This window comes from Arthrobacter sp. NicSoilB11, from assembly GCF_019977375.1.
Lineage (GTDB): Bacteria > Actinomycetota > Actinomycetes > Actinomycetales > Micrococcaceae > Arthrobacter.
Map to the genome: position 1 here is coordinate 569,431 of NZ_AP024657.1, position 54,716 is coordinate 624,146.

Here is a 54,716-nt window from a genome sequence, read left to right on the forward strand (position 1 = left end):
CGACGGGAGCCCCGAATGACGGAGTACGCCAACATCCTGGTGGAGCAGCAGGGCAGGGTAGGGCTGGTAACCCTCAACAGGCCGTCGGCGTTGAACGCGCTGAACAAGGCCACCATGGAGGAGTTGGTGGCCGCCGTTACCGCCATGGATTCCGATCCCGGTTTGGGTGCCGTGGTGATCACCGGCTCGGGCAAAGCGTTCGCGGCCGGAGCCGACATCAAGGAAATGGCGGACCAGGGCTACATGGACATGTATGCCGCCGACTGGTTCCGGGGCTGGGAGGACTTTGCCCGGCTGCGGATTCCCACCATCGCTGCGGTGTCCGGGTTTGCCCTGGGCGGCGGCTGCGAACTGGCCATGATGTGCGACCTCATCATCGCCGGGGACAACGCCAGATTCGGCCAACCGGAAATCAACCTCGCCGTACTCCCCGGCATGGGCGGCTCGCAGCGGCTCACCCGGGCCGTGGGCAAGGCGAAGGCCATGGACATGATCCTCACCGGCAGGTTCATCGAGGCGGAGGAAGCCGACCGGTGCGGGCTGGTGTCCCGTGTGGTTCCGGCGGCGGACGTCGTGTCCGAGGCACTCAAGGTGGCAGGGGTGATTGCCGCCAAGTCCAAGCCCGCGGCGATGGCTGCCAAGGAAGCTGTCAATGCCGCCTTTGAAACCGGGCTGGCCCAGGGGGTGTTGTTCGAACGGCGGCTCTTCCACTCCCTGTTCGCCACGGAGGACCAAAAGGAAGGCATGGCGGCGTTCGCCGAGAAGCGCCAGCCGGAATTCAAGCACCGGTAACCCGGGCGCAGGGGACGGGACGGGCGTATGTGGACAATCTTGACCGGTGCAGCCAGCCCCACTGAGGGACTCACCGGAATCGTCGGGTCTGCGGCGAGGGCCATCGACACTTTGGGGGAGTGGGGCGTGGGGGGCTTCACGCTCGCCGAAACCGTGGTGCCTCCCATCCCCAGCGAGGTGATCCTCCCCCTGGCGGGATATCTGGCCAAGCAGGGCTCCCTGAACCTTTTCCTCGTTTTTGCCACCAGCACCCTTGGCGCTTATCTGGGGGCGCTGTTCCTTTACTGGCTCGGCGCCAAGCTGGGGCTGGAGCGGTCCATCCGGTGGTTGTCCAAACTGCCCTTGGTGGACCGCGAAGACTTCGAACACGCGGCAGGATGGTTCCGCCGCCACGGCAGGTCATCCATCTTCTTCGGCCGCCTGTTGCCCGGCGTCCGCAGCCTCATCTCCCTTCCGGCGGGGGCGGCGGCCATGCCCTTTGCCACCTTCACCCTGTTCACCCTGGCCGGCAGCGGGCTGTGGAACGGCGCCCTCATCGGCCTGGGCTACCTGCTGGGCACCCAATACAGGCTGATCGAGGAGTACTCACGCTTCCTGAACTATGCCGTCTACGCCGGATTGGCCATTGCCGTGGTGCTGCTGGTGGTCCGGCGGACCCGGCGCGCCAAGACTGATCGGGCGGGCGCCGGCAGCTCCAAGACCAGCCGCTAGGCTGCCTTCCGCCTCTGCCCTACAGATACTTCTCCGCAAAACTGCGAAGGGCCGCCCGAACGAAGCCCGCCCCCTCCACTCCGCCGTAATTGGCGGCGAAGCGCAGGTCTTCCACGTACATGTCCGCCAGCCCCAGGACGTATCCCTTGACATTCCCGCTGTTTCCGGCGGCCGGAGTCCCGGGGATGGACCTCAGCCAGTCGACGTGCCGCGTTGCCAGTTCCCGGGCCTCGGGACCGTCCGCAGCAACGCCGGAGCGGGCGGCAGCCTTCCAGTCGTTGCCAAGGGTTTCCACCTTGGACATCCACTCCTGCTTTTCGTCCGACGCCATGCCGCGCCACCACGCGTCGGATTTTGCGTAGGCCTCCTTGCCCCACCGTTCCTCCACCTCATCCTTGTACTGGGTGTGGTCGAAGCCGTCGAACATGTCCTCTGCCATCAGTTGGCCTCCTGCCCTTACTGTTTCAATGGTTCGCCGCACGGATTGCATTTGCCGTGCCAGCCGCTGCTGCTCCTGTCCGAGCCACTCAAGATGACGGGTGAGCGCGGTGACCGGGTCAGCCTGCTGGTGGAAGACCTCCGCGATGGCCGGCAGGCCCAGGCCCAGCTCCCGCAGCAGGAGAATGCGCTGCAGTTGGAGGAGGGCGGCGCCGTCGTAATAGCGGTAACCGTTGCTGCCCACCCTGCTGGGCTTCAGCAGGCCGATGTCATCGTAGTGGCGCAGCGTGCGGCTGGTGGTGCCGGCCATCCTGGCTACGTCCTGGATGGACCAGTCCGTGCCGGTGTCGGGGATGTCTTCCATGCTCCGAGCCTAGGGTTTGACGCTGCGTCAAGGTCAAGGTCAAGGTCAAGGTTTGAAATTGTCACCGCGCCTGCCGGCGGCGCCTGGCCTGGGCCACCAGCCGCGTGAAAGCGAAAACAAACACTGCCTCGATCACCAGCATGAGGCCCGCCAGCAGCCACTGCTGCCGGCTGATGAACACAATGCACCCGGTCAGGGCCAGGATGGTTCCCAGCGCCAGGGCGTAAACGGCAAAGCCGACCGCCACCCGGGCGCTGCGTACCCCGGTGCGGAAGCCGAAACCGTAGGGCTCCCCGCCGGGCTGGCCCGGCACGCGGTCCGGTGCAGCGGGCCCCAGAGCGTCAAACTCCTCCCACGGATCCTTGTCCCTGTCCTGGTCCTGTCCGGTCATGGATCAATTATCCCAAAAGGGAAACCGGAGGACTGGCCCCGGGAACACGTGCCCCACAAAACCCCCACATAAAAGCAGCGGCCCCTCCAACCTGAGCTGGAGGGGCCGCTGGATGGGGTCCCGGCAGGTGCCGGAGGCCGCCGAAGACTTAGAGCGGGCGGATGTTCTCTGCCTGCGGGCCCTTGGGGCCCTGGGTCACATCGAATTCGACCTTCTGGTTCTCGTCCAGTGAGCGGTAGCCGCTGGTGGCGATTGCCGAGTAGTGGGCGAAAACGTCAGCGGACCCGTCATCGGGGGCAATGAAGCCAAAACCCTTTTCGGCGTTGAACCATTTAACTGTGCCTGTTGCCATGGCTGCATTCCTTCATGTGACTCTGATTCTCTCCCCGGGGAATCATCCCGGAGTGCGCGGGAGTTAGTCCCCGCAGTCCCAAACGTACGGGGCACAGGGCCCGGGTGCAAGGGTAAGGGCCATAAACCGCGGTTACCGCATGCCCTCACGGCGTATCGCGGTGGCAATAGCGGCCGCCCGCGTATCCACTCCGAGCTTTGCGTAGATGTGCGCCAGGTGGGTTTTGACGGTGGCCTCGGAGATGAAAAGCCGCCGCCCGAGCTCCCTGTTACTGAGGCCTTCAGTGAGCAAACTGAGCAATTCTGCCTCCCGGGGGGTGAGGACTTCTTCGGGGTTGCGCAGCTGCTGGAACAACCGCGAGGCCACCGGCGGGCTCATCACGCTCCTGCCCTGAACCGCGCCGCGTATGGCGGCAAAGATTTCCTCCGGTGCGGCGTCCTTCAACAGGTAGCCCATGGCACCGGAATCGACTGCGCGGACAATATCGGCATCCGAGTCGTAGGTGGTGAAAACCAGGACTGCCTGCCCGCTGTTGAGATCCCGGATCCGCCTGATGGCCTCGATTCCATCCATGCCAGGGCCCATGGCAAGGTCCATCACCACCACAGCCGGGAGGTGCGCATGCACCAGCTGCAACGCTTCCTCTCCCGAGGATGCCTCCGCCACAACCGCCAGGTCAGGCTGGGTTCCCAGCAACGCGCGCAGCCCGCTCCTGACCACAAGGTGGTCGTCCACCAGCAGGACCGTGATGCTGCTCATGCGCCCTCCAACGGCAATTGCGCCGCCACGATGGTCCCCTCGCCGGGGGCACTTTGGATCGAGAATATGCCACCCAGCTGCTCCACCCGCTGCCGCATGGCCCGCAGGCCGTAACCTCCGGCCGTCGACGGCGGAGCTGCCGCCGCCGGATCAAAACCGGCGCCGTCGTCGTAGATGTCCAGGGTGACGGCGTCCGGCAGGAAGCCCACCGTCAGGGCAGCGACTGAAGCCGCAGCGTGCAGCGCGGTGTTGGAGGCCGCACTCTGCACCACCCGCAGCAGTGCGTGCCGGATGTCCGGTGAGACTTGCCTGGGGGCTCCTGTCACCACAAGGGTGGCTTCCGGCAGGTATTGCCGGGCGGCCAGCAGCAGCGCTTCCGGCAGCGGCGTTGATTCCAGCCCGGGGGAAGCAAGCTCGTGGACCAGGCTCCGGGTTTCCGCCAGGTTGGTGCGGAGCAGGCTGGTGGCCTGGTGGAGATCCTGCTGCGCGGCGCCACTTGGCCAACCACGCCCCGCGGCTTCGAGCAGGAGCAGGCTGCTGGCGAGCCCCTGGGTGACGGTGTCGTGGATTTCCCGGGACACCCGCTCCCGTTCGGCGATGGTGCCGGCCCGGCGTTCACTGGCCGCCAGCTGGCCTTGGGCCTCGGTAACCTCCGCATGCAGGCGGCGCTGCTCCTCGGCGTCGTGCTGTATCCGGTCATAGATGAGCGTCAGCATGACGCCTACGGCCACAGGCCCCAACAGCATGGCAAGGTCCGTACCGTTGCCCAGCCGGAACAGGCCGGCCGCGGTTGCCAGGGTGATGCCGCCCGCCAGGACGTAGGACGCAGCACCGCGCAGGGCACTCCTGCACAGGAAGAAGAGGGCGAAGGAACACCAGGCGAAGCTCGGTGCTGCCACCACCAGGACCGCCCAGACAGCCACCAACGCGACCATCCACGGCGCGCTGTGCCGGTCCCGCAGCGAGAGCAGGGCCACGACGGCGTACAGCAGGCAGGCGGCGGCGGCGAGTCCCAGGACCAGGACGTTGTCGGAAGGGGAATGCCGCATGACATAGCGCACCACCGATGCCACCAGGAGCACCGCGAAGCCCAGATGGACGGCGGCCTCAATGCTGCCCAGGCGGCCCTTGGGGGTGGGCGGCACCGGACGGGACGCGCCCCCGGCGCCCCCGGCGGCAACGGCGGCCGCCAGGCCGGTGGCCGGGGTGGAATCTTTGGCAGGCATGCGGGATCCGGATCTCGTGGTGGGAAGCACTGCCTTCCATGCTAGGGCTCCACGCCTGCAGGGTTCCTCAGCCTTTTGGCTGATACGGCTGGCCTTTCGGGCCAGCAAGGGGCAGCCGAAGGCCCGATGCCACGCCAACCGCTGCCGAGAAGGATGGAAACCGGCAACAGCACACCTACCAACCCAAGGAACGCACCATGAAGAAATCCCACAAGGCACTCACAGCCGCCGCAGCCGCAGCAATCCTGGTCACGGCCGGAGCCACCGCAGCCGCCAACGCCGGCACCGGCCGCGTCAGCGGCACTGAAGCGCCCGCCGTCGTGCCCGCCGTTGACGTGCAGCCGGCGCCGGAGACTGTGGTGCAGCAGAACCGCATCTCCGCCACAGCCTCCGCCCAGGCAGTCGCCGCGGCACTCGCCAAGTGCCAGGCGGACAAACTGCCGTTCGTCACGGTGGCGCTCGTTGACCGCTTCGGCACCGTCCAGGCACTGCTGCGGGGAGACAATGCCGCGGCGCACACCATTGAGGCCGCCAAGGAAAAGGCCTACACCGCAGCAGCTTTCGGTACCCCCACCAGCGAGCTGGCCAAGCGCATCAATGGCAATGGCCCCTCGATCGCAGACTTGCCGGGCACCCTGTTCCTGGCAGGCGGAGTCCCGCTGAAGGTCAACGGCGTTTCCGTGGCCGGCATCGGTGTGGGCGGGGCGCCCGATGGCGCCCTTGACGAAGCGTGCGCCACTGCCGGCGCCGAGTCCATCGCAGGCACTGCGAAATAGGCTGCGGTCCGCCGTCGTGAAAGCAGCCCACGACGGCGGACCGGCCCCGGACAGCTACACGGCCTCCAGGATGCTGACGTAATTGGCGATGCCCACGCCGCCCATGTTCTGCACGGCTGCCCGGCGCGGAGCCGGGAGCTGCATGTCGCCCGCGGTGCCCGTGAGCTGCATGGCCGCCAGGACGTGCTGGGACACGCCGGTGGCACCCACGGGGTGGCCTTTGGACTTGAGGCCTCCTGAGAGGTTGATGGGAAGTTTCCCGTCCTTGTAGACCCAGCCTTCCTGGAGCGCCAGGGCGCCCTGGCCGGGTTCGGTCAGGCCCATGGCCTCGTACATGAGCAGCTCAGCGATGGTGAAGCAGTCATGGACTTCGGCCAGGTCCAGGTCCTCAATCCCGACGCCGGCCATCGCCAGGGCACGCTGCCAGGACACCCGCGTGGCTTCGAACGCCGTCGGGTCCCTGCGCGCCGCGGGGAAGAAGTCGTTGGCCTGGCCAAAGCCGGCGAGCCGTACCGGTGCCGTGAGGCCTCCGGTTGGCGAAGTGGACAGCACGACGGCGGCGGCACCGTCGGACACGGGGGAACAGTCGGTCCGGCGCAGGGGATCGGCCACCATGGGGTTCTTGTCCGAGACGGTTTGGCAGAACTCCTCGCCGAGGTCCTTGCGGAGCTGGGCGTACGGGTTGTCCACGCCGTTGCGGTGGTTCTTGGCCGCGATGGTACCCAGGACGTCGCCCAGCTTCCCGTCAGCGTCGTAGCGTTTGGCGTAGTGCCTGGCCACTTCCGCGAAGAGTCCGGTGAACCCGGTGGTGGAGGGCCTGCCGGCCATGTCGTAGTCGGCGCCCAGCAGCCCGGCGCCCACCACATCAGCTCCCGCGTGGGTCATCTTTTCGGCGCCGATCACCAGGACCGTTTTGGCGGTTCCGGCGAGCAGTGCCTTGGTGCCCTGCTGGAAGGCCGCCGAGCCCGAGGCGCACGCGTTCTCCACGCGGGTGGACGGGACGTTGGCCAGGTCCGATGACACCTGCAGCGCCAGGGAGGATGGAAACGCCAGCGGCATCATGCCGGAGTTGAACTGTCCCACGTAGATTTCATCGATCCGGGCCGGCTCAATCCCTGCGCTGCTGATGGCGTCCGTGGCCACCTGGACGATGAGGGATTCCAGGGTGTCGTCGGTGAGCTTCCCGAACATGCTGTGACCCCAGCCGGTGATCAGGACATCCTTGCCGAACTGCTTTTTGAGGCTCATGCCGAGGCTCCTTCCAAGGTGGTGGCTGGATCGAGGGAGGGGGCGACCTCAAAGCCGGCTTCGGTCTTCTCCCGGATGTCCTCCACGGTGACCCCCGGTGCCAGCCTGGTCAGCGTGAGCTGCCGCCCGCCGTCGTCCTTTTTGTGAAGGTCGAAGACGGCGAGGTCGCTGATGATCCGGTCCACGCAGCTAAGCCCGGTCAGCGGCAGCGTGCATTCGCGGACGATTTTGGCGGTGCCGTCCTTGGCGTTGTGTTCGGTGAGGACCACCACGCGCGGTGTTCCTGCCACCAGATCCATGGCACCGCCCATGCCTTTGACCATCTTCCCGGGGATGGTCCAGTTGGCCAGGTCGCCGTTGCCGGAGACCTGCATGGCGCCCAGGATGGCCACCTTGACGTGCCCGCCCCGGATCATGCCGAACGAGGTGGCGGAGTCGAAGATGCTGCCGCCCGGCAGGACCGTGACGGTCTGCTTGCCGGCGTTGATGAGGTCGGCGTCCTCCTCGCCCTCGTACGGGAACGGGCCCATGCCCAGCAGCCCGTTCTCGCTCTGCAGCACCACCCGCACGCCCTCGGGCAGGTTGTTCGCCACCAGCGTGGGGATGCCGATCCCCAGGTTTACGTAGTCGCCGTCGTTCAGTTCTTCGGCCGCAATCGCAGCCATTTCATCCCTGGTCCATCCCATGGGTTTTCTCCTTTGGTCGTCTTGGCTGTAATTCAGTTGGGTATTACCGGCGGCACGAACTCGAACGTCATTCCCAGCAGCCAGGCGAGCAGCAGGACCACCGGCAGGTGGAACAGGAACTGCTGGAACGTGAAGCCCACCAGGTCCCGGGCGCGCAGGCCCAAGACGGCCAGCAGCGGCAGCATGAAGAACGGGTTGATGAGGTTGGGCAGGGCCTCGGCCATGTTGTAGATCTGCACGGTCCAGCCGAGGTTCATGTTCACGTCGGTGGCGGACTGCATGACGTACGGTGCCTCCACCAGCCACTTTCCGCCGCCGGACGGAACGAACATGCCAAGGAGTGCCGTGTAGATGGCGATGATGACCGCGAACGCCCCGTTGCCGCCGATGCTGGTGAAGAAATGGGCCAGATGCTCCGACACCGAGAGGCCGCCCGCGCCGGTGGCCTTGGTCAGGATGGCCGCCATCGCGGCATAGAGCGGGAACTGGACCAAAATGCCTGCGGTTGCGGGCACGGCCTTGGTCACGGACTGGAGGAATTTGCGCGGGGTTCCGTGCAGCACAAGCCCCAGCATCAGGAAGACCAGCTGGTAGCCGTTCAGTGAACTGACCACGCTGAGGATGGGCAGGGTCAGGAGTTGGGACACCAGCCACCCCAGCGTCAGAACCCCGGCCAGGACGGGGAGGACCCTGCTGTATTCGAGCCACTCGCCGGGGCGCGACTTTTCGGCCGGCGGTTCGGGCTGGTCATCAAGGTCGACGCCGAGGTCGGCCGCGGTTTTGACGGCGCCGCCCGTGGGGGCGGAGAAGTGGGCAATGACGGTGGTCAGCAGCATCAGGATGACCAGGGTCAGCAGGGACTGCCAGGTGAAGATGGTGGTGCCGAAGTCCAGGACGCCGGTGATCTTCAGCAGCGCCGGGGGAATGGAGGCCTTTGTGGCCTGGAGCTGGGCCGCGGAGGAAGACATGCCCAACGCCCAGACGGCGCCCAGCCCCATGAAGGCCGCTGCCCCGAGCGCCCGGTAGTCGACGTGCAGATCCGCCCGGCGGGCCACGGCACGCGCCAGGAGGCCGCCGAAGATCAGGCTCAAACCCCAGTTCACGAACGACACCGACATGGACATCACGGCAACGAAGCTGACGGCGGCGCGCGCGGAGTTTGGCACCTGCGCCAGCCGGTCAATCAACCGGGCCACGGGCGGCGAGGTGGCCACCACGTAGCCGGTCAGCACCACCATGGCCATCTGCAAAGTGAAGGCGGTGAGGTCCCAGAAGCCGTTTCCGAAGGAGTCCACCACTGCCTTGGGAGAGGCGCCGATGGCGAGTGCCGCGATGGCCACCAGCAGCACGCCTGCCAGGGCGAAGATGTAAGCGTCCGGGAACCACTTCTGCGTCCATCCGGCCAGCTTTTCAGCCATCAGGGCCAAGCCCTTCTGGCGGACGTCCGGCTGGTCGAGCTGGCTGGTGGCCATGGCGGTGTTTCTCTCCATTGAGTGATGTTCTTCCGTTGTTGGGGTGGCCGGCGTCGGAGGCCGGTCAGGCGGAGACGAGGCCGGCGCGCTGCCGGACGGTCCGCTGCTCGATGTCCTTGACCCGGTCCGACGCCTGCACCAGCCGCTGGACGAAGACGCCGGGGGTCGCAACGTGGTTCGGGTCCAGCCGGCCGGGCTCCACGATCACTTCCGCCTCGGCGATGGTCAGTGTGCCGGCTGTGGCCACTACGGGGTTGAAGTTCCGGGCCGTGTAGCGGTAGATGAGGTTGCCGTCCGTGTCAGCGGTGTGGGCATGGACAAGCGCGACATCGGCCCGGATGGCCCGCTCCTGGACGTACGTTTCGCCGTCGAACACCTCGTGCGGTTTGCCTTCGGCAACCAGGGTGCCCACGCCGGTTTTGGTGTAGAAGGCAGGGATGCCGGCGCCGCCGGCGCGAAGCCGCTCGGCCAGGGTGCCCTGCGGAGTGAATTCCACCTCCAGCCTGCCGGCAAGGTACTGCTCGGCAAACAGCTTGTTCTCGCCGACGTAGGACGCGATGACCTTGCGGACCTGGCCCGCCTCGATCAGGATGCCCAGCCCCTTGCCGTCCACGCCCATGTTGTTGGACACCACGGTGAGGTCCCGGACGCCGGAATCACGCACAGCTTCGATCAGGTCGGCCGGAATGCCGCTCAGGCCAAATCCTCCTACGGCGAGGGTGATGCCGTCCTGCAGGGCCCCTTCCAGGGCGCTGGCGGCGGAAGCTTGGAGTTTCTTCATGTCGTCTCCTCGTTGAGCACGGTGGTGTCCACTAAGTGGATGCCGGGGATCTGAGTCTGGAGACTACGGGGGCAGGATTGCGCCTGTCAAGGATCATGTAGTGGCCTATTTACAGTGTGGACAGTACGATGGCGTGTATCCATATTGTGGACATTAGGAGGGTTCATGGCCATGCAGGTGCAGGGCGCGCAGGTGGTAACGCGGATCGCCGGCCTGCTGCGGCTGGTGGGCAGGAGCTCGGAGGGAATGCCCCTGGTGGACCTCGTGCGGGGATCCGGCCTTACCCGTCCCACGGTCCACAGGCTCCTGACGTCCCTGGCCGCGGAAGGCCTGCTGGACCATGATCCCGTGACGGGGAACTGGGTGCTGGGCCCCGAGATCCTCCTGATGGGCTCGGTGGCTTCGGCGCGGTTTCCCCTGGAGGACATCGCCCGGCCCAGCCTCCGCCGGCTGGCGCAGGCCACGGGCGAGAGCGCCTTCTTCTCCATCCGCCGCGGCGCCGGGACGGTCTGCCTGCTGCGTGAGGAAGGCAGCTTCCCGGTCCGCTCCTTCGTCCTGCACGAGGGTGTCCGGTTCCCCCTTGGCGTCGCGTCGGCCGGGACGGCCATCATGGCCTTCCTGCCGGAAAGCGAGCAGGAGGAAATGCTGGGGCGCTGGAGCGAACACGCGGGCGAGTTCGCCGGGAACCATACTCCCGAACTGGTGCGGAAGAACCTGGCCCGCACCCGGCTGGCCGGCTATTCGGTGAACCCCGGCCTGGTCCTGGAGGGAAGCTGGGGGATGGGTGCGGCGGTGTTTGACCGCTCCGGGAAACCGGCTTGGGCATTGTCGTTGACGGGCATCGAACCACGCTTCAAGCCGGAACGGCAGGAGGAACTCGGCGGCCTCCTGATGGCGGAGGCGCACCGGATTACGCAGCAGCTTGGCGTGGGCGGCGACGCCGGGCGGCGGCCCCGCTGAGCCTCCCCGGCTCTGGCCGCGAACGACGACGGCGGGCGGCACCTTCCGGTGCCGCCCGCCGTCGTTCTCCCCGAAGACGTGCTCCCCAAAGGTGGGGAAGTCCGGCGAGGCTGCCTAGAGGCCCACGCGGGGCTCCTCGGGGCCCTGGTCCTTCCACCACGTGTCAAAGATGGTGACCGGCACGGTGCGCTTGTGGCGGGTCCGGAGGTACTTCTGTTCGATGGAATCGGCAACGGCGTCCGGAACCTCGCGGCCTTCGAGGTAGTCGTCGATCTGGTCGTAGCTGAGGCCCAGTTCGTCCTCATCGGTTCGGCCTGGCCGGTCATCGAGCAGGTCGGCGGTGGGTACCTTCTCCCAGACGCGCGCCGGCGCTCCAAGTTCAGCCAGCAGGGCGCGGTTCTGCCGCTTGTTGAGGCCGAACAGGGGCAGGATGTCCGCGCCGCCGTCGCCGTACTTGGTGAAGAAGCCGGTGACGGACTCGGCGCCGTGGTCGGTGCCAACCACCAGGTAGTTGTGCTCGCCCGCCAGCGCATACTGGGCGATCATCCGGGTGCGGGCCTTGGTGTTGCCCTTGTGGAAATCGGAGATCTCCGAGCCCACGGTCTTTTCGAACTCGTCTTCAAAACCGTCCACGGCGGCGGAGATGTTGAACGTCCATTCCGTCTTGGCCTTGATGAAGTCCAGGGCTGCCTGGGCATCTTCCTCGTCGTGCTGCACTCCGTAGGGAAGGCGGACGGCCACGAAATTGGCTTCCACGCCTTCGGCCTCAAGCTCATCCACCGCCAGTTGCGCAAGCTTGCCCGCCAGGGATGAATCCAGGCCACCGGAAATGCCCAGGACAAAGCCCTTGGTGTGGGTTGCCTTCAGGTATTCCTTGAGGAACGTGACGCGTTTGCGTACCTCCCCCGCGGGATCGATCCGGGGCTGAACGCCCATTTCTTCAATGATTTTGGCCTGGAGTTCGCGCATGTTGTCCAGCCTAGCCAGCACTGTCAACAACCCTCAACTGTTCCGGGCGGCCCCTGCGCGGCGTAGCGTAACTGCATGGAGCGGACAGGGTGTGCCGTGGTGGGCGGAGGCCCCGCGGGAATGATGCTGGGACTGCTGCTGGCCCGGGCCGGAGTGCAGGTGACCGTCCTGGAGAAGCACCGCGACTTCCTGCGCGACTTCCGCGGCGACACGGTGCATGCCTCCACCATCCGCCTGATCGACGAACTTGGCCTGGGCGCGGGATTCCGCAGCCTGCCCCAAAGCAGGCTGAACAACGTGGCTGTTCCGGTCCCCGGCGCCGGCCTGGTCACCCTGGCGGCCTTCGACTCTTTGAAGCCCCCGTACAACTACGTGGCCATGATGCCGCAGTGGGACTTCCTGGATTTCCTCGCCTCGGCGGCCGCTGCGGAACCGACGTTCAGCCTGCTTATGGAGAGCGAGGCCACCGGCCTGGAGTTCGACGGCGGCCGCGTCACCGGAGTGCGCTACAGGGCCACGGGCGGGGCCGGGCCGGGGGCGGAACACGTGCTGCATGCAGATGTGGTGGTGGCCGCGGACGGGCGCCATTCAGTGCTGCGGGAGGCGGCGGGAATGCGCACCAGGGAGTACCCGGTGCCGTTCGACACCTGGTGGTTCAGGCTCCCGCGCCACGCTTCCGAGCAGGGCGAAGTGGCGGGTGTGGTGCCGTCGCTGGGTGACGGGGACGCCATGATTGCCCTGAACCGCACCGACTACTACCAGCTGGGGTACCTCGCCCCCAAGGGCTCGGATGCCGGGATCAGGGCCGGCGGCGTGGAACGGTTCCGGCAGCGCGTGGCGGCACTTCGTCCGGATCTCGCCGACCGCGTCGACTCCATTCGCAGCCTGGACGACCTTCACTGGCTGGACGTTAAGCTGAACCGCCTGCAGCGCTGGTACACCGACGGATTCCTGTGCATCGGGGATGCAGCCCACGCGATGTCACCGGCCGGCGGCGTAGGCATCAACCTGGCCATCCAGGATGCAGTGGCGGCCGCCGAACGGTTGGCCCCGGACCTGCGGCGGGGCCACGTGCCGGCCAGGACCCTCGCGGCAATCCAGCGCCGCCGGCGCATGCCTACAGTGGTGGTCCAAACCGTGCAGCGCATCCTGCACAGGGTGGTTTTTGTTCCGCTCTTCGCCGGGAGATTGTCCGGGGCGACCCTGGCCGGGGATGGTGCCCGGACTACGCTCTCCATCACGCGGTTGGTCTTCTTCATCCTGCGCCACAACCCCGTGGTCAGGCGTGTCCTGCCGCGCGTCATCGCCTTCGGGCCCCGCCCCGAGCACGCGCCAGGCTTTGCCCGCCCACTCACCGTCCGCCCACCCACTAAACTTGAGCCCATGACTTCGCCCTCTGACACTGCGGTAGACACCGCAGCTGCCCGCGCCCGCCTGCTCGAACTCATCAAGGAACTCGCCGTGGTCCGCGGCAAGGTGATCCTCTCGAGTGGGGCCGAGGCTGACTACTACATCGACCTCCGCCGCATCACCCTGCACCACGAGGCCTCCAAGCTGGTGGGCCAGGTCATGCTCGCCCTGGCGGACGACGCCGGGATCGACTTTGAGTGCGCCGGCGGCCTCACCATGGGTGCTGACCCGGTGGGCACTGCAGTGATGCACGCTGCCGCTGATGCCGGCCGTGCCGTGGATGCTTTCGTGGTCCGCAAGGCCCAGAAGTCCTACGGCATGGGCCGCCAGGTGGAGGGCCCCTCCGTTGAAGGCCGCAAGGTGCTGGTCCTGGAGGACACCTCCACCACGGGCGGTTCCGCGCTGACGGCAGTGGAAGGCGTCCGGAAGGCCGGCGGCAACGTGGTTGCGGTGGCAGTGATCGTGGACCGTGACACCGGTGCCAAGGAAAAAATCGAAGCCGAGACCGGCGTTCCATACCTGTTTGCGTTCAGCAAGGACGAGCTGGGGCTGTCCTAGGTCCTGCTGCGGACCCGGGAAATCGCCTGGGAACAAGTATGCTGGCCGTTGGCCGGGCTGTTGGCGCTGCTTTATGATGTCCTTTAACACTTTTCAGTTGCTTGGAGATCATGCATTTGCTCCCCCCAGAACAGCCTTTGAGCGCAACCGACCAGGTCCAGAACCTCATCCTGGAAAGCGCTGATTTTGAGGACTTCCTCAACGAACTGGCCCGTTTCTCCGCCCACCAGATGGCAGGCGACGGTGACGACGCCCTGTGTGGCATCACCCTGCTCCGTGACCGCAAGGCGGCCACCATCGGGTGGAGCAGCGATTCGGCGCGGGAAGTGGACGAAATCCAGTACTCCTTGTCTCAGGGCCCCTGCCTGACTGCTGCGGAGGAGGAACGCGAAGTCCACGTTCCCGATCTGCTGGAGGAGAACCGGTGGGGTCCCGATTACGCAACGGCCGTTGCCGCCCATGGCCTGCGTTCGGTGCTTTCCCTCCCGTTCACCCTGCAGGGCGAGGCCAAGGCGGCCCTGAACCTCTATTCCGATGTTCCCCGGAAGTTCGAAGGACGGGCCACGGCAAGGGCCCGGGACTTCACCCGTGAAATTTCGCAGGCCCTGCGCCTTGCCGTCCGGTTCTCCCTGCATGCGGACAGCGCGTCGAACCTCCGGGCCACGCTGGAGTCCCGCACCATCATCGACATCGCCGTGGGCATTGTCATGGCCCAGAACCGCTGCAGCCAGGCGGCTGCCGTCGAAATCCTCACCGAGGCATCCAGCAACAGCAACACCAAGCTGCGGGACATCGCCAAGTCCCTGGTGGACTCAGTGGGCGGAGCCGGTGCCCGGACGCACTATGAGGAGCCGGGAAAGGTAATCCGCGCGGCCCGTTCCTAAGGGTTGGGTTGTGCAGGGGCTCCCGCGGAGGTTAGGCTTGCGGAGGTTGAGCCGTCGGCCATAGACCTCTTTTGGAGTACCTATGGACCGAGCATTAGACGCAGTTGTTAATTTTGATGTCCCTGCAGACATCGTCCGGATTGAAGTCCGGGGGAGCCTTGACAGCGGTTCCCGCCCCCACCTGGTCCACATCATCCGCCGTGTCCGGCGAATGGGCATCCGCTGCCATATTTGCGTTGACCTCTCAATGGCGGACCTGGTGGAGTCAACCGCGCTGGCCGGCCTGCGCAGCGACCTGAATGCGCTGGATGCCAACGCGCTGCCGGGAGCCTGTGGTGCAGGCGTTTCCCTGCAGCTGGTACCCGCTGCCCACAATGCTTCCTTGAACCGGCCATCCGGCGAGCAGCCACTTCCCCTGGACGGCGACGTCCGTGAGCTGTTCCCCGGAGGCCGCTTCGCCGGGGAGTATCCACACCTTCCTGTCATGTGGATCGAGGAGTTGTACGGGCCGCCCCTTACGGAATACTCCAACGAGGAGCTCCTTGCGGCCAGTGACGCGCTCTTCGCGCTGCTCGACAATCCAAACACCCAGGACAGTGCCGACCTGCTGGGCCGCTACAACGACATCGGCCTGGAGATCCATCGCCGCCGGCAGGAACCCACGTCCCCAATCCCCGCCGCGGAGGGCCAGGCCGCCTGCTGACCCCAGCGTCACCGAACGGTTACCCCCGCCCGTTGCGGCGGTACGTTTGGGTGGGTTTACGGTAGGAGTGTGCCGTATGAGGGGGAGGTAAGTCCGCAGGGCGGGCGCGGGGTTTCCCACGCCCGGCTGCTGGCGGAGGCGGCTGCGCTGAAACGCTTTTCGCGGCGCACGTTCCTGGCGGGTGCAGGGGCGTCCGGGCTGCTGGCTGCCGACATGCTGGTGACCCGCGAGGTCCAGTCGCAGCGCCGGACCACCAGGATCCTCAGCGTTGCGGACGACTTCGCGGACGCCTATTACCCGGATGCCAGCTGGTTCCTGTTCCCGGGGTACAAGACCAGCTGGGAAGAGGCACAGTGGATCCTCAACACCCTGCGCGGGGCGCTGAACAAGCGCGCCCGGCTCGCCGCCGTCGGATATTCCAACCTGGGGCTGAACATCACGGAGGTGGTCAACGCGATCACCGACTACATTGCCGAAGAGAAGATCACCAAGCTCTTCTTCTACGGGCACAGCTTCGGCGGGATGCTGGCCACCCAGGTGGCTGCCCGACTCCTTGCCCTGCAGGGAGTCCAGGTGCAGTTCATCCTCCTGGACTCCAGTCCCTACAGTGCGCACGACGTGCTGGACCAAAGCTGGTTCGACGGCGTGGTGTTCCTTTACGAGCGCGGCGTCAGGTTCCCGTCCACGCTGCGCGGTGGGTATGAGCTGGGTGAACGGATCATCCACAAGGACGAACGGAGCTGGCGGCAGGTCCTGGACCAGACCCTGGAGCAGCTGTCCCCGATCGCACCGTCCAGCGTCCTGATCCAGACCGAGTCCGCGTATATCTACCACTTCGAGGGAAGCCAGTTCGCCGGAAGGCTGGGCACGGCCAAGATGGCCTATATCGGGAACCCCAAGGACAGGACGGTCGACTACGAAACCGCGGCGGAAACCTGGGCCGTGGTCTTCAAGGACAACATGGTCTCAAGCAACCTGCAGACCACCGGCGCGGCACCCGCCCACGCCAGCCCCGGCTGGAATCCGCAGGTCTACCGGCCCCTGGTGACGGAACTGCTGGACGGGTTCTTCCCGCTGCCCCGGGGCGGCTCCCGGGTGAGCATCTTCTAGTCCTAGATCTGGTTCTTCAGGTCCGCCACGGAGTTCAGCACCTGGTTGGGGCGGAACGGATACGCGGCAATGTCATCCTTGTGCGTGATGCCGCTGAGGACCAGGACGGTGTGCAGGCCCGCTTCCATGCCGGCGATGATGTCCGTATCCATCCGGTCACCGATCATGGCGGTGGTCTCGGAGTGTGCATCGATCTGGTTCATCGCGGAGCGGAACATCATGGGATTCGGCTTGCCCACAATGTACGGCTCGCGGCCGGTGGCCTTGGTGATCAGGGCCGCGATGGCACCGGTGGCGGGCATGGGGCCGTCCTTGGAGGGGCCGGTGGCATCCGGGTTGGTGGCGATGAACCGGGCACCTGCAAGGATCAGCCGGATGGCCATGGTGATGGCTTCGAAAGAGTACGTGCGCGTCTCGCCAAGCACCACAAAGTCCGGGTTCTGGTCGGTGAGGATGAAGCCGGCCTCATGCAGCGCCGTCGTGAGCCCCGCCTCACCGATCGTGTAGGCGCGGTTGCCGGACTCTGAGCCCCGCACCTGGTCCTTGAGGAACTGCGCCGTGGCCAGCGCCGAAGTCCAGATGTTTTCCTCCGGAATTTCCAGGCCGGAGGAACGCAGGCGGGCGGCAAGGTCGCGCGGGGTGAAGATGGAGTTGTTGGTCAGCACCAGGAAGCGCTTGGACGTATCCACCCACCGCTGGATCAGTTCCGCGGCGCCGGGGATCGGCTGGTTCTCGTGGACCAGGACGCCGTCCATGTCCGTCAGCCAGCACTCGATCTCCTGGCCGCTGCGGTAAACCGCGGGGTTTGCTGCTACCTGGTCTTCTTCTGCCACGTTTACCTCCACCGGTGATGAATGCTCCAGTGCTCCAGTCTAGTGTTGAGGGGTGAACCAAACGCCCGGCCTGCCAGACGAACCCCGCCACGAGCCCGGGGAGGCCGAGCCCGCAAAGGCGGAGGTCGGCGTCGGGCCCTGGGAAGGCGAACTGCCCGAAGGCGACCACTGGGACCCTGACCTCCTTGCCGACGGGGACCGCCGCAACGTCCTGGACAAGTACCGCTACTGGAAGCACGAAGCGATCGTGGCGGAGCTCGATTCCCGGCGGCACAACTTCCACGTGGCCATCGAGAACTGGCAGCACGACCTGAACATCGGCACGGTGGTGCGCACCGCCAACGCCTTCCTCGCCAAAGAGGTGCACATCATCGGCCGGCGGCGATGGAACCGCCGCGGCGCCATGGTCACCGACCGCTACCAGCACGTCCGCCACCACCCCACGGTCGAGGACTTCGTCCAGTGGGCGCAGGGGGAGGGGCTGGCGATCATCGGCATCGATATCTTCCCGGACTCGGTTCCCCTGGAGACTTACGAGCTGCCGCGCGACTGCGTGCTGGTCTTCGGACAGGAGGGCCCGGGCCTGACCCCCGAAGTCCACCAGGCCGCCGCCGCCACCCTGTCCATCGAGCAGTTCGGCTCCACCCGGTCCATCAACGCCGCCTCGGCAGCCGCCATCGCCATGCACGCCTGGATCCGGCGGCACGTGTTCAACCAGCACGTCTGAGTGTTACTGAGCGGTGACCCGAAACACCCTCGTGGTCCGGGAATGGCTAGGATGGTGCCTAGCCGTAAGCGGTCTACTTGAGGGTCTTCCACCCACAGACGAAACTCAGCAGAGGAGCCAGCATGCCCATTGCAACCCCAGAGATCTACTCCGAAATGATCGACCGCGCGAAGGCGGGCGGCTTCGCATACCCGGCCGTGAACGTCACGTCCTCGCAGACGCTCAACGCAGCGCTCCGCGGCTTCGCCGAGGCGGAGTCCGACGGCATCGTCCAGGTTTCCACCGGCGGTGCGGCCTACTGGTCCGGCGCATCCACCAAGGACATGGTTGCCGGTTCCCTGGGCTTCGCAGCCTTCGCCCGCGAAGTAGCCAAGAACTACGGCGTCAACGTCGCCCTGCACACGGACCACTGCCCCAAGGACAAGCTGGACGGTTTCGTCCTGCCCCTGCTGGCTGCTTCCGAGGCTGAGGTCAAGGCCGGCCGGAACCCGCTGTTCAACTCCCACATGTGGGACGGCTCCGCCGAGACCCTCCAGGAAAACCTGCGCATCGCCCGCGAACTGCTCGGCCGCACTGCTGCCGCCAAGATGATCCTCGAAGTGGAGATCGGCACCGTTGGCGGCGAGGAGGACGGCGTGGAAAACGCCATCAACGACAAGCTGTACACCACCGTTGAGGACGCCCTGGCCACCATCGATGCCCTGGGCTCCGGTGAAAACGGCCGCTACATCACGGCCCTGACCTTCGGCAACGTCCACGGCGTCTACAAGCCCGGCGGCGTCAAGCTCCGCCCGGAGATCCTCAAGGACATCCAGGCCCAGGTGGGCGCGAAGATCGGCAAGGACAACCCGTTCGACCTCGTGTTCCACGGCGGCTCCGGCTCCTCCGACCAGGAAATCGCCGACGCCGTCTCCTACGGCGTGATCAAGATGAACATCGACACCGACACCCAGTACGCCTACACGCGTCCGGTTGCTGACCACATGTTCAAGAACTACGACGGCGTCCTGAAGGTGGACGGCGAAGTGGGCAACAAGAAGACCTACGACCCCCGCGTCTGGGGCGCCTCCGCCGAAGCCGGCCTGGCGGCCCGCGTGGTGGAAGCCACCAAGCAGCTCGGTTCGGCCGGAAAGACCTTCTAGATGTCGGACGAGTTCCGCCGGAACCTGATGGGGCCGGAGCCCACTCTCCTGCCTGCCGAAACCGAGGTGAACGCGCAGCTTGAGGCCGGCCAGGAGGCCCTGGACCTGGTGGCGAAGCACCCAACGTCCTCGCTCCTGTGGGCCGTCCTGGCTGAGGAGGCGTGGACGGAAGGCCGCACCATCGACTCCTACGCCTATGCCCGGGTGGGTTACCACCGCGGACTGGATGCGCTGCGCCGCAACGGCTGGCGCGGCGTGGGGCCCATCCCCTGGGAGCATGAGCCAAACCGCGGGTTCCTGCGGGCCCTCTACTCCCTGGGCCGGGCCTCGTCGGCCATCGGCGAGGCTGAAGAGCCGGAGCGGATCGAGAAGTTCCTGAACGATTCCGACCCCACGGCAAAGGCAGCCATCGAGGGCGAATAACTCCCTGGGCCCACGCCCGCACTGTTTCCTGGTGCAGATTGCCAGGGAGGGGTTCGGGCTGGGAACGACGGCGGGCGGTCACCTTTCAATGAGAAGGTGACCGCCCGCCGTCGTATCCGGCCTGGAATGCGCCGTCCCTCATTTCGGTTAAAAGAATCGAAGGGCCAGGGGAGGAAAGGAGGAGCTGCGCGAAGCGTGGGAAAGCAGGAGAAATCGCGTCTCAGGTTCTGTGACTACTACTCGTGGATGTCGTACGCCGACTTCACCACCTGGGTTGAAGCCGAAGACGAATCGGCACCGGGAATTTCGTTTACCGAGTCCGATGCCACAGGCTGAGCGGCGCAGGTCTTAAGGTTTGGCAATACCCGTGCGGGCCATGGCGTCTGCATAGGCAGTGCGCATGTCCTCCAGGTACTCCTCCTGGCGGGCCGGGGAACCGGCGAAGGCGCGGCCGCTCAGCGAGCGGACCTTGTAGGTCTTCAGGCCGCGGCGCCAGAGGAGGGGCACCTCGGTCTTCAACAGCAGGTTGGCCAGGCGGTTGGCTTCGGTGCCATGCGCCACGATCACCGAGGCGCGGGGGACCAGGGCCAGGAACTTCAGCAGGGGCTTCAGGCCTGACTGGATCTGGTCCGGAGTGAACTTGCCGTTGGCTTCGCCCGGGACGTGCCAAGGGTGGACGTTCCACGGCATGACGAACTCCGGGCGCAGGCCAAGCTTCCACTGGATCCCCAGCATGCGGGTAACAGCGTCCTGGTCGCCGGGGGTGATGAACCCGGACGGATCCACCTCGCCGATGTTGGAGAACAGGCTGATGATGCGGCATTCCTCCACGTCGTGCATGGGGTCCACGTAGGGCACCACGGTTCCGGGCTTGGCCTCCTGCAGGGAATCACACAGTTCGTTGACGGCGGCAACGCTGGGTTCGTAGCGGCGGCTCATGAGCTGTTCGTGGAATGTTTCGGGTGCCAGGGCTGTCATGAAGTGCTGGATCTCCTGCGGGGATTGGCGTTGCTGCCGCCACGGACATGGGCGCACGGCGGCACGGCACATCAGTGGCGGTTGATTGGGGTGGACCAACTCCTGGTCGGCCTACTCCAGTTTAGCAAGCCCAGGCAAGCGAAACGCCGGCCGCCCCTTCCGGTGATGGAAGGCACAGCCGGCGCGTCGGTGCGGGAGCGGCTAGAAGAGGCGCTTCGAGGCGCGGCGGGCACCCTCACCCAGTGCCTCCAGCTTGGCGAAGGCGATCTGCGGGTGCACCCTGCCGCCCAGGCCACAGTCGGTGGAGGCAATGACGTTCCCGCGGCCCACGAGGTCCGCAAAGCGGACGATCCGGTCCGCCACCAGGTCCGGGTGCTCCACCACATTGGTGGCATGCGAAACAACGCCCGGGATGATCACCTTGCCCTCGGGGAGCTTTGTGTCCTCCCACACCCGCCATTCGTGTTCGTGGCGGACGTTTGCCGCTTCAAAGGAATAGGCGCCGGCGTTGACCTGAAGCACAGAGCCGATGATGTCGGCGAACGGGATGTCCGTGGTGTGTGGGCCGTGCCAGGATCCCCAGCACACGTGCAGCCGGATCTGTTCCTGCGGCAGGCCGCGCAGCGCCCAGTTGGTCGCTTCGACGCGCAGCTGGATGAACTTCAGGTAATCGTCCAGGGACGGCTCGGGATTGATCTGGTCCCAGCTTTCGGCCAGGGACGGATCATCGAGCTGCACCGTAAGGCCGGCCTCGATGATGGCCTTGTATTCCTCCCGCATGGCATCAGCGCAGGCGTAGACGAGTTCCTCGTCGCTCTTGTAGTACTCGTTGGCTACCCGCGCGCATGAGCCAGGGGAGAGGGAGGCCACGAAGCCATCCGTGAGGCCTGCGGCGGCGAGCCCGGTCCTCAGGTTCCGGATGTCCGAGGCCACCAGGTCCTGGCCCGTGTACGTCAGCGGTCCGGCGATCTTGGGCTGGGCAACGCTCCTGCGGTGGGTGAGGATGCCGGATGCGGGATCGCTGTAGGCCTCGTTGAAGGCCTGCCGGTCGCGCCGGTCCGGGAACGAGGTCAGGACAACGTTGCCGGGGGACGAGCGGCGGACGCCGGACTCGGCCCAGCGGTCCACGGTGGTTGGCTCAAGGCCCCCGAGCCGGGCGAAGGAGTAATTCCACCACGCCCCGTAATCCACCGAGCTGGACATGGTGTGCCCGTACTCGCCGTCGTTGGGGATGTCGATGCCAAGGTCCTTCTGGCGCTGCACCACGTCCACTACGGAGGCTTCGAGGAGTTCCAGGAATTCCGGCGTGATGCCGTCGGCTTCCTTGGCGGCGTTGGCCGCAATGAGTTCAGGGGTGCGGGGCAATGAACCGGCGTGGGTCACGCGGATATGGTCGGTGTTCTGGGACATGCTGGAATCTTCCTTTCCATCGGTCCTGGCAGTAGCACCTTCGGCCGGCAGGAGTCTGCCGGGACGTGGTTGCTGCGGCGTCATTGAGCCAGGTCTCTCGGCCGCTCCGGATGGTTCACTCCCACCTAAAGCGACAGCGTGGCGGCGGGGCAACTCGGTTTCATAATGTGGCGCGGCAGCGTCCGTCGGAGCGCGTCCGCACGATTCCGCCGGAGAAAGCGACAGTTGATAACATTTAATACACCGACTTGACTTTAATTAGTAAGTAATGATGATGTAGAAACATCGGTCTTTTGGGGGAAATATCGATAATCCCCCATACCAGTGTCCCGGTTCCTACCGTTCGGGGTTTAATTCTAATTTGGGGGAAATCATGGTTGAATCAACCAGCGCTAAGCCGCGCTCGCAAAAGGCTAATAAAGTCCGCGCTATTCTTGCCGGCGGCCTTGTCTTGGGGATCGGCGCAGCCTTCACTCTCGCTGCGTGGACGGACAACGAGTGGGTCTTCGGCCAGAGCGGGAACGGCGGCGGCCCGGGTACCAAGGTCTACCACATGCAGCAGAACACGTGGTCCGGTACTTCAAGCGAGGCGGTTTGGGCTGACGAGCCGACTGCTCCCGGTGGAGCCCTGACATTCAGCGTCAATGCTGACGATCTCGTGCCGGGGTCGACGGTCTACGCCCCGATGCAGTTGCGGGCTTCCGACAAGTCCCAATCATTGGTGGCCACGCTGACGGGGGCTGCCCGGCTCGACGGAACTGATTCAGCCACCAACTCTGCAGCGCTGTACGGTGCTCTTCGGTACCAGCTGAAGAAGGAGGTGGACAAGGACCTTTGCAACGCCACCAACTTCTCCTCCAATGGAACTGATCTTGTTCCTGTTGGCTCGACCCTGAACACCCGTTCGGACACTCCGATCAACCTTCCGGCCGGAGCTACGGACGCAGCTGCGGGCACACCTGTGAGTCTTTGCTTCGCAATGACGCTCCCTTCGAATGCAAGCGTTGATCTTCAGGGATTGCGGACCACCCCCTTGTGGACCTTCAGCAGCACCGTAGGCCAGTCGTAGCCGCCACCCGTGCTTCGGATGTCCGCCAGGCGTGAGTCCGGGTTCCGGGCGGCGGCCGTGCCGTCCGGAACCCGGCTCCCGCCGGGGGTGGGAAGCGTGGCCCGGGGGTTCAGGGAGGTATTGCTTTCCGTCGTTGCCCTGCTGGGACTGGCATGCATCCTCTCCCTGGTCCTCGGCCTTTTCTTCAAAGCGTCCTTCGTCGTTTTCCGTACGGGATCGATGGAGCCGCTCTATCCAGTCGGTGCGCTGTCCCTGACCGTGCAGGTCACCGCCAAGGATCTCGTCCCGGGCGACGTCGTGTCGGTCCGCCGGGATGCGGCGACCGCCCTGGTGACCCACCGCGTGGTGGCAGTTGACCCGCCCAGTGTGGAGGGGGCCACAGCGTCGCTAAGGCTTCGCGGCGACGCTAACACTTCGGATGACCCGTTGCCCTACGAGGTGGCCACGGCGCAGAAGGTGCTGATCACCGTTCCCGGCTTAGGAGCTTGGGTCATGGCTTCACGGGGGCCGGAGTTCCTGGGTGCAGCAACGCTCGCTGTGACCGTGCTGGTGACATGGGCCTACTGGCCGAGACACGGTGCAAGTGGCCAGGCGGAGGTCGACGACGAACCCCCGGCGAAACCACAACAGTAAGGTCGTAAATGACATGGCGGGAGCCAGCTTCAGGCGCGTCGCAAGAGCCGCGGGGGTTATCGCAGTTTTGCTGGCCACCGCTGCGCCCGGCGCAGCGGTGGCTGACGAACCATTGGTTCCGGTTCCGGAGACAGGAGCGGCAGGCTTTCTGTCCCTTTCTTCGTCGATGTATCCATTGGCCCTTCCTGCGCTTCAAGCAGGGGAGTCCTTCAGTTGGCAGATTGGCATTTCGGTGGACCAACCCAGCGGTGAGTCGACGCTGCAGGTGACTGCGGACGGTGGGCTTGCCGGCACAGGGACCTACCTGGTTTCCGTGGACGAATGCGACGTCGCCTGGCAGGGAAGCAGCGGCCTGGGCGGGGATTTGCGCTGTCCCATCGGTTCCACGCCGCGCATAGCGCCGGTGACGCTGGCCGAACACCGTCAGGACGTGCTGGTTCCCTTGCGGGATCTGCGCGGCGGCCCCTCACCTTACCTCCGCTTCATCCTTTACCGGCCCGCGGGTTCGCAGGATCCACCGGACACGTCGCTGACCTTGGGCATTGGGGTCACCGCTGCAGGCATTGACGACGCCGTGACCCCGCCGGGGCAGCGGCCGCCAGCACCGCTGGCGAACACAGGGACGGCGGTGCTCCAGGGACTGCTCGCGGGCTGCGGCCTCCTGCTGCTGGGCGCGGCGGCCGTAGCTGCCGGCCGCCGAACCAGGGCCCGGACCGGGAGAACATCATGACATCTCCGCGCAGGAACCTCCTCCACCGCGCGGCCAGGAACCCGCGCACCTCCCTGGCGATAGCAGCGGCGGCTGCGGTATGCCTGGCGGCAACCACTACGGTCACCACGGCGGCGTGGGTGGACAACGAATGGGCCGCCGGCAGCGTAGGCGTCGGCTCTCCGGGGGACTGCGCCACCAACACGCTCTTCAGCGGCGAGGCATCGGCCACCCAGCTCACGGGGAGCGTGCTGGGCACAGACCTGAATTCCGTAGCCGGAGTTGAGGGTCTCACAGTCACCAACGTCGACGGTGCGGTGTCACCGCTGCCTCTCACGGCTACTCCGGTGACAGGCGTTCCGGACGCCTTCATCAGCAAGCTGCCTGTCACGGCCCTTGGCGCTAATCCGGTGACGGCGGGCCTGGGGCTGGGGCTCCCGGTTGGTGGCCTGGGCACCTATACGCAGTGGGCGCAGGCGCAGGACAGCGGACAAACCCGCGCTGCCGCCGGGCTCGTCACTGACCAGTCCGGGGCTGTGGACGTGGGCGGGACGGCCACCGGAGCCAACACTGCGCCGCAGGCTGCCACGATCTCGCTGGGCAACGTCGTGCCCGGGTCGCTTGCCGGCGTCACCCTCGACGTCGGGGCCGTGGCGTCCTCCGCATCGGTCCAAGCGTGCGACCTGATCAACGGCTGGCCTACGCTGGCTGCAACTCCCGCCGTTGCGCGGGAGTACGGTATCGCCAGCCTCAACCTAAGGACCAGCGTCCCTGCGATTGGGGCTCTCAGCAGGAGCGGAGAATCCCAGCTCGACGATGTGCCGAACCAGTTGACGGCTTTGGTTGCCCCCGGTGCCTTGACCACCGCAATCTCCAGCGGCCTGAACTCCCTGCTTGATCCTGTTCTGGGACTGCTGGACAGTTCGGCCTCCACAACGGCCACTTTGTCAGCTCCCAGCCTTGGCGCAGTGCGCGCCCTCATGGAAGAGACGCTGGTCGACAATGAGAATACGGTCGCTGTCGACCTCGCGGCCGGTACCGTCCGGATAGACATTGCAGCGCTCACCGATGGGACGCTGGGACTTAACCGTCAAGTGGCAAACCACACGGTCCTGGACAGCACCGTGACGGGGAAGGCCACTGCCAAAGTCACCCAGCTCCTGAACCAGTGGGAGATTCGAGTTGCGGATGCCTTGACTGCGGCCATACGTGAGGCCACAATCGAGTCCCGCTCTGTTGTGACTGTGGTGGGCACCCTGGGCGTGCCGGTGGCCGAGATTGTCGTTGCTACCGGCCCGTTGAAGCTGAATGACTTCCTGGCCGGTACGGCCCCTCCACCCCTCGTCACCTCCAAGCTGCTGGGGCTCGGAATCGGCGGAACCCTTCTGAACATCATCCTCAGCACTCTGACCAACGGTGCCAATGGCGTGATTCAGGACGCCCTTCGAGCGACGATCTTCACAGCAGGCCTGGTGCCGCAGGTGGGGGCGGGCATCGATGCGCTGGTCGTTGATGCGGGAACAGCCGTCGGCAACCTGCTGTCGTCGATCAGCTCCCTCGTCTCCGTCCACGTAAACGTCCAACCTGACAAACCCTGGGCCGGGGTAAAACCCGCTGACGTATCAGCCAAAGCAGGGGAATACAAAGTGTCGGCTGTAAGGATTGGCGTGATTAATGATCCGGAACCACTGAGTCTTTCGCTTGGCACTTCTTCCGCTGGGCCGGTAAATTACCGGCCTTCGTGATTTTGCTGTCCGCGCGGGAACTTTTTCGGCATTTCAATCGTTACTGGCATTGTTTTGAAGTGCTTCCGATATTAAATACGACTGTCAAATTAATTGACAGAATTTCGCATTATTGCTTGGATTTTGTCACAGTCCGCGATGGGGGACATGGCGGCTGGACCCACTCAATGCACTCGAAAGAGGTACCGCACGTGAAAATATCCCTGTCTTCTTTCAAGGCCCTCGCCGCCGCAGGCGCCCTGTCGCTCGCTGTCGTCGCAGCAGGTCCGGCGCCCCTGGCCGGCGCCGTAGGCGAAGGGCCTTCCTACGACGGCAACGGCCAGATCACCACGTCGAAGCTGGCCACCTACGACCAGATGGTCTCGTTCCTGAAGGACCAGGATGCGCGCCAGCCCGCCATGGAGCTGGAGGTCATCGGCCAGACCGTCAAAGGCCGCGACATCCACCTGGTCAAGTACATATCGGACCCGGCCAAGCCCACCATCCTGTATTTGACCCAGCAGCACGGCAATGAACAGCTCACCACCGAGGGTGCCCTCGAGTTCGTCAAGCACCTGGGCACGGGCAAGTCGGCAGGCATCCTGGACGGCGTGAACATCCTCATCGTGCCCATGCTCAACGCGGACGGTGCCATGGGGGATGTCAACTTCTCCCTGGACGACTACCTTGCCAAAGGGGACCGCCACCTCACCCGCTACAACGCGGAGGGCGTGGACCTGAACCGGGACCATGTGGCCAAGGTCCAGCCGGAGACCCAGGCGCTGCACAACAACGTGATGCGCAAGTACCGCATTGACTACATGATCGACCTGCACCACCAGGGCACCCGCGCCGAGCGCGACGGCAAGCTGGTTTCCGGCTCCATCCTGTACCCCACCACCCCGAACGCCGACCCCGCCGTCGTCGAGAAATCAAAGCGGCTCGGCGCCGTTGTCTTCAACAACGTTGACTCCACCGGCTGGGGCCACCTGGGCAGGTACCAGGGCGGCAGCGCCGAGACCATCAGCCGCAACGGCATCTCCGTGGAATACGGCATTGCCACCCTGCTTTTCGAGATGCGCGGCATGTCCGACCACTACCTGGATGGTTACGCGCTGGGGCAGCGGAGCAATGGCTACCTGATCAAGCAGACGGTCACCACGCTGGCGTCCACCGCCGCGGCCATCGCGGATGGATCCATTGCCGACGCCGACACCTCCTTCTGGGACACGCTCGCCGAGCAGACGTCCCGGCCCGCGGGGGAGGCCGAGGACGAGTAGGAGGCCCGGCGCCCGCCGCGGCCCATATTTGCGAAAGGGCCGCGGCGGGCCACAACAGTGGACAAAGTGCCCCATCGGCTAAACTTGGGTGGTAAGAGCCCCGGAACTCTTGCTTCGCCGTGCCGTGCTGCGGCTGTGCGAAGGCCGGTATGTTCGGGGCATTCTCATGAACGGCGCTGCATGGGCCCGCCACCAGATGGCTGGACCCGGGCAGCCCGAACGAATGGGGGAGGATCCCATGCCAGCAATTGTGATCGTAGGAGCCCAGTGGGGCGACGAAGGAAAAGGCAAGGCCACCGACCTTTTGGGCGGCCGTGTTGACTACGTCGTCAAGCCCAATGGCGGCAACAATGCCGGGCACACCGTCGTCGTAGGCGGTGAAAAGTACGAACTCAAGCTGCTGCCGGCAGGCATTCTCAGCCCCAACGCTGTTCCCATCATCGGCAACGGCTGCGTGGTGAACCTCGAAGCCCTCTTCCAGGAAATCGACGGGCTCCAGGCCCGCGGTGCGGACACCTCGAAGCTGCGGGTTTCCGCCAACGCCCACCTGGTGGCCCCGTACCACCAGGTCCTGGACAAAGTGACCGAACGCTTCCTGGGCAGCCGCGCCATCGGCACCACCGGCCGCGGCATCGGCCCCGCCTACATGGACAAGGTGGCCCGGCTGGGCATCCGCGTCCAGGACGTCTTTGACGAATCCATCCTCCGCCAGAAGGTGGAAGGCTCGCTGCGCCAGAAGAACGAACTCCTGGTCAAGGTCTACAACCGCCGCAGCGTTGTCGTGGACGAGATCGTGGACTACTTCCTGTCCTTCGCCGAGCGGCTCCGTCCGCTGGTCATCGACAGCACCCTGGTCCTGAACACCGCGCTGGACGAGGGCAAGGTGGTCCTGATGGAAGGCGGCCAGGCTACGTTCCTGGACGTGGACCACGGCACCTACCCGTTCGTGACCTCCTCCAACCCCACCGCCGGCGGCGCGTCGGTTGGCTCCGGCATCGGGCCCACCCGCATCTCGCGCTCCATCGGCATCATCAAGGCCTACACCACCCGCGTTGGCGCCGGCCCGTTCCCCACGGAACTCTTCGACGAGATGGGCATGTACCTGCAGAAGACCGGCGGCGAATTCGGCGTCAACACCGGACGCCCGCGCCGCTGCGGCTGGTACGACGCCGTCCTGGCCCGGCATGCCTCCCGCGTCAACGGCTTCACGGACTACTTCGTCACCAAGCTGGACGTGCTCACCGGCATCGAACAGATTCCCGTGTGCGTGGCCTACGACGTGGACGGCGTCCGGCACGATGAAATGCCCATGACGCAGACCGAGTTCCACCACGCCAAGCCCATCTTCGAGTACTTCGACGGCTGGACCGAGGACATCACCGGGGCACGCACCCTGGCGGACCTGCCGGAGAACGCCCGGAATTACGTGCTGGCCCTTGAGAAGCTTTCCGGAACCCGGTTCTCCGCCATCGGCGTGGGCCCGGACCGGGACCAGACCATCGTGGTGAACGACCTCATCAACGACTGACACCCCCCAGGGCAGCATGACGACGGCGGCAGGCCACCTTTGCGGGTGGCCTGCCGCTTGTGCGTCCCGGGACGTTCGGCCCCGGGTGGAAAAGCAATTTACACAGGCTTAACGCGCACGGTCTTGTGAGGCTGCACGCGTACCGGCAAGACTCGGTAGTACCCCCTGGTGCCCAAGGAAGGATCGTCATGGCCGGAAAATTTGAAGCATTCATTGACGCTGATTCGTTGTTCCGGTTCCGGCTCCTGGCCCCGGATGGCGCAGTGGTGGCTGTCTCCGGGCCGTACCATGACAAGCAGGCCCTGGCGGCAGGGATCGCTGCCGTGCGTGAGTGCGCCGGCACCGGCCTGGTCACCGACCTCTGTCCCGCCGGGGCCGTATCCCGTCCCGCAACCGTGCCCGTAGCGGCAGCCGCCGCCGTTCCCGCGGAGCTGCCCTCCGCCGTCGTACCTGTCTGTGGCGACGAGCGCCTGCCCGCCAGGCTGCACTTTTTCGCGCTGGCCAAGGCATCGCGCAGGCAGGCGACGCCGCCCCGGTGGACCAGGGCAGCTACCCGCTGACAGCCGCGGAACGGCTGCCAAAAAAGTTTTTGAAATCGCGTAACCCTTTGGGGGTGCGCAGCGATTACCCCTATGAAGTGCCGGTCTGGAACCTGTCCCCCATCACGTTCCAGACCGGCTCTTTTGTTTTCCGCCCAGCCGGCTTCAGGTGCCGGGAGCCCGCAACGGCCCGCTTACCCGGCGCCGTGGCGCTTCCGGCAGCGGTTGTTACTGAAGGGTAAAGTAGGGGCAGCGTTCCGGATGTACTGAGCGTTCACCTTGCCAACTCCCTCTTTGACGGAAAGCACTACGTCAGTGACCGATGCACAGACAGACGAGGCTCCGGACCAGCCAACTCCCGGGACCGCTGCCTTCAGCCTCGTCTACAAGACGTACGCGTCGCAGGTGCTGGGCTATCTCACCGCCCGGGGAGTCGAGGATCCGGAGGCCGCCATGCAGGAAGTGTTTCTTTCCGTCCTGCCCAGGCTCGACAGTGTCCGCGGAGGGGATGCGGGGCTGCGTACCTTCATTTTCTCCGTTGCCCATGCGCGGATGGTGGACGACCACCGCCGCCAAAGCCGAAGCCCGCTCAAACTGCCGTTCGAGCCAGAGCTTGACCAGCGCCAGGACAGCTCAGCGGAAAAGCTGGCGCTGGAGCGCATCTCACCCAGGGAAGTCCTCGGGCTGCTGGACGGGCTGCCGCAGGACCAGCGGGACGTGCTGTCGCTTCGCCTGGTGGGTGGCCTGACAGTGGAACAGACCGCGGAAACCATCGATAAGAGCGCCGGTGCCGTGAAACAGCTCCAGCGGCGCGCGCTGCTGAAACTTCGGGAACTTGCGGCAGTGAAGGAGTATTTCACGCCATGACGTCCGCTTCGGATTATCTCATCGCCCTCGTCGACGACATGCTCCAGGACGCCGGTGCAGCCCAGGATGCGGAACTCCGTGACACCCTGGTCGCACTGGGCGCCCTGGCCTCACTGCCCGTACCCGCGCCCACCGGCGAGCTTGCCGCGATGCTGGCAGCGGGAGGTCCGGCAGAAGACGCCACTTCCGGGAAACTCGAGGGTGAGCAGCGGGTTGAGCAGCCGGATGGTGAGCAATGGGTTGACGACCCGCCGGGCGATGAACTGGCGCGCCGCCGCCGTCGGCACCGCCCCACCGCGCTGGGCCTGGTCCTCGTGGCGGGAATGGGGCTGGGCGTTGGCGGAGTAGCCGCCAGCTCCACCGCTCCCGGAGGCAGCCCCATTGAGCACGTGCTGACGGAATGGATGCCGTGGAACCATACGACCGACGCCGCGTCGGCCGCCTCCTCCACCGACGGCGGGCCAGACGTGGCCGCGGACGGGGAAGTCACCCAGTCCGGCGCAACTGCCGCACCGGCTGGGGCTGCGGACGCGTCACACCGTGCGTCCCGTTTCCTGCGCGATCCTGCCGGCCTGTTCGGCCGCACCCGCACGCCGGCGTGTGCCGGCCCCGTCAAGCACGACGCCGGCACAGGTCCAGGGAACTGCGCGGCCGAACCCGGGGCTGCTGCAGTGGGTGGAGCCGTCGGCGGCATGGATGGCAGCGGACGGGCTGTGCCGGCGGGAACCCCGGCGGATCCGGCTGCGGCCGGACCGGGCAAGGCCGGGGCGCCGGCACCGGCTACTGTGGCAGGCGGCGTGGACCCGGCCGGGACGGCGCAGAAGGCGGCCGGTTCCGCTGCCACCACCGGCCGGGTGCCGGGCCAAGGCCAGCCACAGGACCCAGGGACACAGGAACCAGGGACACAGGGCGCAGAGGGTTCAGAGTCGCAGGGCACAGGCCCCAAGGCCGCCACCCCGCTGAAGTAGCTGAAGCATGACAGGACGGGCAGCGTAGGCTGATCCCATGGGCCACACGAACGATCCCGCAGTCATCGAACGCCTTCTGCGAACCAAGGGCCGGTGGGCCATCGTCGGACTCACCACCAATGAGTGGCGCTCCGCCTACGACGTCTCGCTGATGATCCGCGACCGGCTCGGCATGGAGATCATCCCCGTCAACCTGAACGGCGACACTGTCCACGGCGAACCCGGCTATCGCACCCTCGGCGACATCCCAGCGGACAAGCAGCCCATCGACGTCGTGGACTGCTTTGTGAACTCGCAGAAGGTGGGCAGCGTGGTGGACCAGGCCATTGCCGCCGGGGCGAAAGCCGTGTGGCTGCAGCTGGGGGTCATCGACGAGGCAGCGGCGGAACGTGCCAAGGCGGCGGGGCTGGACGTGGTGATGAATCTGTGTCCGGCGCAGCTTGCCTGGAAGTACAACCTTTAGCGCTTCATCAACTCCGGATAGTGCCGTTCGGTCACGTCCGGGTGTGCCCGCATCCGGCCCTTGAGCATGTTGAGGCCGAACGATGCCAGGAGCGGGTTGTCCGGATCGTCCGTGATACCCCGGGCAGCCGCCTTTAGCTCGGGTGCCAGGGGGACGGGCTCGATGACCGCGTCGAGCCGCGGCGACCAGAAGAACGGCACCGAGTACCGGTCGACGCCCGGTGGCGGTGCCTGGACGCGGTGGATGGTCGCCGCCAGGTATCCCTCCGTGGCTACTTCGAGCATCTCGCCAAGGTTCACCACCAGTGCCCCCGGCAGGGGCTCCACAGGCAGCCACTGGGTGGTTCCGGGCGGCAGCACTTCCAGGCCGCCTACGTTGTCCTGCAGCAGGAGGGTTACGAAGCCGTAGTCCGCGTGCGAGCCAACGCCCTGGTCCCCGGCCGCTTCCACCACGCCGCCCACGTAGTGGACCAGCTTGCCCATCCATGCCGGTGAATCCCGGAAGGGCCCGTCGAAGTAGTCCTCCGGCAGCTGGAGCGAAACGGCGATTGTCCTCAACAGTTCCATGCCCACGCCGGACATCAGCTCCGCCCACTCCATGGCAGCAGGCTTCAGCTCGGGGAATGTTTCATCGGGCCAGAGATTGGGACCCTGCAGCAGCCAGTAAGGCTGGCTGTCCGGGTAGTCCCGCACCGGCTCGCGCTCCGGTGAATAGTCGATCTGCTCCCGAGCGTCGGCCCGGCCCTGGGTCACCTCGGTGCCCATGCGCGTGTAGCCACGGAAGTGGGGGGAGAGGCGGTTGTCCAGCTTCATCCGCTCCTCAAGGGGCAGGTCGAAGAAGCGCTGAATAGTGTCCAGGAGCTCTTCGGCCTGTCCCGGGCGGCCACCATAACCGGTGACCTGGAAGAACCCGATGTCGTGGGTGGCGTGCCGCAGCTGGTCGATGAACTCCGGGCTGAATGTGCCGTCGGCCCGCCGGGCGGCACGCAGGTCCAGAACAGGTATGGCTCCCTGGTCGCGTGACATGTTCGCAGACTAGCACCGCGCAGGTCTGCTTTATAGGCTTCCGTTATGGACCCAAGTGCGCTGCGGAAGATCTGCCTTTCGTTTCCCGGAGCCTATGAGGATTTTCCGTTCGGACCGGAGACTTCGGTCTTCAAGGTCCGTGCCGGGACTGCCGGGGGAGCGCGGCACGAGGCTAAACTGTTTGCCCTGTCGTCCATGGACGAACGCGATTTCTACGTGAACTTGAAGTGCGAGCCGGCCCTGGCCGTGCAGCTGCGCGCGGTACACCCGGCAATCACCGGGGCGTGGCACATGAACAAGACCCACTGGAATGGTGTGCGCATCGACGGGTCGCTGCCGGACGGGATGATCCGGGACATGGTTGAGGACTCCTACGACCTTGTGGTGTCAGGCTTGAGCCGGAAGCAGCAGGATCAACTGGGGTGGGCACGCCTCGAAAGGGCAGGCGGCGATGATTGACGCGGGAAGACTTGGCTATCCGGGAATTGGCGGCACGGAGCGCGGCGTCGCGCCAGTGGGGTACGACCGCGTCCTTGAGGAAGCCCGCCTGGGTACCGGCCTTGGCGTCTACCGGCGCGTGGCGGACGGCATCCTGGGCTGGGAACTGCAGCGGAGGGCTGGCCTCACGGTGCGGGCAGACTCGCCAAGGGCGGTGCCCGGGGCACACGTGGTGAGCGGTTTCGGCGTCGGGCCCTTCCGCCTGCCCGCGCCCTGCCAGGTGGTGTGGGCGCGGGAGCCGGCACCGGACGGTGTTCCCCAATCCGCCGGGTTTGGCTACGGGACGCTGCCCGGCCACCCCGCCCGTGGCGAGGAATCCTTCGAGGTGGAGATCAACAGCCACGGAGAGGTGTGGCTGCGGATCCGTGCTTTCAGCAGGCCTGCCAACTGGTTCTACGCCGCCGGTGGCCTGGTCACCCGCGCGGCACAGCGCTACGTTACTTCCCGGTACATTGAAGGGGCACGCACCCTCGCCGCGGAAGGAACATCCCAGTGATCTTTATCGTCGTCAAGTTCAAGGTCAAGCCCGAATGGTCCGGGCGCTGGCTCGATCTGGTGGCAGACTTCACCCGGGCTACCCGGGAGGAGCCGGGCAACCTGTGGTTCGACTGGTCCCGAAGTTTGGACGATCCCAACGAGTTCGTCCTGGTGGAAGCGTTCAAGGACGACGCCGCGGGAGACCATGTCAACAGCGGGCACTTCAAGAAGGCCATGGCCGACATGCCCCAGGCACTCGCCGAAACACCCAGGATCATCAGCCGCCAGCTGGACGGCGAAGGGTGGGACCTGATGGGTGAGCTCACCATCGAGTAAAGACAGGGGCGGCCATGTGGATCGGCTGGATCGAGTTCGACATCCTCCTTGGGGACGTGCAGAGCCTGAAGGAAAAGCGCTCCGTCGTCAGGCCGCTCCTTGCCGAGCTCAAACGCCGCTTCGAGGTGTCAGTCGCCGAAGTCGGGGACCATGCCCAGTACCGGCGCTCGCAGGTCGGCGTTGGCCTGGTGGCAGCTGACCGGGCCCATCTCGTGGAGGTGCTGGCCGCCGTCGAACGTTTTGTGGCAGCCCGGCCGGAGTTCGAGCTGCTCAGTGCACGGCAGCGGGAGCTGCACAGCGAGGACTGAACCGGTCCTTAAATGCGGACGGACACCCAAAGCCCTCGCTATGGGCTTGAGTGTCCGTCCGCGTTCTGTGGGGCCTAGCCGAAGTACTTCGGCAGGGTCCCTTCGTGGGCTTCGCGGAGCGCGTCCAGGGACAGGCCCTCCACGCCGTTGATCTCCAGCTTGCCGCTGGCCGCGTCCACCACGCCGATGCGGGTGTGGGTGAAGCCGCGGGCGGTGCACATGTCCGTGAAGCGGACTTCCTCGGAGCGGGGGACGCCCACAACGGCACGGCCCTGGGACTCGGAGAACAGGGCCGTGAACAGGTCCACGCCGTCCCGGTCCATGACGTCCTGCAGCGCGATCCGGGCACCCACGCCGTAGCGCAGCGAGGACTCCACCAGCGCAGCCGCGAGGCCGCCTTCGGAGAGGTCGTGGGCGGAGTCGATCATGCCGTCGCGGGACGCGTTGATCAGGATCTCGCCCAGCGCGCGCTCGGCCTCGAGGTCCACCTTCGGCGGCTGTCCGCCCAGGTGTCCGCGCATGTTGGCCCATTCGGAACCGTCCAGCTCGGCGCCCGTGGTGCCCAGCAGGTAGATCGCCTGGCCATCCTCACGCCAGCCCGACGGCGTGCGGCGCGCAACGTCGTCGAGCTTGCCCAGGACTGCCACCACCGGGGAGGGGTGGATGGGCGTGGTGCCGGTCTGGTTGTAGAGCGAGACGTTGCCGCCGGTGACCGGGATGCCCAGCACCATGCAGGCGTCGGAGAGGCCGCGGATGGCCTCGGCGAGCTGCCACATCACATCCGGGTCCTCGGGGGAGCCGAAGTTCAGGCAGTCGCTGACGGCCATGGGGATGGCGCCTGCGGTGGCTACGTTGCGGTAGGCCTCGGCCAGTGCCAGCTGCGCGCCGTGGTACGGGTCCAGGTAGGTGTAGCGGCCGTTGGCGTCGGTGGCCAGGGCAACGCCCAGGCCGGTTTCCTCGTCCACGCGCACCACGCCGGCGTCGTCGGGGAACGCCATGGAGGTGTTGCCGCCCACGTAGCGGTCGTACTGGTTGGTGATCCAGGACTTGGAGCACATGTTCGGTGACGCCACCAGTTCGGTGACGGCCTTTGCCAGCTCAGCGGGGGCGGCCGGGCGGCCGGCGTCCTGCACGGAACCGGTGAAGGTGTCCGCCTGCACGGCATCCTGCCACTCGGGACGGGCATACGGGCGGTCATAAACCGGCCCGTCGTGCGCCACGGTGCGGGGGTCGACGTCGACAATCACCTCGCCTTCCCAGGTGATGATCAGGCGGCCGGTATCGGTCACCTCGCCCAGCCAGGAGTACTCCACGGCCCATTTGTCCATCACGGCCTCGAACGCTTCCACGTTCTCCGGGGTGACAACGGCCATCATGCGTTCCTGGGACTCGGACATCAGGATCTCGCCCGGGGTCAGCGTGGGGTCGCGCAGCAGGACGGAGGTCAGCTCGACCTGCATGCCGCCGTCGCCGTTGGAGGCCAGCTCGGACGTGGCGCAGGAGATGCCGGCGGCGCCAAGGTCCTGGATGCCTTCCACCAGCGAGCCCTTGAAGAGCTCCAGGCAGCACTCGATGAGGACCTTCTCGGCGAACGGGTCGCCCACCTGCACTGCGGGGCGCTTGGAGGGCTTGGTGTCGTCGAAGGACTCGGAGGCCAGCACGGACGCGCCGCCGATGCCGTCGCCGCCGGTGCGGGCACCGAACAGGACCACCTTGTTGCCCTTGCCGGAGGCGTTGGCCAGGCGGATGTCCTCGTGCCGCATGACGCCGACTGCCAGGGCGTTGACCAGCGGGTTGCCCTGGTACACGGAGTCGAACACCATCTCGCCGCCGATGTTTGGCAGGCCCAGGGAGTTGCCGTAACCACCGATGCCCGCAACGGCACCATGCATGACGCGGGCGGTGTCCGGGTGGTCGATGGCGCCGAAACGCAGCGGGTCCATGACGGCAACCGGGCGGGCGCCCATGGAGATGATGTCGCGGACAATGCCGCCGATGCCGGTCGCGGCACCCTGGTAGGGCTCAACGAACGACGGCGAGTTGTGCGATTCGATCTTGAAGGTCACGGCCCAGCCGTCCCCCAGGTTGGTCACGCCGGCGTTTTCGCCGATGCCCACCAGCATGTCCTTCTTCATTTCCTCGGTGACCTTCTGGCCGAACTGGCGCAGATGGTTCTTGGAGGACTTGTAGGAGCAGTGCTCGCTCCACATGACGGAGTACATGGCCAGTTCCGCGCCCGTGGGGCGGCGGCCCAGGACCTTGACGATCTCGTCGAACTCGTTCCGCTTCAGGCCAAGTTCGGCCCAGGGAAGTTCCGTGTCCGGAGTTTTCGCGGCGTGCTCGACGGTGTCGATGTTGAACTTCTTGGTGGTTTCCGTGGTCACTTGTCGCCTCCCACAATCTTGTTCAGGACGGAGGTGAAGAAGCCCAGGCCGTCGGTGTCGGAACCGCCGATGCCGTCCAGCGATTCGGGCCCGAAGCCCGGCTCCACGGCGTGTTCGGGGTGCGGCATGAGGCCCACCACGTTGCCGGCGGCATTGGAGATGCCGGCGATGTCGCGGCGGGAGCCGTTCGGGTTGAAGCCCACATAGCGGAAGACAACGCGGCCCTCAGCCTCAAGGGCGTCCAGGGTCTTCTCGTCCGCGATGTACTGGCCATCCTGGTTCTTCAGCGGGATGGTGATCTCCTGGCCCGCCTGGTAGTCCAGGGTCCACGCAGTGTTGCTGTTCTCGACACGCAGCACCTGGTCGCGGCAGAGGAACTTCAGGTGGTCGTTCTTGATCATCGATCCGGGCAGCAGGTGCGACTCGGTGAGGATCTGGAAGCCGTTGCAGATGCCGAGGACCGGCAGCTTGGCATCGGAGTTGGCGGCGTCGATGATCTTGGACATCAACGGCGCAAAGCGGGCAATGGCGCCGGCACGCAGGTAGTCGCCGTAAGAGAAGCCGCCGGGGATGACCACGGCATCCACATCGCCGAGCTGGCTGTCGCCATGCCAAAGTTCGACGGCGGTGCCGCCCGCAAGGCGCACGGCGCGGGCGGCGTCGCGGTCATCAAGGGTGCCGGGGAAGGTAACGACGCCGATGCGGGCGCCGGCGAGGCGCGGCTCCGCCGCGACTGCGACGGCTTCGCCGATCAGGGGGAGTTCAGTCATGTCAGGCCTCGACGACCTCGACGTTGACGACATCTTCGATCACGGGGTTGGACAGGAGGGTCTCGGCGGCGTCGCGGGCCTGGGCCAGGATTTCCTCGGTCACCTCGCCGTCGACCGTCAGTTCGAAACGCTTGCCCTGGCGGACAGAGCTGAAGCTGGTGAAGCCCAGCCGGGGGAGAGCGCCGACGATCGCCTTCCCCTGCGGGTCCAGAATCTCGGGCTTGGGCATGACGTCAACAACGATCCGGGGCATCCGGCAACTCCTGTGCGTGAGCTTGGGTAAGGGCGCAGCGGAGTGGTGCCGTCTCACGCCGTACCGGGGTTGGGGGGACTGTTGGTCACCTACGTTGGTTCACCATGAGGTCGGGCGCTCCGCGAGCTTGCCTTACCATTCTACCGGGCCGGGCGCACCCCTTTGCATCCGGCCTCCTGGGCAGCCGGGCGGCGGGGAATGAACCGGGGACAGGGACGCCCCTGGGCGGGGTTATGGAGTTGCCGGAGGGCGTTCACTAGAGTTGCTGAATGGGAGAAAATTCGAAGTCCGTGCTGTTGCCGATGGTTGCCGCGGCCGTGTTCGCCGGCCTGGGCAGGATGGTGTTTCAAAAAGTGAAGGCGGACCGCCTGGCCCGGGAGACGCGGGTAGCCGGTCCTGTGGATGAAAAAACCAGGCAATGGATCAGTGACGTGGTGCGCACTCCCCGCCAGTAGTTTCGCCGGCGGTCTCTCGTTCGCCAGGGCGTCCTTCGGGGCGCCCTTTTCCATGCCTGTTTCCGGGTCCTGCGGGCCAACGCCCCACCCCGTATGACAAGCGGAAAATTCTCGAATGTGCCCTATGTCATATCGTGCTCTCAGTCTGTACTCTGTGAACAGTCTGGTCTCAGCAAATTACAAAACCTGTAATTCCCTCTGCAGTTCCAGTCGTTCGGGCTGCCCACCAAGGCTGGGCGGTACATCGTGAAAGGGTTGCACGTGAAATCAACTGGAAAGAGCCCCTCGCGGGCTGGGGGCCTCCGGAAAGCGGCCGCACTGGCCGTCGGGTTGCCCCTTCTCCTTAGCTCCATGGCCGTGGGTCCCGCGTCGGCGGCACCCGGCGGCCAAGGTACGGAAAATGCCTCCTCCACTGCGAAGGACAGCCAATTCAATGACGGCCGGTACATCGTGGTGCTGGCCGGCCCGGCTGCCGCGGCGTACGAAGGGGGAGTTGCCGGACTGGGAGCCACCAAGCCCCAGCAGGGCAGGAAGCTCGACGCCGGCAGCCCCAACTACAAGGCCTACGACGCCCACCTTCGCAACCAGCAGCGTGAAGTCGCAGCGGCGCAGGGTGTGAGCCCCGCAAAGCAGTACACCGCAGCACTGAACGGGTTCACTGCCGAGCTGACCGCAACGCAGGCGGCAGCCTTGTCCAAGGACAACCGCGTCCTGGTGGTTTCACCCGATGTCGAAAACAAGCCTGACTACACCACCACCGACTTCCTCAAGCTCACCGGCCCAGACGGCGCATGGGCCCAACAGTTCGGCGGCCAGGCAAACGCCGGCAAGGGCGTTGTGGTGGGTGTCATCGACTCGGGGTACGCACCGGACAACCCCTTCCTGCAGGGCGAACCCGTGAAGCCACTGCAGGGTGACCCGCAGGTGGGCGTCCCGTACCGCACCGGCGATGGCAGGATTGCCATGCTCAAAGCGGACGGCACCACCTTCGAAGGGGAATGCCAAAAAGGCGAGGGCACCGGGGCCGGGTTTGACGGCTCGCTCTGCAATACCAAGGTCATCGGCGCCCGATACTTCGCCGATTCCTTCCTGCAGTACGTGGCGCCGGGAAACCGTGCCCCGGAAGAGCAGATTTCCCCGGTGGACGTTGGCAGCCACGGCACCCACACCGCCACCACGGCGGCGGGCAATGCCAATGTCGAGCAGGTGATCGATGGAACCAGCTTCGGCAAGAGCTCGGGAGTGGCCCCCGCAGCCAAAGTCTCGGTGTACAAGGTCTGCTGGGAGGACACCAACCCGGACACGGGCGGCTGCTACTCCTCGGCGTCGGTCGAGGCCGTGGACGCAGCCATCAAGGACGGCGTCGATGTCCTGAACTACTCCATATCGGGCAATAACAACAGCACCACCGATCCCGTGGCGCTGGCGTTCCTGAACGCGGCTTCCGCAGGTGTCTTCGTTTCGGCTTCGGCCGGCAACTCCGGCCCTGCGGCCTCCACCGTGAACCATGCCTCACCGTGGCTGACCACCGTGGCTGCTTCCACCTTCCCCAGCGACCTGCTGGGAACGGTCAAGGTGTCCGACGGCTCCCTGTACCGCGGAGCGTCCATTATGAAGTCGGAAGTGGCGGACAAGCCCGTTGTCCTTGCCGCGGGCGCCGCGGCCGCGGGTGCGGCAAACCCGAACCTCTGCGGCCCGGGGACCCTTGACGGCTCCAAGGTGGCCGGCAAGGTTGTGGTCTGCGACCGCGGCGTGGTGGACCGCACCGCCAAGAGCCAGGAGGTCCTGGACAAGGGCGGCGTGGGCATGATCCTGGTGAACCTCACCAGCAGCTCGGAGGACGCAGACAACCACGTTGTTCCAACTGTCCACGTCAATGCCCCCAAGAGCCTGGAGCTGAAGTCCAAGCTGGAAGCCAATCCGGCGCTGACCGTCAGCCTGGTCAAGGGCGACCTGACCGGTCTGCCACCAGCCGCGGCACCCCAAATCGCGGGCTTCTCGTCCCGCGGGCCCACCCTGGCATCCGGCGGCGACCTGCTCAAGCCGGACATCTCCGCCCCGGGCGTCAACGTCCTGGCCGGTGTCTCCACGATCGGTAACGACGGCGACCAGTTCGGGTTCATGTCCGGCACCTCCATGGCCGCACCGCACATCGCCGGTTTCGGTGCCCTGGTCCTGGGCAAGCAGCCGAAGTGGACCCCGGCAATGGTTAAGTCCGCCATGATGACCACCGCCTACCCTCTGGTCAATGCCGACGGTTCGCCCAACACCGACCCCTTCCAGGGCGGCGCCGGCCACATCGATTCCACCCGCGTCCTTGATCCCGGGCTGGTCTACGACTCCGGGACCCAGGACTGGCTCGGCTTCCTGAACGGGCAGGGCGTTGACACCGGAGCGCCGCAGGCCGGCAGCATTGCCGCCCGCGACCTCAACCTGCCCTCCATCGCGCTGGGCAGCCTGGTGGGCGAAGTCCAGGTGAAGCGCAAGCTGACCGCCCTGGTCCCGGGCATGTACCACCCCGAGGCGAACATGCCGGGCTTCAACGTCAACGTCGAACCCAAGGCACTGAACTTCGCCAGGGCCGGCCAGACCCGTGAAGTTACCGTCACCATCCGGAACGTCAGCGGACCGGTTGGCAAGTTCAGCACTGGAAGCCTCACCTGGAAGGGCCCGCGGACGGTTACGTCCCCTATTGCCATCCGTCCTGTTGATGCCCAGATTGCCCCGTCGTTCTCCTTCAGCTCGGCCACGGGCACCGGCAGCGGCACGATGGAGCTCGTATCCGGCTCCGACAACCCCATCGCCGTCGGCGTGGAGGGCCTGGCACCACTGAGCCAGACCGCCATCACCAAGACCCCGGGCGAGTACGCGGCCACGAATGACGCGCACAACGCCCTGCTCCAGGTGAAGGTGCCGGCCGGTGCCTCGTTTGCGCGGCTGGGCATCCAGGCACAGTCGAACGACGTCGACTGGGACATGGTGGTCTACGCACCGAGCGCGTCGGGCGGGTTGACGGCCACCCAGGTGGCCACTGCCTCGGCCAGTGAATTCCTGGACCTGGAGTCGCCGCGGGCGGGCACCTACTATGTGGTGGCCAACCTTTACGCCACGCCGGACAATGGGCCGGCCACCGCGTCCGTCCAGGCTGTGACCTTCGCCGGTGACGCGGGCAACCTCACGGTGAACCCGAACCCCATCGTGGCGCCGAACGGAACCGCCACCTCGGCGACCCTGAGCTGGACCGGACTCCAGGAGGGCTCCTACCTCTCCCGGCTGAGCCTTGGCAGCAACGGCATCAAAACCTGGGTGAACGTGCAGGTGGGACAGGGCGCTGCCCCCGCCCCGGCCGACGCTCCCCGGCTTGACCTGGCCCAGGCGGTACCCGCAACCTGATCCGGAAGGCATGGGGGGAGGTCCCGGGCGGCTATCAGGCCGCCCGGGACCTTTTTACGTTCCTGCCGGCGGGAAGGCCAGGCAGCGGAAGGCTAAGTGGCTGTGCCGCCCAGTAAAGGTGCCATGGCCTTCCAGCGGGCGATCTCGCAGCCGTCGGTGCGGGTAAAGGTCGAGTTGACGTGGCGCCCATGGAAAGTTCCGGTGACCGTGGCAACCTGCGGGCCGCCGTACTGCTGGGTGCACAGCTTGGGAGGACCAGGTTTGGGGAAGAAGATGCCTTCACCGAACCGCTCCACGGCGGCGAGGGCTGCTCCAGGTCGGGGCAGCGTGGTCCCGGCTGCGGGGGCGCCATCCGTGGCTACCAGCCGGAACACATGCTCCGGCGCATCGGGGGCCTCGCGGATTCGGATGGTCAGGTCGATCAATGCGGCGCTCCGTCCGACACGGCCCCGATTTCCGCGGCGAGCCGTTCCCGCAGGGCCCCCGCTTCCGTGGCGAAGGCACGCTGGTGCTCGACATAGGCGGCCTTGCCCTGCGGCGTTTCGATGGGGATGGCCGGATAGCCCCAGCCAGCCAGATCGTACGGGGAAGCCTGCATATCCATGGCCCGGATCCGCCAGGACAGTTCAAAGCAGTCCATGACCAGTTCACTGGACAGCGCAGGCAGCAGCTTGTACGCCCACTTGTAAAGGTCCATGTTGGCGTGCAGGCAGCCCGGCTGTTCCATGTGGCGCTGCGTGTCCCGGCTGGGGGAGTGTTCGTTGAGCGGGATGGCGTCGGGGGTATAGAAGCGGAACGCATCGAAATGGGTGCAGCGGATCCTGTTCTCCTCCACCACCCGGTCGGTGCCGGCCGCTCCCAGCCGCAGCTGCAGATACTCATGCCGGAGGTCGAATTTGTCCTGGCGGTACACCATGGCCCACTCGTGGAGGCCGAAACAGCCGAACTGTGCCGGCCTGGCCGCCGTCCCCCGGAGGATGATGCCGGCAAAGGCCACGGCATCCTTGCGGTCGGCCAGGAAGGCGCGCCGATCTAAGGTGGCCGCGGTGCTTCCCGCGGCCAGCCCCAGGGAGGCGAGCTCGCCGTCGTCGAGCATCCTGTAATGCTTCCACCCCAGCCGCGTGGCTGCCTGGGCGCCGGTAAGGACCGCTCCGGCGCCGGGGTGCCAGCGCTTCAGCTGGCCCGGCTTCTGCGTGTAATAGGTGAAGAGAAAATCCTCCACCGGGTGTTTTTGGCCAGCGGACCGTCGGGCCAGGTAGGGATCGGCGTAGCGGCTCACGCGCTGCAGGTGGGCTTCTTCCCTCGCCTGGGCGTTGTCTGCCGCCAGGAGCTTAAGAGGCTCCACCGGCGGCACCCAGCACGTCCTTGGCAGCGTCCCACGCACTGATTTCGCATCCGTTGGTCCGGGCAAAGGAGGAGTCCACGGCAACACCGTCAACCATGCCCGTCACGGTTGCCTTCTGGGGGCCGCCGTACTGCTGGGTACAGGGTTGGGAAGTTCCCGGGGCCGCCGGGGACAGGATGGCCGGGTTGGCTTTCAGCGCTGCGCAGGCCGCGGCAGCGTTGGGGTGGCTGCTTTCCGCGGCAGGGGTGCCGGCGGAACAAACCAGGGTGTAGTCGAGTTCATCCGCGCCCTGGGACGGCACCACCGTGATGGCGAGTTCAGCGTTTCCCTGCCCCGGGCCGGCACTTGGCCGGGACGTGGTGGGGGCGGGAGCCGGTACCGACGTTTCGGTGTCCGGGGAAGGAGTAGGGGAGCCGGCGGATGAGCTTCCGGCTGCGGAGGTGGAGGGCGCAGGTGAGGCGGACGTGCCATTGTCAGGAGTGCCGCTGCAACCGGTGATTAGCCCGGCGCCAAATGCCAGGACCGTTGCGAGTATGCGGAAACTACGCATCAGGCTTCCTCTCCTTGGTCTGGTTATTCTAGTCGCTTGACGCCCTGCCGACGTGCCCTGGACGGGTCCTGCCGGCACTTAACGGGACGTTGCAGCGATCAGGCCCATCATGGACGCGTGCAGTTCCGTCACCTGCTCCCGGGTCAGCCCGAGCCGCTCCATCATGGTCCCCGGTACCTTGAGCGCCTGCTGCCGCAGGGCGGCACCCTTGGCCGTGAGTTCGACGGCGAGGGCGCGCTCGTTTCCGTCCGCCCGGTGCCGCGTGAGCAGGTCCGCTGCCTCCAGCCGCCGGAGGAGCGGGGAAATGGTGGCCGGCTCCTGGGCAAGGGCCTCGCTGATGTTCCTTACTGTCCGCGGGCTGTCTTCCCACAGGCAGAGCATCACCAGGTATTGCGGATGGGTGAGGTTGAGCTTCTCGAGCACGGGTTTATAGGCCCCCACCACACTGCGGGCAGCCACCGTGAGGGCGAAGCAGAGCTGGTGCTTCAGCAGCAGGTCGTCCTCCTGCACCCCGGATGGCCCTTCTGCAGAGTGTTCTTCCGTTTGCGCTTCTGCTGCGGCGGTCATACGTCCTCCATTGTTAGTGCACTAATCATTAGTGTACATTTGTTGGAGGTGAACAGTGAGTGGAAGGAAGCCTCTTCATGGGCAGGGACAAGTCCGCAGGCAAGGGCAATGCTTCCCAGCGCTTCATGCGCGCCACAGGCAAGCTGCGGGCGGTTTTCGGTCCCGCCAGCCGCACCGCGCTGGCGCACGACATGACCGAAGAAAACCGCCGGCTGCTGGTCCAGCGCCAGGCGGAAACCCAGCAGTGGGAAACCATCACCAGGCCGGACGGCAGCACTTACGTGGTGCCACGGAACCCCGAAGACCGGTCCCTGCGCTAGCAGCCCGTTCCGCCGCGAACAGGCGCCTTTTTCCTGCCCCGGGTCTAAAATAAGGGCACTGGCTCCTGCCGGAGCCTGCTGCACTTTCGCCCGAGGTCCGGGAAGGGGGTGGAAAACAGTGGCACATGTCCTCAGCGGTTTCATGAGCCTGACTGACAGGCTGCGCTTTGTCTTTGGTCCCGCCACCCGGCTGGATGCCGATGCGCCTGTAGTGCACAAGCATGATGAGTTCGAACAGGCCTCCGAAGAGGAACTCTCGCACTTCGTGGTCGAGACCGATTCAACCGGCCACCACTACGCGGTGCGCCGCGAAGACCTGGAACGCGAAAGCTAAACCTGTCCAGGCGCACGGTAAGACCAAAAAGCCGGGCTGCCTTTCCCGTGGGAGGAGAGGCAGTCCGGCTTTTTCGTTGAGTCCTTAGCGGCCGGTGCCGCCGTAAACCGTCGCTTCGCTTTCAGTGTCAAGCCCAAACGCCTTGTGGATCACGCGGACAGCCTCATCCAGCAGGTCGGCGTGGGTCACCACGGAAATGCGGATTTCCGAGGTGGAGATCATGTTGATGTTGATGCCGGCGTCGGACAGCGCCTTGAAGAAGGTGGCGGAGACGCCCGGGTGGGAGCGCATGCCGGCACCGATCAAGGAGAGCTTGCCAATCTGCTCGTTGTATTCAATGGCCTCAAAACCGATCTGGTCCTGGGCAGCGTGAAGTGCGGCCAGGGCGTCCGCGCCTTCAACGATGGGCAGGGTGAAGGAGATGTCGGTCTTGCCCGTGCCATGGGTGGACACGTTCTGGACGATCATGTCGATGTTGGAGTGTGCGTCGGCGATGACCTGGAAGATTGCGGCGGCCTTGCCGGGGATGTCGGGGACGCCGACCACGGTGACCTTCGCTTCGGAACGGTCATGCGCAACGCCGGAGATGATTGGCTGCTCCAAGGCAACTCCCTCTTGAGTGGTGATCTTGTCGTCGGCGCTGGGGATGACCCAGGTGCCTTCATGCTGGCTGAATGAGGAACGGACGTGCAGGGGGACGCCGAACCGGCGGGCGTATTCCACGCAGCGCAGGTGGAGGATCTTGGCACCCGAGGCGGCGAGCTCCAGCATCTCCTCGCTGGAAATGGTGTCGATCTTCTGTGCCGACGGGACCACGCGCGGATCGGCGGTGAAGATTCCGTCCACGTCGGTGTAGATCTCGCAGACATCCGCTTCGAGGGCAGCCGCCAGAGCCACCGCCGTCGTGTCGGAGCCGCCGCGGCCCAACGTGGTGATTTCGTTCGTGGCCCGGCTCATGCCCTGGAAGCCTGCCACGATGGCGATGTGGCCCTTGTCCAGGGCGGTGCGGATGCGGTGCGGGTCGACGTCGATAATCCGGGCCTTGCCGTGGATTCCGTCGGTGATCATGCCTGCCTGCGATCCGGTAAAGGACTGGGCGGAGGCGCCGAGCTTGTTGATGGCCATAGCCAGCAGGGCCATGGAGATGCGTTCACCGGCCGAGAGGAGCATGTCCATTTCGCGGGCGGGGGCGGAGTCGGTCACCTGGGCAGCGAGGTCCAGGAGTTCATCAGTGGTGTCACCCATGGCTGAGACGACTACAACTACCTCGTTGCCGGCTTCCTGGGCATCCACGACGCGCTTTGCCACGCGCTTGATCCCGTCGGCGTCCGCAACGGAGGACCCGCCGAATTTCTGCACGATGAGCTGTTTCGTCACCGCGCCGGCGGCGGGGGCCACCTGGGGCTGGGTTGCGTTGTGCACTTCGGCAGTGGGCGTACTCATGCGCGTACCTTCATTGGATCAATTGGAGTTCTGGGAAACCAGGCAGCCTGACGCCGGGACGGCGCGACTTTCCTCCGACAGTTTATCGCCGCGCCCGGAGCGGCGTTGAATTGTGACCACATACCGGCCACGACGGTTCCTATGGACAGGCCCGGGGTGGTGGACCACGATGGGACCAGTTACCCGGCTTCACGGGCCGTAGCCCGGACCTTGGCAGGCACAGGGCCGGGGGTCCTTTGGAGATATGGAGGATTCCGTAGTGGCCGACGACCCGCAGCCAACTGCAGGAATGCCCCAGGAGCCGGTTTTTGAGCCGATCGGCCCGGACGCGGATAAGCGCGGCGGGGAAAGCGCCAACGAGGGCCTGGATACCGGCCGTTCCGGGTCTCCACGCCCGGGCTTCGCAAGGACAAGCCTGGTCAAGGGACTGGCCGACTGGCTGGTCAGCCTGACAACCATCCGGTTCTGGTTTACGGTGGCGGCCGCGGTCCTGTGCACGTGGGCTGCTGCCGGCTCCGTGGTCCTGCTGGCGCCCCTGGGCGGTGGGGCCGGTCGGGAGGTCTTTCCCATGCTGGTCTACTCGCTGGCGTCAGCCCTGATGCCGGCGACCGCCACTTTGCCCGCTGTTGCCTGGGGCGTGCGAGCGGAGGTCAGGTTCCGCGGCGTGAGGGGGCGTACCGGAGGTTTTGCCCTGTTGGCGGTACTGCTGGCCACGGCTTTGCGGGGACTGGTGTTGGCAGCTGTTGTTCTCGGTGTACTGCTGGTGCAGGCCTGGATCGCGGGCGCTTCGGGGGCAGTGGCGGCCGTTTCTGCGGGCGTCGTCCTGGTGGAGTGCGGGGTGTTTGGTGCCATGGGCGCTGGGCTCTCCGCATGGGCTGGACGTCGGCGCCTGGCGAATGCCGCCGGCGGGTTGCTGGCCTTGGCCTTTGTGGCAGGGGCCCCGGCCGCAGCCATCGGATTGTTGCCCCTGGTCCGGGCGGAGGAACGTGTCACGGTGGCGCTGAATGTCGAACGGGCGCGCGACGGAACCCACGTGGCCTTCCGATGCTCCGAGATCGAGGCCGGCATCAGCGAGGTTTACCACACCGAGCGTCTGATGTGGCTCCCGGCGCTGAGCCCGCCCGTCCTGTTCCTGATGGCTGGGGCGGAGGCAGACCGCGCCGGCCGGGTCCTGGGATGGGTGCCCGCAGCGATTCAGGAAGCTGCGGACGGGATGCAGGTGCCATGCGTGCAGGGGCAACCGCGCAGCCGGGACGAGCCCCGGGCGCCCATGCCCGGGATGGGGCTCCTTGGCCAGGCGGCGATTGCCGGCGCCGTCGTGGCGGGAGGTTACCGCGCAGCGCGGCGCCGCGACGGGGCACGGGGTGATCCGGCCTGAAGGGCGTGCTTCGGAAAAACCGGGCGCCTGCGCTCAGCCCAGGGCGTTGCGCCGGCCCTCGAAGGCGCGGCCCAGGGTGACTTCGTCCGCATACTCCAAGTCACCGCCCACGGGCAGGCCGGAGGCAAGACGGGTGACGGCTATGCCGATCGTCTTGAGCATGCGGGCCAGGTAAGTAGCCGTTGCCTCGCCCTCAAGGTTGGGATCGGTGGCGATAATCACTTCCTGGATTTCGCCGTCGTTCAACCGTGTGAGCAGCTCGCGGATCCGCAGCTGTTCCGGTCCCACGCCGGCGATGGGATTGATGGCACCGCCCAGCACGTGGTACCTGCCGCGGAACGAACGGGTGCGCTCCACGGCCAGGACATCCTTGGATTCCTCCACCACGCAGATGATCGCGGGATCACGGCGCGGGTCGCGGCAGATGTTGCACAGTTCCTGCTCCGTGACATTGCCACAGACCGTACAAAACTTGACCCGCTCCTTGACGGTGGTGATTGCTTCCACCAGCCGCTTCATATCCTGGGGGTCGGCTTCAAGGATGTGGAACGCCAGCCGCTGTGCGGACTTGGGGCCCACCCCCGGAAGGCGTCCGAGCTCGTCGATCAGCTCCTGGACAGCACCTTCGTACACGTTTCCCTCTTTAGTTTGGTGTGGATGGCGGGTGGAACACTCAGTTGGTCATGGCTGCGGGGCTGCCCGCCGGCGGTCGACCTGGCCGGCCGTCAATAGCGTGGCGTGACCGGGCTTCCGTCCAGCGACCGCTCCTCGATCAATTTTCCGCCCAGGATGCGTTCCACGGCAGCCCGGCCGAAGACGCCGGACTCCTCGATGGTTTCATCGTCGGCGCTGGGCACGTCCTGGACATAGGAGCTGGGTGCGGACGCGGCCCTGGCCGGTGCCTTCGCCCGTCCTGCCTCAGCTTCTGGGCTGTTGGACAGCCGCTGGTAGAGGCTTTGCCGCGTTTCAGTCCGTCCGGCCACGGGTGCAGCCGCCGCCGGCTGGGGACGGGAGGGCGCAACCGCTGCCTTGGCCACCGGGGCGGCTGCCGCCGAGGCCATGGCGAATTCCGGCGCGGGAGCGGAGGCGGGGGACTGCGCCGGGTAGGATCCCGCGGCGGGCGCGCCGCGACCGGGGCCGGAGACTGCCCCCGGGGCGGAACCTGCGATGGAACCCGTACTCGTGCCCGAACCCCATCCCGCTGCTGCGACAGGGGCAGGGGCAGGGGCCGCGGCCGCGGGTGAAACGGGGATGGAGGGCGGTACCTGGGCTGTTGCAGGGGCGTAATGCGGAACGTCGGCCTGTGTTCCGATGTTGTCGGGTACAGAGCCGGGTGCGGGGTTGGCACCCACGTTGCTCTTGTCTCCGACAACCCAGACGCCGGGGGCCTGTTCCACAGCCCGCGTCCAGGGATCGTGGGCCGGACCCGCATCTGTGCTGCCGGGCTGGGCAACGGTGTCCGGGGTGGAACCACTGGTTGCTGCCTCCCGGGGGCGCGCAGCGGCGTCACCGCGGGAGCCTGACGGTTCCTGGCTGCCGCCCACCTCGGGGGCTGGTGGCGTTGCCCGGTTGCCGGACGGCGTGGCGGGCACCCAGTCCATCGGGGGTTCCTCATCCAGCGGGGGAGCGTCCTCATCCCGCGGCGGGCCCCAGTCGTCGTCGGAGTAGGAGTAGTCGCCACCCGCCGACGGGTATGGGGATTGGCCGGCGTCCGGGCCTGAGGTGCCGGCGGCTGTTCCCGGGCCCTGGGCGCCGGGACGGGAGGGCTGTGCGTCCCCGTGGCCGCGCACGCCGGCGTCGGTCACCGGACCTGCGCCTGGAGAGCCGGCCACAGCGGGAGTCCCCTCCGGTACGGCTTCCGGGCTTGCGGCAACAGCTGTGCTCCCGGAGCTTCTGCCAACAGCGGGACCCTGGGCAGGCACCGGGTTCCGGGCCGCGGCGGGGCTCTCAGGGCTTCCGCCCGCCGGAGCCGCGGGTGGGGCGGCTGTGGGAGCCTGCGCCGGCGGGACAGGCTGCGCGGGGGCAGGAGCAAGCCCCCAGGCAACGTCAGCTGAAGTGGCCGGAACCACCGGGCTGGACGGCACTTTTGGGTTTGGCTCAGAGCTCGTTTGGCTGGTGCCGCCGGAAACCGCGTTGATCTGGCAGTCGATGCCGACGGTCTTGTGGATGGCCTGGCGCAGGTTGTCCGAGTGGTCCGCCCTCCCAAAGGCGCCCGCGAGTCCCGGCGTGGTGAAGGACAAGGTCACAACACTGCCGTCGAAGGCGCTGACCTGCGCGTTGGGCTCAACGAGGGCCCAGGTGCTGCGCTTGATTTTGGACAGTGCCTGCAGGACATCCGGCCACGCCCTGCGGAGGACCTCCACGTCACCCATGGCCGCGGGAGCCGCAGGGGCGGGCCTGGCGGGCGCCTCCTGGTGCGGCGGCGGCACCGCTGCCTGGGCGGAAGCCTGCCGGTCCTCCAGGGAGGGCGTTGCTGCGTCGCTTGGCGGCGCGGCATTGGCTTGCGGTGCTGCGCTGCTGGACGGCACGGCATTGCTTTGGGGCGCTGCGTTACTTTGGGGCGCTGCCTGGCCGGTGCGTGCGGCGGCGGGGCGCTCCGGTGTCCCGAGGCGCGCCGGGTCCTCGACAGGCCAGTCATTGGTGCTTACCCGCGGCGGTGTCAGCGGGCTCCGGGGCGCGTCAGTGCCAGGCCGGGCGGGCGCGGCCTGGGCCGGAATGGACTCGGCAGCGCCGGGCCGGGTGGGTTCGGATGGCATGGGGACGGCTTGGGCCTGTGGCTGTGGTGCGGCCTGAACGGAAGGGCCGGCCGCCACCGCTGGGTGCCGGGGCTCGGGCGAGGAGGTGCCCGGGGCGGCGGCGGAAGTTGCGGCTGCCGGCACTGCCGTTGCGGGAGCAGCCTTGGCCGCCGGAGCGGTGACGTCGTTCCCGGTGTAGTTGAGCCGCCGCTCCACCCGGTCAATGCGGGCCGCCATGCCGCGCTCATTCTGTTCCGAGCTGGGCAGCAGGATCCGGGCACACAGCAGTTCAAGGTGCAGCCGCGGGGACGTGGCTCCGGTCATTTCGGTCAGGGCCGTGTTGGTGACATCCGCGGCCCGCGAGAGTTCCGCGGCGCCAAGGTTGTGGGCCTGGTTCTGGAGGCGGGCGATCTGGTCCGCTGGCATTCCCCGAAGGATGGCGTGCGCACTTTCGGGCATGGCCTGGACAATGATCAGGTCCCGGAAGCGCTCCAGCAGGTCCTCCACGAACCGGCGGGGATCGTGCCCAGTCTGGATGACCCGGTCCACGGCGCGGAAGACTGTGGCGGCGTCGGAGGCGGCCACGGCCTCCACGACGTCGTCCAGCAGCGAGGCATGGGTGTAGCCCAGCAGTGCAACGGCGAGCTCATAGTCCAGTCCATTGGGTCCGGCGCCTGCCATGAGCTGGTCCAGGACGGAGAGCGAATCACGGACGGAGCCGCCGCCGGCGCGGATGACCAGTGACAGGACGCCGGGGGCGACGGGAACGTTTTCCTGGCGGCACAGGAGCTCAAGGTAAGCCATCAGCGGCTCGGGCGGCACCAACCGGAAGGGGTAGTGGTGGGTCCGGGAGCGGATGGTTCCGATGACCTTGTCCGGCTCCGTGGTGGCAAAGATGAACTTGATGTGTTCCGGCGGCTCTTCGACGATCTTCAGCAGGGCGTTGAAGCCGGCGGAGGTGACCATGTGGGCTTCGTCGATGATGAAGATCTTGTAGCGGTCCCGCACCGGGGCGTAGGTGGCGCGCTCGCGGAGGTCCCGCGCATCGTCAACACCGCCGTGGCTCGCCGCGTCAATCTCGATGACGTCAAGGGAACCGGAACCGCCGCGGGCCAGCTCGACGCAGCTGGGGCAGGTTCCGCAGGGGGTGTCCGTAGGGCCCTGGGCGCAGTTGAGGCAGCGTGCCAGGATGCGGGCGGACGTGGTCTTGCCGCAGCCCCTGGGGCCGGAAAAGAGGTAGGCGTGGTTGACCCGGTTTTTCCGCAAAGCCGTCATCAACGGCTCGGTGACATGCTCCTGCCCGATAACGTCAGCGAACGAGTCGGGACGGTATCTGCGGTACAGGGCGGTAGTAACTGTCACAGAGAAAACCCTACCAATCCGGGCCGACATCATGCCGCCCTGTGGGGGAATAGTAAAGACCCCCCATGCACCCGCCAGAGCCCGTCTACCCTTGCTACCTTCCGGTCCTGGGGGAGTTCAACAGGATGACGCCACATGAGGGGCCGCGAGCTACTTTACCCGAACATCCGGCTCGACTCGAATCGGCCGTCGCCTGCTTCCCGGAGCCCGCTTCTGGGGAACAACGCAGTGCCGGAAGCTATTCAGACGGCGGTCTTCATTGCTTATCCCACCGGCAGCCGCGATCATTGGTATGTACACCGATTGGGGCAATCTCAAGGTTGTGAGCTGCGTGGCCTGGCTGAACGGGACGGACCCGGCAGCTCAACGGTGCATCGGGGAATGGGCGCGTTGGGGGCGTCCATTTCCAGCTTAAGGGCGACGCGCAGGCGTCTCCGGGCACGGGCAGGGGAGCGCGGAAATCCTGCTCCGAACAGCCCAATTGGGCGATGCGGAAAAGTTCAGGTAATCTAATACCTGCTTTTGATTCAGAAGCAGTTGGAGAATTCGCCTAGCGGCCTATGGCGCACGCCTGGAACGCGTGTTGGGTTAACGCCCTCGGGGGTTCAAATCCCCCATTCTCCGCCGGTTAAGAACCCGGCCCCGGTGATTCCGGGGCCGGGTTCTTGCGTTTCCGCCGTCATGGGCTCCTGGTCGTGGACCCCCTAGGCCATGTCCGCCAAAGGCTCGCCCAGCCGCCTCAGGCGCCGCCTCGCAGCCAGTTCGCTGGGACCCGTCCGCCGGCGAAGCCCGCCCAGGGCAAGATGGACGACGCCGAGCACCACCTTTGTGCCCAGCCTCACGGGCAGGGGGAAGGGGCCCAGCCGTGGAACGGAAAGCCCGAGCATCTGGCGGTACCGGGGTTCCAAGCTGTAGACGGCGGCCGCAAACAGGATCCGGTAACCGGGCTTTAGCAGGGGATGCAGCGGAGCGTTGCGGATGAACTGAACCGTTTCCTTCACCCTGTCGTCCGCGCGCAGGACGCCCTGCGTGTACCACTGGTCCAGCTGGCCGCGCATCTCCGCCTCGGTCAGCGGCGGGTTGTCCACTCCCATCAGCCGCCCGGCCTGGGCCCACTCCCGGACGTAGGCGTCCGGGCCGCCAGGAATGGGTCCGCCCCAGATCTTATGGGCTGCCAGGAAGCCATCCGTGAAGGCGATATGGATCCAGCCGGCCAGCCCGGAGTCGTTGGCACTGTAGGTGCGTGTGCCGCCGTCGTTGTCCTTGTAGGTGCCCTGGACCGGCTCATGGAGCCGGCGGACACGCCGTGTTGCCTCCTCGGCGGCCGCCGTTGAGCCGTATGTCACCGTGAAGATCCACCGGATGGTGTTGGCCAGCCGGCGCAAGGGGTCTTCCCGGAAGTTGGAGTGTTCGTGCACTCCCGCCAGGGCACCGGGGTGCAGCGACTGCATGAGCAGCGTCCGGATCCCGCCAACGATCGGCGTCATGGAGCCATGAACTGCCCAGACGGCCGAGCCGGGCAGGTGGTAGCCGGCGTCGTCGCCTTCCGCGAGCCGCAGCGACCAGTCCGGTGGTGCATCAGCCTTCCCTGAAAAGGTCTTCTTGATTTCGTCCTGCCATGTACGAAGGACATTGCGCATGAGACATTGTTGCCCATTTCTGCAGGGGCACCGCGACCAGCCTCCTGAGCAGCGGAAACTCCCAACCCCCTAACGCCCGCAAAAAACCCGCAATGTGCACCCATGGGGTTTCCACCCCTGCGGTGCTGTGGTCCCATGGGACATACCGTCGAGACAACGGGCGGCAGGCCACGACGTGGAGTCAGTCACTTGGGCAAGAATCCAGCGCCCGGCACCAGAAAGCCGGCCCAGCGTAGCTTTCCCCCCGTTGCACGCGCCGTCGCCGCGGCGGGGGTGCTGGCGGCGTCCGTTTATGCCGTCAACCTTTCTGCCGGCCCGGCAGGGCCCGTGCAGTGGACGGGATCAGTTGCGGGCACCGGGGCCGAGGGTGCTGCAGTCCCCGGCGGAACATCCGGCGGGAACAGCATCGAGGAAGCGCAAAGGGAACCCGGTCCGCCGGCGTCGGACCAGGTCGGCGCCGGCGCCCTTCCGCCGGCCATCCTGTCCAGTCCTATGGTCACCCTGGCTTTCCCACATACGGCGATAGGAAGTACGGGCGCAGATGCCCCGGCGGCCCTGACAGTAGGGCCGGCGGGCACGGGCAGGCCCGGAGCCGGCTTTTTGATGGCCCCGCTTCAGCTCCTCGAGCCGAGTTCGCCGTTCGGCTTCCGGGTCAGCCCGATCAGCGGGACTGCTGGTGATTTCCACCTGGGCCAGGATTATGCAGCGGCCTGCGGCATGCCCGTCCACGCAGCCGACGCCGGTGTTGTACGCGCGGCCGGATGGCATCCCTGGGGCGGCGGCAACCGTGTGGAGATCGATCATGGCGACGGCCTCATCACCACCTACAACCACCTTGAGTCCATCGGCGTCCATACGGGCGATACAGTGCAGGCAGGCCAAGTCATCGCGCGCGTTGGTACCACCGGATGGTCCACGGGCTGCCACCTGCATTTCGAGGCCATCCTGAACGGGCGGTATACAAACCCCCTCAGATGGAGCTTCCTGCAGCTCCGCACTTTGAACTGGGCCCTTCCTGCCGACATGGTCTCCTACGCGCCCGGCCAGGGGCTGTCTGCCGGCAGGATCAGCTGGACCATCCCCCTCCGGGTGGATCCGGGCGGAGAAATCCCCGCTGCCGGGCTGCAGGTTTCACCCTTCCCGCCACTCCTGCCGCTTGCACCGGCACCTGCGCCCTCGGAGGCGACGGGTGTAGTGCTTGCGCCCCCTGACGCGCAATTGACGACGACGGCCCCGCCACCCGCTGAACCTTCGGGGAGT

58 protein-coding genes, 1 tRNA gene, 1 other RNA gene, 2 pseudogenes and 1 riboswitch (2 of these 63 only partly in view) are annotated in these 54,716 nt (G+C 66.3%); of the genes and pseudogenes, 35 read left to right on the forward strand and 27 right to left on the reverse strand.

Features of this window, described 5'->3' with window-relative positions:
* The 3 genes in view from mmsB to LDO14_RS02770 are tightly spaced (at most 27 nt apart) and all read left to right on the forward strand, a layout consistent with a single transcriptional unit that may run on beyond the window.
* Positions 1–19, forward strand: the 3' portion of a protein-coding gene (gene mmsB / locus LDO14_RS02760) for a 3-hydroxyisobutyrate dehydrogenase (protein ID WP_223993661.1). Its footprint begins 998 nt before the window's first position; 19 of the gene's 1,017 nt are visible here — the last part of the coding sequence; its start codon lies beyond the left edge, outside the window; the stop codon is at positions 17–19.
* Complete coding sequence (locus LDO14_RS02765) at positions 16–792, forward strand: enoyl-CoA hydratase (RefSeq protein WP_018771690.1); 777 nt, start codon at positions 16–18, stop codon at positions 790–792. Before mmsB ends, LDO14_RS02765 begins: the two co-directional genes overlap by 4 nt.
* A 27-nt stretch (positions 793–819) precedes the next feature.
* Positions 820–1,503, forward strand: a complete 684-nt coding sequence (locus tag LDO14_RS02770) for a DedA family protein (RefSeq protein WP_223993663.1) — start codon at positions 820–822, stop codon at positions 1,501–1,503.
* Positions 1,504–1,522: 19 nt separating this feature from the next.
* Here LDO14_RS02770 and LDO14_RS02775 read toward each other — a convergent pair whose 3' ends face one another.
* From LDO14_RS02775 to LDO14_RS02795, 5 genes are all read right to left on the reverse strand, one after another.
* A complete protein-coding gene (locus LDO14_RS02775; protein ID WP_018771688.1) occupies positions 1,523–2,305 on the reverse strand; it encodes a MerR family transcriptional regulator in 783 nt (260 codons plus the stop codon).
* 61 nt (positions 2,306–2,366) lie between these two features.
* Positions 2,367–2,696 (reverse strand): hypothetical protein, encoded by a 330-nt coding sequence (locus LDO14_RS02780; RefSeq protein WP_018771687.1) that lies wholly within the window; start codon positions 2,694–2,696, stop codon positions 2,367–2,369.
* 148 nt (positions 2,697–2,844) lie between these two features.
* A complete protein-coding gene (locus tag LDO14_RS02785) occupies positions 2,845–3,048 on the reverse strand; it encodes a cold-shock protein (RefSeq protein ID WP_009357211.1) in 204 nt (67 codons plus the stop codon).
* Between the two features lie 132 nt (positions 3,049–3,180).
* A complete protein-coding gene (locus LDO14_RS02790) occupies positions 3,181–3,807 on the reverse strand; it encodes a response regulator (RefSeq protein ID WP_018771686.1) in 627 nt (208 codons plus the stop codon).
* Positions 3,804–5,033: a histidine kinase gene (locus LDO14_RS02795; protein ID WP_018771685.1), complete on the reverse strand. Its 1,230-nt coding sequence runs from the start codon at positions 5,031–5,033 to the stop codon at positions 3,804–3,806. Before LDO14_RS02795 ends, LDO14_RS02790 begins: the two co-directional genes overlap by 4 nt.
* 197 nt (positions 5,034–5,230) lie before the next feature.
* Between LDO14_RS02795 and LDO14_RS02800 the strand changes: the two genes are divergently transcribed.
* The gene (locus tag LDO14_RS02800; RefSeq protein ID WP_018771684.1) at positions 5,231–5,809 is read left to right on the forward strand and encodes a heme-binding protein; all 579 of its coding nucleotides are present in this window, start codon (positions 5,231–5,233) and stop codon (positions 5,807–5,809) included.
* Between the two features lie 54 nt (positions 5,810–5,863).
* Here the strand turns inward: LDO14_RS02800 and LDO14_RS02805 are convergent, their stop codons facing one another.
* The 4 genes from LDO14_RS02805 to LDO14_RS02820 are packed head-to-tail and all read right to left on the reverse strand — an operon-like array spanning position 5,864 to position 9,996.
* Positions 5,864–7,057, reverse strand: coding sequence for an acetyl-CoA acetyltransferase (locus LDO14_RS02805; RefSeq protein ID WP_223993665.1), 1,194 nt, complete (start codon positions 7,055–7,057; stop codon positions 5,864–5,866).
* A complete protein-coding gene (locus LDO14_RS02810) occupies positions 7,054–7,743 on the reverse strand; it encodes a CoA transferase subunit B (RefSeq protein ID WP_134165185.1) in 690 nt (229 codons plus the stop codon). Before LDO14_RS02810 ends, LDO14_RS02805 begins: the two co-directional genes overlap by 4 nt.
* Positions 7,744–7,775: 32 nt before the next feature.
* Positions 7,776–9,233 (reverse strand): TIGR00366 family protein, encoded by a 1,458-nt coding sequence (locus LDO14_RS02815; protein ID WP_223993667.1) that lies wholly within the window; start codon positions 9,231–9,233, stop codon positions 7,776–7,778.
* 46 nt (positions 9,234–9,279) lie between these two features.
* Positions 9,280–9,996, reverse strand: a complete 717-nt coding sequence (locus LDO14_RS02820) for a CoA transferase subunit A (protein ID WP_018771680.1) — start codon at positions 9,994–9,996, stop codon at positions 9,280–9,282.
* 165 nt (positions 9,997–10,161) lie between these two features.
* On the opposite strand from LDO14_RS02820, the gene LDO14_RS02825 reads away from it, so the two are divergent.
* A complete protein-coding gene (locus LDO14_RS02825) occupies positions 10,162–10,956 on the forward strand; it encodes an IclR family transcriptional regulator (RefSeq protein ID WP_223993673.1) in 795 nt (264 codons plus the stop codon).
* Between the two features lie 114 nt (positions 10,957–11,070).
* Here LDO14_RS02825 and nadE read toward each other — a convergent pair whose 3' ends face one another.
* Positions 11,071–11,925, reverse strand: a complete 855-nt coding sequence (nadE, locus tag LDO14_RS02830; RefSeq protein ID WP_018772237.1) for an ammonia-dependent NAD(+) synthetase — start codon at positions 11,923–11,925, stop codon at positions 11,071–11,073.
* A gap of 123 nt (positions 11,926–12,048) precedes the next feature.
* Between nadE and LDO14_RS02835 the strand changes: the two are divergent.
* From LDO14_RS02835 to LDO14_RS02855, 5 genes and pseudogenes are all read left to right on the forward strand, one after another.
* Positions 12,049–13,212 (forward strand): annotated as a pseudogene (locus LDO14_RS02835) (FAD-dependent oxidoreductase); the annotation flags it as partial.
* 96 nt (positions 13,213–13,308) lie between these two features.
* Positions 13,309–13,893 (forward strand): orotate phosphoribosyltransferase, encoded by a 585-nt coding sequence (pyrE, locus tag LDO14_RS02840; RefSeq protein WP_196804802.1) that lies wholly within the window; start codon positions 13,309–13,311, stop codon positions 13,891–13,893.
* A 110-nt stretch (positions 13,894–14,003) separates the two neighbouring features.
* Positions 14,004–14,777, forward strand: a complete 774-nt coding sequence (locus LDO14_RS02845) for a GAF and ANTAR domain-containing protein (RefSeq protein ID WP_056392235.1) — start codon at positions 14,004–14,006, stop codon at positions 14,775–14,777.
* An 82-nt stretch (positions 14,778–14,859) separates the two neighbouring features.
* Positions 14,860–15,480, forward strand: a complete 621-nt coding sequence (locus LDO14_RS02850; protein ID WP_026266219.1) for a hypothetical protein — start codon at positions 14,860–14,862, stop codon at positions 15,478–15,480.
* Between the two features lie 69 nt (positions 15,481–15,549).
* The gene (locus tag LDO14_RS02855) at positions 15,550–16,590 is read left to right on the forward strand and encodes an alpha/beta hydrolase (RefSeq protein WP_223993675.1); all 1,041 of its coding nucleotides are present in this window, start codon (positions 15,550–15,552) and stop codon (positions 16,588–16,590) included.
* A 2-nt stretch (positions 16,591–16,592) separates the two neighbouring features.
* On the opposite strand, the gene LDO14_RS02860 is transcribed toward LDO14_RS02855, so the two are convergent.
* Positions 16,593–17,423, reverse strand: coding sequence for an HAD-IIA family hydrolase (locus LDO14_RS02860; protein WP_026266218.1), 831 nt, complete (start codon positions 17,421–17,423; stop codon positions 16,593–16,595).
* Between the two features lie 52 nt (positions 17,424–17,475).
* Between LDO14_RS02860 and LDO14_RS02865 the strand changes: the two genes are divergently transcribed.
* From LDO14_RS02865 to LDO14_RS02880, 4 genes are all read left to right on the forward strand, one after another.
* Positions 17,476–18,150 (forward strand): TrmH family RNA methyltransferase, encoded by a 675-nt coding sequence (locus LDO14_RS02865; protein WP_018772230.1) that lies wholly within the window; start codon positions 17,476–17,478, stop codon positions 18,148–18,150.
* A 122-nt stretch (positions 18,151–18,272) separates the two neighbouring features.
* Positions 18,273–19,292, forward strand: a complete 1,020-nt coding sequence (gene fbaA / locus LDO14_RS02870) for a class II fructose-bisphosphate aldolase (RefSeq protein WP_018772229.1) — start codon at positions 18,273–18,275, stop codon at positions 19,290–19,292.
* Complete coding sequence (locus tag LDO14_RS02875; protein WP_018772228.1) at positions 19,293–19,715, forward strand: DUF3151 domain-containing protein; 423 nt, start codon at positions 19,293–19,295, stop codon at positions 19,713–19,715.
* A gap of 195 nt (positions 19,716–19,910) precedes the next feature.
* Positions 19,911–20,051 (forward strand): hypothetical protein, encoded by a 141-nt coding sequence (locus LDO14_RS02880; protein ID WP_018771833.1) that lies wholly within the window; start codon positions 19,911–19,913, stop codon positions 20,049–20,051.
* Positions 20,052–20,063: 12 nt separating this feature from the next.
* On the opposite strand, the gene LDO14_RS02885 is transcribed toward LDO14_RS02880, so the two are convergent.
* Both LDO14_RS02885 and LDO14_RS02890 read right to left on the reverse strand, forming a co-directional pair.
* The gene (locus LDO14_RS02885) at positions 20,064–20,693 is read right to left on the reverse strand and encodes a uracil-DNA glycosylase (protein ID WP_142069093.1); all 630 of its coding nucleotides are present in this window, start codon (positions 20,691–20,693) and stop codon (positions 20,064–20,066) included.
* Between the two features lie 201 nt (positions 20,694–20,894).
* The gene (locus LDO14_RS02890) at positions 20,895–22,103 is read right to left on the reverse strand and encodes a cobalamin-independent methionine synthase II family protein (RefSeq protein ID WP_223993677.1); all 1,209 of its coding nucleotides are present in this window, start codon (positions 22,101–22,103) and stop codon (positions 20,895–20,897) included.
* A 13-nt stretch (positions 22,104–22,116) separates the two neighbouring features.
* A riboswitch (SAM riboswitch) is annotated at positions 22,117–22,220 on the reverse strand.
* Between the two features lie 256 nt (positions 22,221–22,476).
* Between LDO14_RS02890 and LDO14_RS02895 the strand changes: the two genes are divergently transcribed.
* From LDO14_RS02895 to LDO14_RS02940, 10 genes are all read left to right on the forward strand, one after another.
* On the forward strand, positions 22,477–23,172 hold the full coding sequence (locus LDO14_RS02895) for a SipW-dependent-type signal peptide-containing protein (protein WP_134165179.1): 696 nt from the start codon (positions 22,477–22,479) through the stop codon (positions 23,170–23,172).
* Between the two features lie 18 nt (positions 23,173–23,190).
* The gene (locus tag LDO14_RS02900) at positions 23,191–23,805 is read left to right on the forward strand and encodes a S26 family signal peptidase (protein WP_223993679.1); all 615 of its coding nucleotides are present in this window, start codon (positions 23,191–23,193) and stop codon (positions 23,803–23,805) included.
* 232 nt (positions 23,806–24,037) lie between these two features.
* Entirely contained in the window at positions 24,038–24,535 is a 498-nt protein-coding gene (locus LDO14_RS02905; protein WP_223993681.1) for a hypothetical protein, read from the forward strand.
* Entirely contained in the window at positions 24,532–26,259 is a 1,728-nt protein-coding gene (locus tag LDO14_RS02910; protein ID WP_134165177.1) for a choice-of-anchor G family protein, read from the forward strand. The genes LDO14_RS02905 and LDO14_RS02910 overlap by 4 nt, the downstream gene beginning before the upstream one ends.
* Before the next feature lie 167 nt (positions 26,260–26,426).
* Positions 26,427–27,518: a M14 family zinc carboxypeptidase gene (locus tag LDO14_RS02915; protein WP_134165176.1), complete on the forward strand. Its 1,092-nt coding sequence runs from the start codon at positions 26,427–26,429 to the stop codon at positions 27,516–27,518.
* Between the two features lie 238 nt (positions 27,519–27,756).
* Complete coding sequence (locus tag LDO14_RS02920; protein WP_026266160.1) at positions 27,757–29,046, forward strand: adenylosuccinate synthase; 1,290 nt, start codon at positions 27,757–27,759, stop codon at positions 29,044–29,046.
* Positions 29,047–29,234: 188 nt separating this feature from the next.
* A complete protein-coding gene (locus LDO14_RS02925; protein WP_223993684.1) occupies positions 29,235–29,606 on the forward strand; it encodes a DUF1508 domain-containing protein in 372 nt (123 codons plus the stop codon).
* 294 nt (positions 29,607–29,900) lie between these two features.
* Positions 29,901–30,452, forward strand: a complete 552-nt coding sequence (locus LDO14_RS02930) for a sigma-70 family RNA polymerase sigma factor (protein ID WP_056392220.1) — start codon at positions 29,901–29,903, stop codon at positions 30,450–30,452.
* On the forward strand, positions 30,449–31,420 hold the full coding sequence (locus tag LDO14_RS02935) for a hypothetical protein (RefSeq protein ID WP_223993686.1): 972 nt from the start codon (positions 30,449–30,451) through the stop codon (positions 31,418–31,420). Before LDO14_RS02930 ends, LDO14_RS02935 begins: the two co-directional genes overlap by 4 nt.
* 37 nt (positions 31,421–31,457) lie before the next feature.
* Entirely contained in the window at positions 31,458–31,883 is a 426-nt protein-coding gene (locus tag LDO14_RS02940) for a CoA-binding protein (RefSeq protein WP_018771841.1), read from the forward strand.
* Here the strand turns inward: LDO14_RS02940 and LDO14_RS02945 are convergent.
* Positions 31,880–32,908: a 2-oxoglutarate and iron-dependent oxygenase domain-containing protein gene (locus LDO14_RS02945; protein WP_223993688.1), complete on the reverse strand. Its 1,029-nt coding sequence runs from the start codon at positions 32,906–32,908 to the stop codon at positions 31,880–31,882. The two genes, LDO14_RS02940 and LDO14_RS02945, sit on opposite strands and share 4 nt — an antisense overlap.
* A 45-nt stretch (positions 32,909–32,953) precedes the next feature.
* Between LDO14_RS02945 and LDO14_RS02950 the strand changes: the two genes are divergently transcribed.
* Genes LDO14_RS02950 through LDO14_RS02965 form a run of 4 tightly spaced genes read left to right on the forward strand, consistent with a single transcriptional unit; the run spans position 32,954 to position 34,527 of the window.
* A complete protein-coding gene (locus LDO14_RS02950) occupies positions 32,954–33,367 on the forward strand; it encodes an MmcQ/YjbR family DNA-binding protein (RefSeq protein ID WP_018771843.1) in 414 nt (137 codons plus the stop codon).
* Positions 33,360–33,902 carry a DUF1990 domain-containing protein gene (locus tag LDO14_RS02955; RefSeq protein ID WP_223993690.1) on the forward strand — a complete coding sequence of 181 codons (543 nt, stop codon included), beginning with the start codon at positions 33,360–33,362 and terminating at the stop codon, positions 33,900–33,902. The genes LDO14_RS02950 and LDO14_RS02955 overlap by 8 nt, the downstream gene beginning before the upstream one ends.
* Positions 33,899–34,219: a putative quinol monooxygenase gene (locus LDO14_RS02960; RefSeq protein ID WP_223993692.1), complete on the forward strand. Its 321-nt coding sequence runs from the start codon at positions 33,899–33,901 to the stop codon at positions 34,217–34,219. The genes LDO14_RS02955 and LDO14_RS02960 overlap by 4 nt, the downstream gene beginning before the upstream one ends.
* 14 nt (positions 34,220–34,233) lie before the next feature.
* Positions 34,234–34,527, forward strand: coding sequence for a DUF503 domain-containing protein (locus LDO14_RS02965; protein ID WP_018771846.1), 294 nt, complete (start codon positions 34,234–34,236; stop codon positions 34,525–34,527).
* 74 nt (positions 34,528–34,601) lie between these two features.
* Here LDO14_RS02965 and purL read toward each other — a convergent pair whose 3' ends face one another.
* Genes purL through purS form a run of 3 tightly spaced genes read right to left on the reverse strand, consistent with a single transcriptional unit; the run spans position 34,602 to position 37,934 of the window.
* Positions 34,602–36,911: a phosphoribosylformylglycinamidine synthase subunit PurL gene (purL, locus tag LDO14_RS02970; protein ID WP_223993694.1), complete on the reverse strand. Its 2,310-nt coding sequence runs from the start codon at positions 36,909–36,911 to the stop codon at positions 34,602–34,604.
* Entirely contained in the window at positions 36,908–37,681 is a 774-nt protein-coding gene (gene purQ, locus LDO14_RS02975) for a phosphoribosylformylglycinamidine synthase subunit PurQ (protein WP_018771848.1), read from the reverse strand. The genes purL and purQ overlap by 4 nt, the downstream gene beginning before the upstream one ends.
* A 1-nt stretch (position 37,682) precedes the next feature.
* Positions 37,683–37,934, reverse strand: coding sequence for a phosphoribosylformylglycinamidine synthase subunit PurS (purS, locus tag LDO14_RS02980; RefSeq protein ID WP_015935902.1), 252 nt, complete (start codon positions 37,932–37,934; stop codon positions 37,683–37,685).
* A gap of 269 nt (positions 37,935–38,203) precedes the next feature.
* Here purS and LDO14_RS02985 point away from each other — a divergent pair, with 269 nt between their 5' ends.
* Together LDO14_RS02985 and LDO14_RS02990 are read left to right on the forward strand one after the other, a co-directional pair.
* Positions 38,204–38,389 carry a hypothetical protein gene (locus tag LDO14_RS02985; protein ID WP_018771849.1) on the forward strand — a complete coding sequence of 62 codons (186 nt, stop codon included), beginning with the start codon at positions 38,204–38,206 and terminating at the stop codon, positions 38,387–38,389.
* A 351-nt stretch (positions 38,390–38,740) separates the two neighbouring features.
* Positions 38,741–41,782, forward strand: a complete 3,042-nt coding sequence (locus tag LDO14_RS02990; RefSeq protein ID WP_223995097.1) for a S8 family serine peptidase — start codon at positions 38,741–38,743, stop codon at positions 41,780–41,782.
* Positions 41,783–41,874: 92 nt separating this feature from the next.
* On the opposite strand, the gene LDO14_RS02995 is transcribed toward LDO14_RS02990, so the two are convergent.
* From LDO14_RS02995 to LDO14_RS03010, 4 genes are all read right to left on the reverse strand, one after another.
* Positions 41,875–42,207 carry a serine protease inhibitor gene (locus LDO14_RS02995; RefSeq protein ID WP_134165167.1) on the reverse strand — a complete coding sequence of 111 codons (333 nt, stop codon included), beginning with the start codon at positions 42,205–42,207 and terminating at the stop codon, positions 41,875–41,877.
* Entirely contained in the window at positions 42,204–43,136 is a 933-nt protein-coding gene (locus LDO14_RS03000) for a 3-methyladenine DNA glycosylase (RefSeq protein ID WP_223993696.1), read from the reverse strand. Before LDO14_RS03000 ends, LDO14_RS02995 begins: the two co-directional genes overlap by 4 nt.
* Positions 43,114–43,677 (reverse strand): SSI family serine proteinase inhibitor, encoded by a 564-nt coding sequence (locus tag LDO14_RS03005; protein WP_144601217.1) that lies wholly within the window; start codon positions 43,675–43,677, stop codon positions 43,114–43,116. The genes LDO14_RS03000 and LDO14_RS03005 overlap by 23 nt, the downstream gene beginning before the upstream one ends.
* Before the next feature lie 78 nt (positions 43,678–43,755).
* Positions 43,756–44,244: a MarR family transcriptional regulator gene (locus tag LDO14_RS03010; RefSeq protein ID WP_223993698.1), complete on the reverse strand. Its 489-nt coding sequence runs from the start codon at positions 44,242–44,244 to the stop codon at positions 43,756–43,758.
* A gap of 77 nt (positions 44,245–44,321) precedes the next feature.
* Between LDO14_RS03010 and LDO14_RS03015 the strand changes: the two genes are divergently transcribed.
* Positions 44,322–44,564, forward strand: coding sequence for a hypothetical protein (locus LDO14_RS03015; RefSeq protein WP_018771855.1), 243 nt, complete (start codon positions 44,322–44,324; stop codon positions 44,562–44,564).
* 118 nt (positions 44,565–44,682) lie between these two features.
* Positions 44,683–44,898 carry a hypothetical protein gene (locus LDO14_RS03020; protein WP_018771856.1) on the forward strand — a complete coding sequence of 72 codons (216 nt, stop codon included), beginning with the start codon at positions 44,683–44,685 and terminating at the stop codon, positions 44,896–44,898.
* 84 nt (positions 44,899–44,982) lie between these two features.
* On the opposite strand, the gene LDO14_RS03025 is transcribed toward LDO14_RS03020, so the two are convergent.
* The gene (locus LDO14_RS03025; protein WP_018771857.1) at positions 44,983–46,341 is read right to left on the reverse strand and encodes an aspartate kinase; all 1,359 of its coding nucleotides are present in this window, start codon (positions 46,339–46,341) and stop codon (positions 44,983–44,985) included.
* Positions 46,342–46,600: 259 nt separating this feature from the next.
* Between LDO14_RS03025 and LDO14_RS03030 the strand changes: the two genes are divergently transcribed.
* The gene (locus LDO14_RS03030) at positions 46,601–47,719 is read left to right on the forward strand and encodes a hypothetical protein (protein ID WP_223993699.1); all 1,119 of its coding nucleotides are present in this window, start codon (positions 46,601–46,603) and stop codon (positions 47,717–47,719) included.
* Between the two features lie 33 nt (positions 47,720–47,752).
* Here LDO14_RS03030 and recR read toward each other — a convergent pair whose 3' ends face one another.
* The 3 genes from recR to ffs all read right to left on the reverse strand — a co-directional run bounded on the left by recR (position 47,753) and on the right by ffs (position 51,964).
* Entirely contained in the window at positions 47,753–48,352 is a 600-nt protein-coding gene (gene recR / locus LDO14_RS03035; RefSeq protein ID WP_018771859.1) for a recombination mediator RecR, read from the reverse strand.
* Between the two features lie 92 nt (positions 48,353–48,444).
* Complete coding sequence (locus LDO14_RS03040; protein ID WP_223993701.1) at positions 48,445–51,846, reverse strand: DNA polymerase III subunit gamma and tau; 3,402 nt, start codon at positions 51,844–51,846, stop codon at positions 48,445–48,447.
* Between the two features lie 21 nt (positions 51,847–51,867).
* Positions 51,868–51,964, reverse strand: an RNA gene (gene ffs / locus LDO14_RS03045) — signal recognition particle sRNA small type.
* Positions 51,965–52,355: 391 nt separating this feature from the next.
* On the opposite strand from ffs, the gene LDO14_RS03050 reads away from it, so the two are divergent.
* A tRNA-Ser gene (locus LDO14_RS03050) sits at positions 52,356–52,440 on the forward strand.
* A gap of 80 nt (positions 52,441–52,520) precedes the next feature.
* Here the strand turns inward: LDO14_RS03050 and LDO14_RS03055 are convergent.
* Entirely contained in the window at positions 52,521–53,456 is a 936-nt protein-coding gene (locus LDO14_RS03055; RefSeq protein ID WP_223993703.1) for an oxygenase MpaB family protein, read from the reverse strand.
* Between the two features lie 717 nt (positions 53,457–54,173).
* On the opposite strand from LDO14_RS03055, the pseudogene LDO14_RS21550 reads away from it, so the two are divergent.
* Positions 54,174–54,365 (forward strand): annotated as a pseudogene (locus LDO14_RS21550) (M23 family metallopeptidase); the annotation flags it as partial.
* A 122-nt stretch (positions 54,366–54,487) separates the two neighbouring features.
* Here LDO14_RS21550 and LDO14_RS03065 read toward each other — a convergent pair.
* On the reverse strand, positions 54,488–54,716 hold the final stretch of the coding sequence (locus LDO14_RS03065) for a hypothetical protein (protein WP_223995358.1). 356 nt of this gene lie beyond the right edge of the window; 229 of the gene's 585 nt are visible here — the last part of the coding sequence; the start codon falls outside the window, past its right edge — the gene reads right to left on this strand; the stop codon is at positions 54,488–54,490.

Coding starts and splice junctions, on each gene's coding strand:
- LDO14_RS03055 (WP_223993703.1), bottom strand. CDS start 53,456: ATGCGCAATGTCCTTCGTACATGGCAGGACGAAATCAAGAAGACCTTT.
- LDO14_RS02825 (WP_223993673.1), top strand. CDS start 10,162: ATGGCCATGCAGGTGCAGGGCGCGCAGGTGGTAACGCGGATCGCCGGC.
- LDO14_RS02940 (WP_018771841.1), top strand. CDS start 31,458: ATGGGCCACACGAACGATCCCGCAGTCATCGAACGCCTTCTGCGAACC.
- LDO14_RS02785 (WP_009357211.1), bottom strand. CDS start 3,048: ATGGCAACAGGCACAGTTAAATGGTTCAACGCCGAAAAGGGTTTTGGC.
- LDO14_RS03015 (WP_018771855.1), top strand. CDS start 44,322: ATGGGCAGGGACAAGTCCGCAGGCAAGGGCAATGCTTCCCAGCGCTTC.
- LDO14_RS02820 (WP_018771680.1), bottom strand. CDS start 9,996: ATGAAGAAACTCCAAGCTTCCGCCGCCAGCGCCCTGGAAGGGGCCCTG.
- LDO14_RS03010 (WP_223993698.1), bottom strand. CDS start 44,244: ATGACCGCCGCAGCAGAAGCGCAAACGGAAGAACACTCTGCAGAAGGG.
- LDO14_RS02815 (WP_223993667.1), bottom strand. CDS start 9,233: ATGGAGAGAAACACCGCCATGGCCACCAGCCAGCTCGACCAGCCGGAC.
- LDO14_RS02900 (WP_223993679.1), top strand. CDS start 23,191: ATGTCCGCCAGGCGTGAGTCCGGGTTCCGGGCGGCGGCCGTGCCGTCC.
- LDO14_RS02775 (WP_018771688.1), bottom strand. CDS start 2,305: ATGGAAGACATCCCCGACACCGGCACGGACTGGTCCATCCAGGACGTA.
- LDO14_RS02895 (WP_134165179.1), top strand. CDS start 22,477: ATGGTTGAATCAACCAGCGCTAAGCCGCGCTCGCAAAAGGCTAATAAA.
- purS (WP_015935902.1), bottom strand. CDS start 37,934: ATGCCCCGGATCGTTGTTGACGTCATGCCCAAGCCCGAGATTCTGGAC.
- LDO14_RS02890 (WP_223993677.1), bottom strand. CDS start 22,103: ATGTCCCAGAACACCGACCATATCCGCGTGACCCACGCCGGTTCATTG.
- nadE (WP_018772237.1), bottom strand. CDS start 11,925: ATGCGCGAACTCCAGGCCAAAATCATTGAAGAAATGGGCGTTCAGCCC.
- LDO14_RS02885 (WP_142069093.1), bottom strand. CDS start 20,693: ATGACAGCCCTGGCACCCGAAACATTCCACGAACAGCTCATGAGCCGC.
- LDO14_RS02910 (WP_134165177.1), top strand. CDS start 24,532: ATGACATCTCCGCGCAGGAACCTCCTCCACCGCGCGGCCAGGAACCCG.
- LDO14_RS02935 (WP_223993686.1), top strand. CDS start 30,449: ATGACGTCCGCTTCGGATTATCTCATCGCCCTCGTCGACGACATGCTC.
- LDO14_RS02770 (WP_223993663.1), top strand. CDS start 820: ATGTGGACAATCTTGACCGGTGCAGCCAGCCCCACTGAGGGACTCACC.
- LDO14_RS02790 (WP_018771686.1), bottom strand. CDS start 3,807: ATGAGCAGCATCACGGTCCTGCTGGTGGACGACCACCTTGTGGTCAGG.
- fbaA (WP_018772229.1), top strand. CDS start 18,273: ATGCCCATTGCAACCCCAGAGATCTACTCCGAAATGATCGACCGCGCG.
- LDO14_RS02875 (WP_018772228.1), top strand. CDS start 19,293: ATGTCGGACGAGTTCCGCCGGAACCTGATGGGGCCGGAGCCCACTCTC.
- LDO14_RS02800 (WP_018771684.1), top strand. CDS start 5,231: ATGAAGAAATCCCACAAGGCACTCACAGCCGCCGCAGCCGCAGCAATC.
- LDO14_RS02780 (WP_018771687.1), bottom strand. CDS start 2,696: ATGACCGGACAGGACCAGGACAGGGACAAGGATCCGTGGGAGGAGTTT.
- LDO14_RS02810 (WP_134165185.1), bottom strand. CDS start 7,743: ATGGGATGGACCAGGGATGAAATGGCTGCGATTGCGGCCGAAGAACTG.
- LDO14_RS02985 (WP_018771849.1), top strand. CDS start 38,204: ATGGGAGAAAATTCGAAGTCCGTGCTGTTGCCGATGGTTGCCGCGGCC.
- LDO14_RS02990 (WP_223995097.1), top strand. CDS start 38,741: ATGGCCGTGGGTCCCGCGTCGGCGGCACCCGGCGGCCAAGGTACGGAA.
- LDO14_RS02805 (WP_223993665.1), bottom strand. CDS start 7,057: ATGAGCCTCAAAAAGCAGTTCGGCAAGGATGTCCTGATCACCGGCTGG.
- purQ (WP_018771848.1), bottom strand. CDS start 37,681: ATGACTGAACTCCCCCTGATCGGCGAAGCCGTCGCAGTCGCGGCGGAG.
- pyrE (WP_196804802.1), top strand. CDS start 13,309: ATGACTTCGCCCTCTGACACTGCGGTAGACACCGCAGCTGCCCGCGCC.
- LDO14_RS02765 (WP_018771690.1), top strand. CDS start 16: ATGACGGAGTACGCCAACATCCTGGTGGAGCAGCAGGGCAGGGTAGGG.
- LDO14_RS02795 (WP_018771685.1), bottom strand. CDS start 5,033: ATGCCTGCCAAAGATTCCACCCCGGCCACCGGCCTGGCGGCCGCCGTT.
- LDO14_RS02845 (WP_056392235.1), top strand. CDS start 14,004: ATGCATTTGCTCCCCCCAGAACAGCCTTTGAGCGCAACCGACCAGGTC.
- LDO14_RS02920 (WP_026266160.1), top strand. CDS start 27,757: ATGCCAGCAATTGTGATCGTAGGAGCCCAGTGGGGCGACGAAGGAAAA.
- LDO14_RS03040 (WP_223993701.1), bottom strand. CDS start 51,846: ATGTCGGCCCGGATTGGTAGGGTTTTCTCTGTGACAGTTACTACCGCC.
- LDO14_RS02945 (WP_223993688.1), bottom strand. CDS start 32,908: ATGTCACGCGACCAGGGAGCCATACCTGTTCTGGACCTGCGTGCCGCC.
- LDO14_RS02965 (WP_018771846.1), top strand. CDS start 34,234: ATGTGGATCGGCTGGATCGAGTTCGACATCCTCCTTGGGGACGTGCAG.
- LDO14_RS02950 (WP_018771843.1), top strand. CDS start 32,954: ATGGACCCAAGTGCGCTGCGGAAGATCTGCCTTTCGTTTCCCGGAGCC.
- LDO14_RS03005 (WP_144601217.1), bottom strand. CDS start 43,677: ATGCGTAGTTTCCGCATACTCGCAACGGTCCTGGCATTTGGCGCCGGG.
- LDO14_RS03025 (WP_018771857.1), bottom strand. CDS start 46,341: ATGAGTACGCCCACTGCCGAAGTGCACAACGCAACCCAGCCCCAGGTG.
- LDO14_RS02850 (WP_026266219.1), top strand. CDS start 14,860: ATGGACCGAGCATTAGACGCAGTTGTTAATTTTGATGTCCCTGCAGAC.
- LDO14_RS02925 (WP_223993684.1), top strand. CDS start 29,235: ATGGCCGGAAAATTTGAAGCATTCATTGACGCTGATTCGTTGTTCCGG.
- LDO14_RS02915 (WP_134165176.1), top strand. CDS start 26,427: ATGCACTCGAAAGAGGTACCGCACGTGAAAATATCCCTGTCTTCTTTC.
- LDO14_RS02955 (WP_223993690.1), top strand. CDS start 33,360: ATGATTGACGCGGGAAGACTTGGCTATCCGGGAATTGGCGGCACGGAG.